The organism is Kitasatospora sp. NPDC041988, assembly GCF_055588525.1.
Genome location: NZ_JBVJCO010000017.1, coordinates 66,985 through 124,655, shown reverse-complemented (window position 1 = coordinate 124,655; position 57,671 = coordinate 66,985). Strand labels below are relative to the sequence as shown.

Genomic DNA, 57,671 nt, shown 5'->3' with positions numbered 1-57,671 from the left:
TACGGGTCGTGCACCTCGTCCGACTCCGGGCTGGCGGCGAGCAGCCAGCCGCGCAGCGCGGCGGCGGCCCGGACCAGGGCGCGGGCACGCTCGGTGACGTCGGCGCCACGGCGCGGGTCGGGCAGGGTGCCCGGGTCTATCGTCCGGACCAGGCGGGTGAACTCCTTCAGGGTGAAGGTGCGCAGCCCGGCCTCGTGGCCCATCGAGATCACCTGGGCGCGGTGGTCCAGGGTGGCGGTGAGCACCAGGTCGGCCTCGACCACGTGCTCGTCGAGCAGCTCGCGCCCGGCGAAGCCGCCGCTGTCGGCGCCGTACTCGTCCAGCACCGTGGCGGCGTGGTCCTCCATCGGCGCACCCACGTGGCCCCAGGTGCCGGCGCTCTCCACGAGGATGCGCCCGGCCACCCGGGGGCTGAGCCGGGTGTCCAGCTCACGCCGGGTGAGCCGCTCGGCGATCGGCGAGCGGCAGATGTTGCCCGTGCAGACGAACAGGATCCGGAAGTGGTCCAACGGCCTGGGGCCCACGCTCAGGTACGGCGATATGCCGGGCCCGGCATGGAGGGAGGCGGCCGTCAACTGCCGGCCTCCAGGTCGGGGACGACCTCCCTCAGCTGCTCGGCGCTGATCGCGCCGGCCCGCAGCAGGACCGGGACCTTGCCCGTGACGTCGACGATGGAGGACGCGGTGGCGTGGTCGGCCGTACCGCCGTCCAGGTAGACCGAGATGGCGTCGCCGAGCTGCTGCTCGGCCTCGTCGCAGGTGGACGGCGACGGGCCGCCGGTCTTGTTGGCGCTGGAGACGGCGAGCGGGCCGGTGGCGTTCAGCAGCTCGATGGCGACCGGGTGCAGCGGCATCCGGACGGCGACGGTGCCCCGGGTCTCGCCGAGGTCCCAGCGCAGCGAGGGCTGGTGCCGGGCGACGAGGGTGAGGCCGCCGGGCCAGAAGGCGTCGACGAGCTCCCAGGCCTGCTCGGAGAAGTCGGTGACCAGGCCGTGCAGGGTGGTCGGCGAGCCGACCAGGACCGGCGAGGGCATGTTGCGGCCACGGCCCTTGGCGGCCAGCAGGGCGGCGACGGCCTCCGGCGAGAAGGCATCCGCGCCCACCCCGTACAGGGTGTCGGTGGGCAGCACGACGAGTTCGCCCCGGCGGATGGCCGAGGCGGCCTCGCGCAGGCCGGTGGCACGGTCCCCGGCATCGGCACAGTCGTAGCGGCGGCTCATCGGTGCGGTCCCCTTCCGAGATGGCTCATCACGTGGGCAGGCGCGTTCACAGCGACGCCGCCCGGGCGGTGGTGCTGCGCTGAATGGTCACAACGAGACCCTTCGGGCCGTTGTGAAGCGCGGCCGGTTGTTCAGGTCGCGGTGGTCGGCGGTGTCCGTCCAGCCGCCTTCCTCGTTGAAGATCCACGGCACCTGGCCGCCCTGGGTGTCGGCGTGTTCGATCACCACGGCGCCGCCCGGGCGCAGCAGGCGGGCGGCGACCCGCTCGATGCCGCGGATGGTGTCCAGCCCGTCCTCGCCGGAGAACAGCGACATCTGCGGGTCGTGGTCGCGGGCCTCCGGTGCGACGTACTCCCACTCGGTGAGCGGGATGTACGGCGGGTTGGAGATGACCAGGTCGAAGCGGCCGTCCCAGGAGCGGTCGTCGGCGAAGGCCTTGGTGGCGTCGCCGGCGTGCAGGGTGACCCGGGCCCGGTCGGAGCTGGCCTCGATGTTGCGCCGGGTGTACTGCAGCGCTCCCTCGTCCAGCTCGAAGGCGTGCACGGTGGAGCGCGGCAGCTCCTGGGCGAGGGCCAGCGCGATGGCGCCGGAGCCGGAGCAGAGGTCGACCACCAGCGGCTCGGCGACGTCCATGTCGCGGACGGCGTCTATGGCCCACTCGACGACGGTCTCGGTCTCCGGGCGGGGCACGAACACCCCGGGGCCGACCTCCAGCTCCAGGTAGCGGAAGAACGCCCGGCCGGTGATGTGCTGGAGCGGCTCGCGCGCCTCGCGGCGGGAGACGGCCTCCCAGTAGCGGGCGTCGAAGTCGGCGTCCTTGACCGTGTGCAGCTGGCTGCGCTTGACGTTGTGGACGTGTGCGGCGAGCTCCTCCGCGTCGAAGCGCGGCGACGGCACGCCGGCCGCGGCCAACCGCTGGGTGGCCTGGGCCACCTCGGCGAGCAGCAGGTTCACGTACGACCTCTTGTTTCTGCGCTGCGGCTTCTCTGGTGCGTCCGGGGCCCGGACGCCGGTCTCAGTTCTGCTGTGCCGCCGCGAGCTTGGCGGCCGCGTCCGCGTCCACGCAGGACTGGATCACCGCGTTCAGGTCGCCGTCCAGGACCTGGTCCAGGTTGTACGACTTGAAGCCCGTGCGGTGGTCCGAGATGCGGTTCTCGGGGTAGTTGTACGTGCGGATCCGCTCGGAGCGGTCCACGGTGCGGACCTGGCTGCGGCGCGCGTCCGAGGCCTCCCGCTCGGCCTCCTCCTGCGCGGCGGCCAGCAGCCGCGAACGCAGGATGCGCATCGCCTGCTCCTTGTTCTGCAGCTGGCTCTTCTCGTTCTGGCAGGACGCCACGATACCGGTCGGAAGGTGGGTGATCCGGACCGCCGAGTCGGTGGTGTTGACCGACTGGCCGCCGGGGCCCGACGAGCGGTAGACGTCGATCCGCAGGTCGTTGGCGACGATCTCGACCTCGACCTCCTCCGCCTCGGGGGTGACCAGCACGCCGGCCGCGGAGGTGTGGATGCGGCCCTGCGACTCGGTGGCGGGGACGCGCTGCACGCGGTGCACGCCGCCCTCGTACTTCAGCCGGGCCCAGACGCCCTGGCCGGGCGAGCCGTCGGGGTTCGTCCGGGCGCCCTTGGTCTTCACGGCGACCGAGACGTCCTTGTAGCCGCCGAGGTCGGACTCGTTGGAGTCGATGATCTCGGTCTTCCAGCCGATCCGCTCGGCGAAGCGCAGGTACATCCGGAGCAGGTCGCCGGCGAACAGCGCGGACTCCTCGCCGCCCTCGCCCGCCTTGATCTCCAGGATGACGTCCTTCTCGTCGCTCGGGTCGCGCGGAACGAGCAGCAGTCGCAGCTCCTCCGTCAGCTCCTCGCGGCGGGCCTCGGAGTCCTTCACCTCGGCGAGGAACTCCGGCTCCTCGGCGGCGAGTTCGCGCGCGGCCTCGATGTCCTCGCCGGCCTGCTTCCACGCCCGGTAGACCCGGGTGATCGGGGTCAGCTCGGCGTACCGCTTGGCCAGCTTCCGGGCGTTGGCCTGGTCGGCGTGGACGGACGGGTCGGCCAGCCTCGTCTCGAGGTCGGCGTGCTCGACGAGGAGCTCTTCGACTGCCTCGAACATGGGTGGCCTTCTTCCCGTGGGTTGCGGTGATGGGGGTCGCGGGGCGCTCGGGCGCCGGGGGACGCGAACGGCGCCGGTCCCCAGCGCCCCCGGAACGAGTACGGGGGCACCGGAAACCGGCGCCGAGGGAGCGCTAGGCCTTCGCGCTGTGCTGCTTGCCGAAGCGGGCCTCGAAGCGGGCGACGCGGCCACCGGTGTCGAGGATCTTCTGCTTGCCGGTGTAGAACGGGTGGCACTGCGAGCAGACCTCGGCGCGGATCTCGCCGCTGGTCTCGGTCGAGCGGGTGGTGAACTCGTTGCCGCAGGTGCAGGTCACACGGGTGACCACGTACTCGGGGTGAACGTTGGACTTCAAGGGGTTCTCCTAGTGTTCGGGAGGGCACCGGGTCGGCGGCTGGAATGCCGCACGTGAACCGGGACCGACGTACCAGTCTGCCAGGACCGGCCGCTTCTTCCCAAACCGGGTGGCGGCCGGGGATATTCCGGGCCGGTCTCAGCGGGCCACGGTCGCCCTCGCCGAGGGCTTCGCGCCGTTCGCCGGGCCGGCCGCCGGGGCCTTCGCGGGGGCCGTGGGGGTGGCCTGGGCGGGGTTCGAGGGCTGGGCCGCCACGACTCCCTGCGGGAGCGCCTGGTCGGCCTTCAGGGCCGCCCAGAGCTGGTCCGCCTGCGGCTGCTGCGCGACCACCCGGTTGGGGTCGCTGGGGGCCGTCACGACCGGCAGGGTCACCATGGACAGCTGGTCCGGGCCGATCCCCTTGAGTTCCTGGGCCAGCCCCACCAGCGAGTTCACCGAGGCCAGTGCCGAGTCGGTGGTGATGGAGCGGGTCAGGGTGTCGCCGATCGACCAGAGCTTGACCGGGTTGGAGAAGAGCCCCATCCCGCCGGCCTGCTGGAGCAGCGACTTCACCATCTGCTTCTGCAGCTCGATCCGGCCGAGGTCGCTGCCGTCGCCGACGCCGTGCCGGGTGCGGACGAAGGCCAGTGCCTGCTTGCCGTCGAGGTGGTGCTCGCCGGCCGCGAGGTCCAGCCCGCTGTCCTGGTCGTGGATGGGCACCGTGGTGGTCACCGTGGCCCCGCCCATCGCGTCCACGACCCGGGCGAAGCCGGCGAAGTCGATCTCCACGTAGTGGTCCATCCGCAGCCCGGTGAGCTGCTCGGTGGTCTTGACCGCACACGCGGCGCCCCCGGTCTCGTACGCGCTGTTGTACATCGCGCGCTTGGCCCCGGAGACGGCCTTGCCGCTCCTGTCGGTGCAGTCGGGCCGGGTGACCAGGGTGTCGCGGGGTATCGAGACCACCTCGGCCCGCGAGTGGTCCTGGTTGACGTGCACCACCATCGCGGTGTCCGAGCGGGCGGTGTCACCGGTGTCGCCGCCTGCCAGGTCGCCGTTCCCGCCGGCCCGCGAATCCGAGCCCAGCACCAGGATGTTGAACGAGCCGTCGGTGGCGGACGGCGGGCGGGCGGTGCCCAGCCGGGCGTCGATGTCGACGCTCTTGATGTTGCCGTTGAGCTTGAAGTACGCGTAGCCGGCCGCCCCGACCCCGAGGACGACGAGCGCGGCGAACGCGCACGCGGCCACCCGCAGGACCTTGCGGCGGCGACCCGGAACCCTCTTGTGCTCGGCCATACGGTCCAGAGTAAATCGGACAACATGATCCAAAGGGCTCAATATGTCCCAACTCTGGAACAACGCGCAGAACCCCGGTCCGCTCGCGCGAACCGGGGTTCTGTGCTGGTGAGTTACCCGTCTACGGTCAGTCGCCGGACCCGGGGGTCGTCTTGGCGATCTGCATCAGGAACTCGGCGTTGGACTTCGTCTGCTTCATCTTGTCCAGCAGCAGCTCGATCGCCTGCTGCGAGTCGAGCGCGTGCAGCACCCGGCGGAGCTTCCAGACGATGGCCAACTCCTCGCTGCCCAGCAGGATCTCCTCCTTGCGGGTGCTGGAGGCGTCGACGTCGACGGCCGGGAAGATGCGCTTGTCCGAGAGCTTCCGGTCGAGCTTGAGCTCCATGTTGCCGGTGCCCTTGAACTCCTCGAAGATCACCTCGTCCATCCGCGAGCCGGTCTCGACCAGCGCGGTGGCCAGGATGGTCAGCGAGCCGCCGTTCTCGATGTTGCGCGCGGCACCGAAGAACTTCTTCGGCGGGTACAGCGCGGTCGAGTCGACACCACCGGACAGGATGCGGCCGGAGGCCGGCGCCGCCAGGTTGTAGGCACGGCCGAGGCGGGTGATCGAGTCCAGCAGGATCACCACGTCGTGGCCCAGCTCCACCAGGCGCTTGGCGCGCTCGATGGCCAGCTCCGCGACGGTGGTGTGGTCCTCCGCCGGGCGGTCGAAGGTCGAGGAGATGACCTCGCCCTTCACCGACCGCTGCATGTCGGTGACCTCCTCCGGACGCTCGTCGACCAGGACGACCATCAGGTGGCACTCGGGGTTGTTGTGGGTGATCGCGTTGGCGACCGCCTGCAGCACCATCGTCTTACCGGTCTTCGGCGGCGCGACGATCAGACCACGCTGGCCCTTGCCGATCGGCGACACCAGGTCGATGATCCGGGTGGTCAGCACGCCCGGGTCGGTCTCCAGGCGGAGCCGGTCCTGCGGGTAGAGCGGGGTCAGCTTGTTGAACTCCGGGCGGCCGCGGCCGCTCTCCGGGTCCATGCCGTTGACCGAGTCCAGCCGCACCATGGCGTTGAACTTCTCGCGGCGCTCGCCGTCACGGGGCTGGCGGACCGCACCGGTGATGGCGTCACCCTTGCGCAGGCCGTTCTTGCGGACCTGGGCAAGCGAGACGTAGACGTCGTTCTGGCCCGGCAGGTAGCCGGAGGTGCGCACGAACGCGTAGTTGTCGAGGATGTCGAGGATGCCCGCGACCGGGATCAGCACATCGTCGTCGCCGACCTGCGGCTCGGCGGGGCCGACCTCGAAGCCCTCGCGGCGGCTGCCGCGGCCCCGGCGGTCGCGGTAGCGGCCACGGCGGCCGCGCCGGCCGTCGCCGAACTCGTCGTCGTCGTAACCGCCCTGCTGCGCCTGCGCCTGCGGCTGGGCCTGCTGGCCGCCCTGGCGGTTCTGCTGGGCGTCGCCCTGGCCGCCCTGCTGCTGGCCGCCCTGGCGGTCGGCACGCTCGGGGCGGTCGGTGCGGTCCCGGCGGTTGCGGCGGTCGCGGCGCGACTCGCGGCTGTCGCCGTCCTGGCCGGCCTGGGCCTCGCCGGCCTCCTGGCGGCCCTCGCGCTCGCCGCCCTCGCGGCGGTCGCGACGGTCCCGGCGGTCGCGGCGGGTCTCGGTGCGACCCTCCTCGCGGCCCTCGAAGGCGCGGGTCTCGGCCGGGCGGGCCTCGGCCTGCTTGGCCTCGGTGGCGACCGCGGCGGGCGCCTCGGCGGCGGCCTCGGCGGTCGGCGCGCCGGCGGCCGAGGTGGCCCGGCGGCGGGTGCGCTCGGTACGGGCGGGCGCGGCGGTCTCGGCGGCGGCCTGGACCGGGATCTCGATCTGGGCCTGCGCCTCGGCGGCGGCCGGGGTCTCGGCCTGCGCGGCCTTGGTGCGGCGGGCGGGCTTCTCGGCCGGCTCCGCTGCGTCCGCCTTGGCGGCGGCGCGCTTGGTGGCCGGGGCGGCCGTGGTGGCGCCGCCGGCGGCGAGCAGCGGGTCCCCGCCGCTCTTCTCCTTGATGGCCTCGATCAGCTGGCTCTTGCGCAGGCGTCCCGTGCCGCTGATCCCGAGCGTCGAGGCGAGCTTCTGCAGCTCGGCCAGGACGAGGCCGTCCAGGCCCGCGGCGGCGGTGCGACGGCGCCGGGCCGGGGCCGCGGGGGCGGCGGCTGCGTCCGACGCCTCGGCGTCCGGGCGCGCGCCCATCAGATCGGTGGTGTCGCTCACTAAGGGTCCTTCCCTGGAGCGGACGTCGGCCTGTCTGGCTCGGCGACCGGTTGTGCTGTCCTGACCAACGCTCGACTGCGTCGGTCCGAGGCGGTGATCCCCCGAATGGCGGTAGCCAGTCGGGAGAGGGCTGCGAGGTGCGGTGCGTGAAGCACGGTGGTGCTGAGTGGCGCGATGGGACGGTCACGTGCCGACCCCGCGCTGCCTGTGAATCCCGGGCCCCCGTCGCGTGACGGTGGCCCGTGCTCCGCCCGTCCTCGCCTCAGGTGGGAGGCTGCGGGTGGGAGTCAGGTGCCGTCACGGCTTCGGGATGCGGCCGCAAGTCGCGCAGGCAGGCTGCGTACGCGCTGCGGTGGGCTCCCGGAGAATCGTCGCCCCGTACATCGCCGCGACTCCGCGCGAGCGGAGCGCTGGGATCGGGACGCGGCGCACCGAGCCCCGGAGGGCACCTGGTGCAGCAATGAGGTTAACACTACCGACCCCCTCAGACATTCCCCAGCCTTGCGCTTGCCAATCGTGTCCGGACAACCCGGCTCCGGCCTGCGCCGGTCCGGGCTGCCGGACGTCCCGCTCGATGTCCCGCTGACGTGCTCGATGTCCTGCTCGATGTGCTCGGCGTACCGCTCGGACCAGGTGCTCAGACGTCGAGCGGGAGCACCGAGGCCCCGGCCCGGTCGAGCTCCAGCCGGTGCGCGGCGAACACCGGGCCGCCGTGGCCGTGGTCGTCGGCGAAGGCCAGCACCTTCTCGGCACCCGCCTCGTCGGTGAGCGCCAGCACGGTCGGGCCGGCCCCGGAGATCACCGCGGGGATGCCCTCCGCGCGCAACGCCCCCACCAGCGCGGCACTGTCCGGCATCGCGGAGGCCCGGTAGTCCTGGTGCAGCCGGTCCTCGGTGGCGGCGAGCAGCAGCTCGGGCCGCCTGGTCAGGGCCTCCACCAGCAACGCGGCGCGGCCCGCGTTGACGGCGGCGTCGGCCAGCGGGACGGTCCTGGGCAGCAGGCCACGGGCGGTCTCGGTGAGCACCTCGGTGGCCGGGATGAACACCACCGGGACGACCTGCGCGGACGGCTCCAGGGTGACGGCCTTGGCCGACTCCTCGTCGGTCCAGGCCACCGTGAAGTTGCCGCGCAGGCAGGCCGCGACGTTGTCCGGGTGGCCCTCCAGCTCGGAGGCGAGGGCAAGCAGCGCCTCGTCGTCCAGCGCGGACGGACCGCCGATGGTGACGGCGCGGGCGGCCACGATGCCGGCGCAGATCGCGGCGGACGAGGAGCCCAGGCCACGGCCGTGCGGTATCCGGTTGGCACAGACGACTTCGAGGCCTCGCGGCTGGCCGCCGAGACGGTCGAAGGCGGCCCGCATCGAGCGGACCACCAGGTGGCGCTCGTCGCGGGCCAGCGTGTCGGCACCCTCCCCGGCGATGTCGACGGAGAGCCCGGAGTCGGCGACCCGGACGACCACGTCGTCGTACAGACCCAGGGCGAGTCCGAAGGCGTCGAAACCGGGGCCGAGGTTGGCGCTGGTCGCGGGAACCCGGACCCGGACGGCGGCAGCACGGAACGCAGGACCGGCCATGCGGTGGACTCTCCTGGGGAAATCGGGCGGCGCGAAGCGCGTCGGTGCGAGGGTGGGGAAAGGTGGGGAGGGGCGGGGAGGGGCCGCGGGCCCCGGCCGGGGCAGGCGGTCACAGTCGTCGGCGCGGCCCGCAGACGGGCCGGACCCGGGGCATGTGCCACACGGCCGAACCCAGAGTATCGAAGAGAGGTTCCACAGTGGTACACCCCGTGGGCCTTCGATCTGGTGTGTTGCCGTTTCTGGCCGGAATGCATGCCGGAATGGCATCGAAATGCGCGGTGGAATTGACACAAAAGTGTCAGCCGAGAACGGCGGCGGGCCGACCCCCGAAAGGGTCGGCCCTGACACCGGTCACGGGGTGACGGGCTCAGTCCAGCAGGCCGAGGCGCTGGGCGGCGGCCTCCGCGTCGATCGGGACCACCTGGGGCTGCGGCGCTCCGGCCACCGCCCAGTCCGGGTCCTTGAGGCCGTTGCCGGTCACGGTGCAGACGATCCGCTGGCCCGGGTCGACCAGGCCGGCCTCCGCCTTGGCCAGCAGACCGGCCACCGAGGCGGCCGAGGCGGGCTCCACGAAAACGCCCTCCTGCGCGGCCAACAACCGGTAGGCTGACAGGATCTGACGGTCGGTCACCTTGTCGATGAGGCCGCCCGACTCGTCCCGCGCGGCGAGCGCGAAGTCCCAGGAGGCGGGGTTGCCGATCCGGATCGCGGTGGCGATGGTCTGCGGCTTGAGCACCGGAGCGCCGTCCACGATCGGGGCCGAGCCGGACGCCTGGAAGCCCCACATCCGCGGGGTGCGGGCGGCCATCCCGTCGGTGGCGTATTCGCGGTAACCCTTCCAGTACGCGGTGATGTTGCCCGCGTTGCCGACCGGGAGGACGTGGATGTCCGGCGCGTCGCCGAGCATGTCCACGATCTCGAAGGCGGCGGTCTTCTGACCCTCGATCCGGACCGGGTTCACCGAGTTGACCAGCGCCACCGGGTACTTCTCGGACAGTTCACGCGCAAGAGTGAGGCAGTCGTCGAAGTTCCCGTCCACCTGCAGGATCTTGGCGCCGTGGACCAGCGCCTGACCCATCTTGCCGAGCGCGATCTTGCCCTGCGGCACCAGCACCGCCGACACCATCCCGGCGCGCACCGCGTAAGCGGCGGCGGAGGCCGAGGTGTTGCCGGTGGAGGCGCAGATGACGGCCTGGGCGCCGTCCTCCTTCGCCTTGGAGATGGCCATCGTCATACCGCGGTCCTTGAAGGACCCGGTCGGGTTGGCGCCCTCGACCTTGAGGTAGACCTCGCAGCCGGTGCGCTCGGAGAGCACCTGGGCGGGGACGAGCGGCGTACCGCCCTCCAGCAGGGTGATCACGGGAGTGGAGTCGCTGACCGGCAGGCGGTCGCGGTACTCCTCGATCAGACCGCGCCACTGGTGGGTGTGCGAGCCTCTGGCGTTCATGGCTGTTCCTACTCCCCTTCAACCCGCATGATGCTGGCCACGTCCCGCACGCTGTCCAGCGCACGGAGCTTGTCCACCGTCGCCGACAGGGCGGCGTCGGTGGCACGGTGGGTGACCACGACGAGCGAGGCGTCGCCGTCGCGGCCCTGCTGGCGCACGGTGTCGATGGAGACGCCGTGCTCGGCGAAGACGGACGCCACCTGGGCGAGCACGCCCGCACGGTCGTCCACGTCCAGGCTGACGTGGTACCGGGTGACGACCTCGTCCATCGGCTTGGCCGGCAGCTGGGTGTACACCGAGTCACCGGGACCGGTGGAGCCGGCGAGCTTGTTGCGGCAGACCGCGACCAGGTCGCCGAGGACCGCGGAGGCGGTCGGCGAACCGCCCGCACCCGGGCCGTAGAACATCAGCCGACCGGCCGCCTCGGCCTCGACGAACACCGCGTTGTACGCCTCGCGGACGGATGCCAGCGGGTGCGACAGCGGGATCATCGCCGGGTGGACCCGCGCGGTGACCGACTCGCCGTCCGCCGCCCGCTCACAGATCGCGAGCAGCTTGACCACGCAGCCCATCTCCTTGGCGGAGGCGATGTCGGCGGCGGTCACCTCGGTGATGCCCTCGCGGTAGACGTCCGCGGCGGTCACCTTGGTGTGGAAGGCGATCCCGGCCAGGATCGCGGCCTTGGCGGCGGCGTCGAAGCCCTCGACGTCGGCCGTCGGATCGGCCTCGGCGTAGCCGAGCGCGGTGGCCTCCTCCAGCGCCTCCGAGTAGCCGGCGCCGGTGCTGTCCATCTTGTCGAGGATGAAGTTGGTGGTGCCGTTGACGATGCCCAGCACCCGGTTCACCTTGTCCCCGGCCAGGGACTCGCGCAGCGGGCGCAGCAGCGGGATCGCACCGGCCACCGCGGCCTCGTAGTAGAGGTCCACCCCGGCCGCGGCGGCCGCGGCGTGCAGCTCGGTGCCGTCCTGGGCGAGCAGCGCCTTGTTGGCGCTGACCACCGAGGCGCCCTGCTCGAACGCCGACAGGAGGAGATGTTTGGACGGCTCGATGCCGCCCACCACCTCGATCACCACGTCGATGTCGCCCCGGTTGACCAGGGCCTCGGCATCGGTGGTGACCAGGTGCTCGGGCACGCCCGGGCGGGTCCGACCGGCCCGGCGGACCGCGATGCCGGCGAGCTCGACCGGCGCGCCGATGCGCGCGGCGAGGTCGGCGGCGTCCGTCGTCATGATGCGCGCCACCTCGGAGCCCACCACACCACAGCCCAGCAACGCCACCTTCAGCGGCCGCGTACGCATCATCCGACTCCGCTCTGCATTCATCGTGCTTCGGTATTCCGGCGGGATTTCGGGGGCCCGCCGGATCTTCGGTCTGTACCAGTCTCCGGGACTTTCCGTACGGATCTACGGTCGTTCCATGATCTGAGACAAGAATTTCGTCATCCGATATCGAGACGCAGGAGATCCTCCTCCGTCTCGCGCCGGACGATCACCCGGGCCGCACCGTCCCTGACGGCCAGCACCGGGGGCTTCAGGGCGTGGTTGTAGTTGCTCGCCATCGAGCGGCAGTAGGCGCCGGTCGCGGGCACCGCGAGCAGGTCGCCCGGGGCCACGTCGGCGGGCAGGAAGGCGTCCCGGACCACGATGTCACCGGACTCGCAGTGCTTGCCCACCACCCTGACCAGCATCGGCTCGGCGTCACTGCCGCGCGACACCAGGGCCACCGAGTACTCGGCGTCGTAGAGCGCGGTACGGATGTTGTCGGACATGCCGCCGTCCACGCTGACGTAGGTGCGCAGGCCCTCCAGCGGCTTGACGGTGCCGACCTCGTACAGCGTGAAGGCGGTCGGGCCGACAATCGCGCGGCCGGGCTCGACGCTCAGCCGGGGGACGCTCAGGTTGGCGGCGGCGCACTCCCGGCGGACGATTTCGGCCAGCGCGGCGGCGATCTCGGCCGGCTCGCGCGGGTCGTCCTCGCTGGTGTAGGCGATGCCGAGGCCGCCGCCGAGGTCGATCTCGGGCAGCTCGACGCCGTGCTCGTCGCGGATCTCCGCCAGCAGGCCGACCACCCGGCGGGCGGCCACCTCGAAGCCGGCCGTGTCGAAGATCTGCGAGCCGATGTGCGAGTGGATTCCGCGCAGCTCCAGGCTCTCGCCGTGCGCGAGCACCCGGCGCACCGCCTCGGCGGCCGCGCCGCCGGTCAGCGAGAGGCCGAACTTCTGGTCCTCGTGCGCGGTGGCGATGAACTCGTGGGTGTGCGCCTCGACGCCGACGGTGATCCGGATCAGCACCGGCTGCCGGACGCCCTGTCGGCCGGCGATCGCGGCCAGGCGCTCGATCTCGTCGTAGGAGTCGACCACGATGTGGCCGACGCCCGCCTTCACGGCCTGCTCCAGCTCGTGGACGGACTTGTTGTTGCCGTGCAGCGCGATCCGCTCGGCGGGCATCCCCGCGGCCAGCGCGACGTGCAGCTCGCCGCCGCTGCAGACGTCGACGTTCAGGCCCTCCTCGTGCAGCCAGCGCACGACGGCCTTGGAGAGGAACGCCTTTCCGGCGTAGTAGACGTCCGCGTCACTGCCGAAGGCGTCCCGCCAGGCCCGGGCCCGGGCGCGGAAGTCGTCCTCGTCCATGACGTAGGCCGGGGTGCCGAACTCCTCGGCGATCCGCCGGACGTCGATGCCGCCGACGCTGACGACGCCGTCGGCGCCGCGGGTGACGGTCTGCGCCCAGACCTTGGGGTCGAGCGCGTTCAGGTCCGCCGGCGGGGCCTGGTAGTGGCCCTCGGGCAGCACGTCACCGTGACGGGGGCCTGCGGGGTGTGCGGAGCGACTCATCTCTGCTGACTTCCTAGACCTATGGCGAGGGGCGGCGACGGTCCCCGTTGACCGTCCGCCGCCCCCGCTGTGCGCTTTGGGGGAGGTACTACATCCGCTCGGGCGCCGTCACGCCCAGGAGCGTGAGGCCGTTGGCGACGACCGTGCGCGTCGCGTCGGCCAGCCAGAGCCGGGCGCGCGTGAGGTCCGTGACCTCCTCGTCGCCCCGCGGCAGGATGCGGCAGTTGTCGTAGAAACGGTGGTACTTGGCCGCGAGCTCCTCCAGGTAGACCGCGACCCGGTGCGGCTCGCGCGTCTCGCCGGCGAAGGCCAGCACGCGCGGGAACTCGCCGAGGTGACCGAGCAGGTCGGACTCCCACTCGGAGACGAGCAGCTCGGGTTTGAAGTCCTCAGCCGCGCCGCGGGTGATGCCCTGGGCGTCCGCGTTGCGCTGCACCGCGCACATCCGGGAGTGCGCGTACTGCACGTAGTACACGCGGTTCTCGTTGGTCTGGCTGGTCAGCACGTTGATGTCGAGCGTGATCGTGGAGTCGGTGGAGGAGCGCGCCAGGGTGTACCGGGCCGCGTCCACGCCGATCCAGTCGACCACGTCGTCGATGGTGATGATGTTGCCGGCCCGCTTGGACATGCGGACCTCTTCGCCGTCGCGAAGCATCTTCACGAACTGGCCGATCTTGACCTCGATGTTGCGGTCCATGTCGTCGCCCGCGCAGGCCGCGATGGCCTTGAGCCGGTTGACGTAGCCGTGGTGGTCCGCGCCCAGCATGTAGACCGAGACCTCGGAGCCGCGGTCCCGCTTGGAGAGGTAGTAGGCGGCGTCGGCGGCGAAGTACGTCGTCTCGCCGTCGGCCTTGATCAGGACACGGTCCTTGTCGTCACCGAAGTCGGTGGTGCGCAGCCAGATCGCGCCGTCCTGGTCGAAGACGTGGCCCTGCTCGCGCAGCCGGTCGATGGCCTTCTCGACGGCGCCGGAGTCGTGCAGCGACTTCTCCGAGAACCAGACGTCGAAGTGGGTGCCGAACTCCTCCATCGAGCGCTGGATCTCGGCCACCATGAGCTTGAGGCCCTCGGTGCGGAAGACCTGCAGCTGCTCGTCCTCGGGCAGGTCGAGCACGCCCGGGACGCCGTCCACGATCGCCTTGGCGATGTCGACGATGTACTCGCCGACGTAGCCGTCGGCCGGCACCGGCTGCCCGTTGGCGGCGGCCTTCAGCGAGCCGGCGAACTTGGAGATCTGCACGCCGGCGTCGTTGAGGTAGTACTCGGTGGTGACCTCGGCGCCGGAGGCCCGCAGCACCCGGGCCAGCGAGTCGCCGACGGCGGCCCAGCGGACGCCGCCGATGTGGATCGGACCGGTCGGGTTGGCGGAGACGAACTCCAGGTTGATCTTCAGGCCCTGGAGCGCCTCGTTGCGGCCGTAGGCCTCGCCCGCCTCGACGATGCTGCGCGCCAGCGCACCCTGGGTGGCGGCGTCGAGCGTGATGTTCAGGAAGCCCGGACCGGCGATGTCGACCTTGGCGACCCCGGGCAGCTCGCGCAGACGGGCGGCCACCAGGTCGGCCACGGCTCGCGGCGGCCTGCCGGCCGGCTTCGCGAGCTGGAGGGCCACGTTGGTCGCGTAGTCGCCGTGGTCCCTGTTCTTGGGCCGCTCGATCGTCACGTGCTCGGGCACGGCGACGGCCAGCTCGCCCGCCTCGACGGCGGCGCTCACTGCGGCCTGGACTGCCTGGGAAAGCTCTGCGGGGGTCACGACGCCAAGCGTAGGCGAGACGGGGCACCCGCCCGCCACTCGGTTTACCGGTTGAGACGCCCGGCCGCCGTGCTCAGCCCCGATCGATCCCGTCTGTTCGCTGAGGGCGAAATTTGTCCGAGCCCCCGCTCAGCGCCATCAGACGCCACACCAGCGCGACCAGATCCGCCGGGTCGAAGGGCTTCCCGAGGTACCCGTCCACCCCGACCGCCTCGCCGAGATCCAGATCGGCCGGCGTGCAGGCGCTCACGATCGCGATCGGCAGCCCGCTCGTCCCCGGCGCCGCCCGCAACCGGGCCGCCGTCCGCAGCCCGTCCAGCCGAGGCATCACCACGTCCAGCGTCACGACGTCCGGCTTCACCCGGCGGACCACCTCCAGGCACTCGGCGCCGTCGGCGGCGGTCACCACCTCGAAGCCCTCCAGCTCAAGGTTGACCCTGATCAGCTGGCGGATCACCTCGCTGTCGTCCACCACGAGGACCCGCCCGGACACTCCCGACACCTCACCGAGGGTATCGGCGGCCCCACCGCCCCGTCCGGCCTTTCCGCACTTCCGCTCCCCCGCCCCGGACCCCCTCTCCCAAAACCCGTGCACGGACCACGCCCCGGGCCTGGTAATGTTCTCCACGTCGAAGCGAACGCGACGACAACACCAAGCAGGCCCCCGTAGCTCAGGGGATAGAGCACCGCCCTCCGGAGGCGGGTGCGCAGGTTCGAATCCTGCCGGGGGCACTTCGCAAGAAGTGCAACACAGGCCCAGATCAGTGGAGTTCATCCACGGATCTGGGCCTTTGTCGTTCTCGCGGGCGAGTTGAGGGCACGTCCGCCGGGGCGGGACGGGGCGGTGCGGCTCAGGAGGCTGCGGCGACCGCCTCGCCGTAGAGGGCGGCGATGGTGTGGTCGAAGTAGGCGCTGTAAGAGGTGTCGGAGGTGTCGCCCCCCTGCTGGTAGCCGCCGATGATGCCGATGACGTGGCCGGTGGCGGTGTTGATCCAGGGCCCGCCGCTGGTGCCGCCGGGGTAGTCGGGGCAGTCGATGACGCGCTGGTAGCTGCTCCGGCGACCGGTGGTGTTGGTGCAGAGGAGGGGCGTCTCGGCGCCGCTGGGGTAGCCGTAGAGGCGGACGGTGGCGTCGAAGGGTTCGTCGGTGCCGAGTGAGTTGGCGCCGACCACGTCCTCGATCCGGCGGCCGTCGGAGGCCGCGGTCTCCAGGATGGCGAAGTCCTCGTCCTGGTCGCCGTTGCGGGACCAGCCGGTGGTGGTGTGGATGGCGGTGACCCGCCAGGTGCCGTACGGGGCGGTCCCGTTGCGGTAGCCGGGGGCGAAGGTGACGCCGGCGGTGCTGTCCAGGCAGTGGGCGGCGGTGAGCAGCAGGTTTCCGGTGGGGCTGTGCAGGACGCTGGCGGTGCAGAAGTGGTCGCCGGCCGCGACCTCGCCGCTGAACAGGGCGCCCACGGTCGCCGGTTCGGGGGTGGCCGAGGCCTCGGCGGTGGTGCCGAGGGTGACCGTGGGGCTGGCGGTCGGCGTGGGCGTGGCGGCGGGGGCGGCCGCCTGGACCCCCCGGGGAGCGTCCGTCGGGGTGGCCGAGGGAGTGTCCGTCGGGGTGGCCGGCGAGGTGGCCGAGGGAGTGGCCGGCGAGGTGACCGGCGGGACCGGGCTCGCCGGGGAGACCACCATCGCCGACGGGCCGCCCGCCGCCGTCGCCTCCGAGGTCAGGCTGTGCGCGCCCGCGACCACCGCGGCGATGGTGAGCGCGGTGAGCACGCTCAGGACCGTGGGGGCCAGAAGGCGGCGGCGTCGGGGCGTGCGGCGGCGGTGCTGGCCCATACCTGGTCTGCTCCTGCCCTGGGTGTCGGCGCGAATACGGTCCGACTATGGCGGAGGGAGCTGGGAGGGTCGTTATGCGCGGCTGGGAGGCCGATGAGAAAACCGCTACGCGCAGGCCCGGTCCGGTCAGCCGGCCAGGGTGCGAGCCAGGCCGTCGGCGAGCCCGTCCTCGGTGATGAACGCGGTGTGCGTCCCGGCGGTGGTGCAGGCGAACGCCCCGGCCACCGAGCCGGCGCGAGCGCACTCCGGCAGCGGGCGGCCGCGGAGCCAGCCGTGCAGGAAGCCGGTCACGAAGGCGTCACCTGCACCGTTGGTGTCGACGACCGGGCGGCCCGGGTCGACGGCGGGCAGGTGCAGCGGCGGGGTGTCGCGGGTGAGCAGGTGACTGCCCTCGGCGCCGGCGGTGGCGATCACCGCGGTGGCCCGGCCCTCGGCGAGGATCGCGCGCATCAGCTCCTCGTGGCGGCCCCGGCAGCCGGCCACCGAGAGGAAGACCAGGTCGGAGTTGAGGGCGTAGTCGCGGTGGTGCGGGTTGACGCCGTCCCAGTCGTGCAGGTCGGTGGAGGTGGTGCGGCCGAGCCGGTGGAGGTCCGGGTACATGTCGCGGTTGGGGCCGGTGATGGAGAGGTGCACGTGCCGGCTGCGCTCCACGTACGGGAGGTAGAACTCGCGCGGGAGGCGCAGGTCGGCGGGGTGGCGGCCGTCGTAGAAGGAGAAGCGGCGGCCGGCCGCGTCGACCAGGTTGACCGCCCGCGGGGTGCCGTGCGGCGAGACCAGGTGGGCGAACGGCAGGCCGTGGCGGGCGTACTCGGCGAGGATCAGCTCGGCCTGCGGGTCGTCGCCGAGGTGGTCGAGGAAGGCGGTGCGCAGGCCGAGGTGGTGGGCGCCGAGGGCGACGCCGTTGCCGGTGTGGGCGACGTAGTCGCGGACCGGCGGCACGTACTGCGAGTCCCCGTCGGGGACTTCGAGCCGGTCGACCCGGACGATGGTGTCGACGCCGGCACCACCGACCACCAGCAGGTCGTGAGCGTACGAGGACTCGGACTCCGGCACGACGGCGCCTCCTTGATCCCTGGGGGTGGCCAGGAGTCAAGCAGGCGCCGGAGGTTGACTGCAAGACCTTGCGGCAAGTTTCAGGATGCCCGTTGTCTGTCGCTCGGCGTCACCGCCCCCGCCTTGGCACTCACGTCCGCGGTGCCCCCGGCGCCGGCCTCGGCACGGGCCAGGGCCTCTCCGGGTTCGAGTCCTGCCGCCTCACCGGGCGCCGGACGGTGGTTGATCATCAGGAAGGCGACCAGCGCGGCGAGGATCAGGATCCCCATCGCCACCCAGGTCGCGATCACGTAGCCGTGCACCGCACCCTCTGCCTGCACCGCCGGGTCGGAGGCGACCCGGGTGGCCAGGTACGACGCGGTGGCGCTGGCCGCGATGGTGTTCAGCAGCGCCGTGCCGAAGGAACCGCCCACCTGCTGGGCCGAGTTGATGGTGGCCGATGCGGCGCCGGCCTCGTTCGGGGCGACCCCGAGGGTGGCCAGGCTCATCGACGGCATGAAGACCAGGCCCATACCGAAGCCGAGCAGCAGTTCCGCGGGCAGCACCATGCCGGCCCACGGGCTGTCCACCTTCATCTGGGTCAGCCAGGCCATGCCCGCCGCGGCGAGCAGCAGACCGGGGGCGATCAGGTTGCGGGACGGCACCCTGGTCATCAGCCGGGCCGCGATACCGGTCGAGCTGATGACGATGGCGGCGGTCATCGGCAGGAAGGAGACACCGGAGACCACCGGCGAGAAGTGCTTGATCACCTGGAGGTAGTAGGTGAGGAACAGGAACAGGCCGAACATGCCGACCATGGCCAGGCCGACCGAGAGCGCGCCACCGCCGCGGTTGCGTTCGCCGACGATGTGCAGCGGGAGCAGCGGGTGCCGGGTGTTCTTCTCGACCAGTACGAAGAGCGCGAGCAACAGGACGCCGAGCCCCAGCGAGCCCAGCACCAGCCAGTCGCCCCAGCCCCGGGTCACGGCCTCGGAGGTGCCGAAGACGATGGCGAGCAGGCCGCCGCAGCCGAGCAGCGCACCTGGCAGGTCGAGTCTGACCCGGCGCCCCTTGGCGATGTGGTCACGGGTGAGCACGTAGTAGGCGGCGATGGCCGTGGCGATGGCGATCGGGGTGTTGACGAACAGGCACCAGCGCCAGTTCAGGTACTCGGTCAGCAGGCCGCCCGCGATGAACCCGATCGCGGCACCGCCGCCGGCGATCGCGCCGAAGATGCCGAAGGCCGTACTGCGTTCCTTGGGGTTGGTGAAGGTCGTGGACAGCAGCCCCAGCGCCGAGGGCGCGAGGATCGCGCCGAAGGCGCCCTGCAGGGCGCGGGCCCCGAAGAGCATGGCTGGTCCGACCGCCGCGCCGCCGATCGCCGAGGCGAGGGCGAAGCCGAGCAGGCCGATGGTGAAGACGCGCTTGCGGCCGAAGAGGTCGCCGAGCCGGCCGCCGAGGAGCAGCAGGCCTCCGAAGGCCAGCGTGTAGGCGGTGATCACCCACTGCCGGTTGGCGTCGGAGATGCCGAGGTCCTCCTGCGCCGACGGCAGCGCGATGTTCACGATGGTGATGTCGAGGACGATCATCAGCTGGGCGATGGCGATGATTGCCAGGGCCCACCAGCGGCGGCTGTCCGCCGCCCCATGAGCCTCATGACCGGTGGCAGTTTGAGCAGACACTGGTTGAGCCTTCCGGAGGGGATCGGAGAGGTCACGCAGTCGCCTTCAAGCCAAACTCGCGGGGCGCCGAATGGCAAGGAAAAACCTCACCAAATACGGCGATCCGGGACCAAAGAACCAGGGTCCCGGGACCAGGGGACGAGGCCCGGGACCAGGGGACCGGCCCCGGGGCGGCGGCGGACGAGGACGCACGCGGGCCCCGGGCGTCCACCCACGACACCCGGGGCCCGGCGAAGTCCCGCCGCGGCTCTAGAGCGCGGCCAGCTCCGCGACCAGGTCGTCCAGGCCGAGCGAGCCCTGCGACAGCGCCGCCATGTGCCAGGCCTTGAGGTCGAACTCCTCGCCGCGCGCCTCGTGCGCCGCCCGCGCCGCCGCCCGGCCGCGCAGCCAGGCGCGCTCGCCCAGCTTGTAGCCGATCGCCTGGCCGGGCATGCCCAGGTAGCGGACCAGCTCGCTGTCCAGGAAGTCCGCCGAGAGCCCGCAGTACAGGCCGAAGAACTCCCGGGCGGCGTCCGGCAGCACCGGCTCGCCGGGCTTGTACGGGGAGTCCGCGGGGAAGTCCAGGCCGACGTGCATGCCGATGTCGACGATCACCCGCAGCGCCCGCATCATCTGGGCGTTGAGGTAGCCGAGCCGGTGGCCGGGGTCGGTGAGGTAGCCCAGCTCGTCCATCAGGCGCTCGGCGTACAGCGCCCAGCCCTCCAGGTTGGCGCTGACCCCGCCGAGGCTGACCTGGTAGGTGGAGAGCCGGTCGGCGACGTAGTTCCACTGCGCGAGCTGGAGGTGGTGGCCGGGGACGCCCTCGTGGTACCAGGTGGAGACGAGGTCCCAGACCGGGAAGCTGTCCCGGCCGATGGTCGGCAGCCAGGTCCGCCCGGGGCGGGTGAAGTCCAGCGAGGGCGCGGTGTAGTACGGCGCGGCGGCGCCGCCGGCCGGGGCGATCCTCGACTCGACCCGGGTGACCGGCTCCGCCAGGTCGAAGTGGGTGCCCTGGAGGTCGTTGATCGCCTGGTCCATCAGGCCCTGGAGGTACTCGCGCGCGGACTCCGCGCCCTGGATCGCGGGGCCGTCGCTCTCCAGCCACTTCATCGCCGCCATCGGGCCGGCGCCGGGGAGCACCTTCTCGGCCTCCGCCTTCATCTGGGCGTGCAGGTCGTGGAACTCCTCCCAGGCCCAGGCGTACGCCTCGTCGAGGTCCAGGTCGGCGCCGGTCCAGTAGCGGACCCAGCGGCCGTAGCGCTCACGCCCGGTGGTGTCGGGGGCGTCGGCGGCGGCCGGGCCGTAGACGTCACGCATCCAGTCGCGCAGCTCGGCCAGCGCTTCGGCGGCGGCGACGGCGTGCTCGACGAGGCCCGCACGCAGGCCCTCGGGGGCGTCCTTGACGAACTCGCCGAACCAGCCCGCCCGTCGCCCGTCACCGCCCTCGCCCGAGGCGCCCTGCGGCGCACCCCCCTCCGGGGTCTCCAGCCACTCCCCCAGCTGCTCGACCACGGTGGCGACCTGGCGGGGGCCGGAGAGCAGGCCTCGCTCGATCCCCTCGGCGAGGGTCTCGCGGTACTGCAGCAGCGCGGCGGGCACCCGGGCCAGCCGGCGGCCGACGACCTCCCACTCCTGCTCGGTCCCGGTGGGCATCAGGGTGAAGACGTCACGGACGTTGTGCACCGGCGAGCCCAGGTTGCGGACCGCCCGGAAGCTCTCGCCCGCCGTGTGGACGGCGAGTTCGGCGGTGAGCCGCTCGCGCAGCAGCCGGGCGCACCGGCGCTCGGCCTCGTCCTCGACGACCCCGGCCGCCTCCGACTCGGAGAGCTGCGCGAGGGTGTGCCGGGCCAGCTCGGCGACCGCCTCGACGCCGGCCGGGGAGAGGTCGGGGAGGCGGTCGTCCTCGGGGTTGAGCCCCAGATACACCGCGGTCAGCGGATCCAGCAGAGCGAGCGCCTGGACGTAGGCGTCGGCGATACGGCGCGGGGTGGTGCCGTCGGAGCTGATCAGTTCTTCAACCATTCGGACATCATTTCGTGGCAGGGGCCGATTGCAAGCCCCTATCCCGTGGCATGGGCCTGCCAGTTCAGGCTCCGGCCCGCCGCTCCCGCCACCCCGGAGCCGCAGGCCCGCGTCCCAGGTGGGCCGTCCGCGCGCGAAGGGGAGGAAGCAGAGGCCGATCAGCACGGCACAGAAGCGTCCGAGGCCCGTAAAGGTGTACGAGGTGATCGGCGGCGCCATGCGGAAGACCAGTACCAGCGGCAGCGACACGGACGGCCGTTCGAGAAGTACCACGCAGGCCAGGAGCCGAACGCCCTGACGCCCATTACGCTGGCCGCCATGGACGCCAGCTCAGCCCCAGCCCCAGCCACCCCCGAGGCCCGCCCGCGACGCACCGGGTACCGGCGGCTGCCGGTGCAGCAGCGGCGGGAGCAGCTGATCGCGGTGGCGCTGGAGCTGTTCGCCTCCCGGGCGCCCGAGGAGGTGGGCCTGGACGACGTGGCGGAGGCCGCGGGGGCGTCACGGCCGCTGGTGTACCGGTACTTCGCGGGCGGCAAGCAGCAGCTGTACGAGGCCGCGCTGCGCACCGCCGCCGAGGAGCTGACCAGCCGGTTCACGGTGCCGCTGGCCGGCACCCCGACCGCGCAGCTGGCGGCCGTGCTGGACAGCTACTTCGCCTTCGTGGCCGAGCACGACGCGGGCTACTCGGCGCTGCTGCGCGGCGGTTCGGTGGTGGAGACGGCGGGCACCTCGGCGATCATCGACGAGGTCCGGCGGGCGGCGCTCAAGCGGACGCTGCGCCACCTGGGCGTCCGGGAGGCGGGGCCGCGGCTGACGCTGCTGGTCCGCTCGTGGATCGCGGTGGTCGAGGGCGCGTCGCTGACCTGGCTGGACGAGGGCCGGGCGGTGCCGGTGGCCGAGCTGCGGGACTGGCTGGTGGACCAGTTCGTGGCGATGGCGGCGGCGACGGCGCTCGGTGACCGGCAGACGGCGGACGTGCTGGCGGGGCTGCTGGCGCTGGAGGGCCCGGACGACACCCGGGTGGAGCGGCTGCGCGAGCTGCTCGCGCGGCGGCCGTAGATCGTCCGACTCTCCGGGGGGGCACACCGGCCCTGCGGTCGCGGCAACCCCGACCCCCGTGCCCGGGGCAAGGGTCGCCATTGGCGGGTTACGCCTTGCCGAACACCTGGCGCTGCCGGCCGAGGCCGTCGATCTCGATCTCGACGATGTCCCCGGGGATCAGGAACGGGGTGCCCGGGTGGCCCAGGGTGACGCCGGCCGGGGTGCCGGTGACGATCACGTCGCCCGGCTCCAGCACCATGAACTGGCTGGCGTACCGGACGATCTCCAGCACCGGGAAGACCATCTGCGAGGTGGAGCCGTCCTGCCGCAGCTCGCCGTTGACCCAGAGGCGCAGCGGCAGCCGCTGCGGGTCCGCCACCTCGTCGGCGGTGACCAGCCACGGCCCGAGCGGGGTGAAGGTCTCCGCCGACTTGCCCTTGTCCCACTGGCCGCCGCGCTCGAACTGGAAGGCGCGCTCGGTGACGTCGTTGGCGATGGTGTACCCGGCGATGACCTGCGCGGCCGCCGCGTGGTCCGCCAGGTACCGGCCGGTCCGGCCGATCACGATGGCCAGCTCGGCCTCGTAGTCGGTCTTCTCGCCGCCGCGCGGCACCAGTACCTCGTCGTACGGGCCGACCACGGTGGAGCTGGGCTTGAGGAAGATCACCGGCTCGTCCGGGATCGGCGCCCCGGCCTCGGCGGCGTGGTCGCGGTAGTTGAGCCCGATCCCGACCACCTTGCCCGGCCGTGCGACGGGCGCGCCCACCCTCTGCCCGGCGAGGTCGGCCTCCGGCAGCAGGCCGGCGGCCACGTCGCGGGCCAGCGCTTCCGGGTCGAGCCCGGCGAGGAAGGCGCCGTCGATGTCCCGGGCCCGCTCGGAGAGGTCGTACGCGGTGCCGTCCTGGCCCAGCACGACCGGACGCTCGGCGCCCGGAGGTCCGACACGGAGGAGCTTCATATGAGCGTCACCACCAGTTTCTTCGCAGCTGGCCGGGGCGGCCGCACACCGCTCCCGGACTCTTGCATGCGAGGTATATCAACGCCTCCCACCTTCGAACCAGACCGTCTCGATGGGCGAATTCCTATCAATTCCCACAAGCCGCGACGGGGCCGAATCAGGTGCCCGTACGGTTGACAGCCCTCCGGACCGGCCGTGGCGGGCCCCGGGAGGGCTCCGCTGTGGGCGAACGACCCCATGCTCAGGGCGAACAGGCGCATGGGCGGCGGGGCGGGCGCGCAGGATCGCGGGCATGGAGCTGATACGGGTACGGCCCGAGTTGTACATGATCACACTGGACTTCGGCACCGCCTACCTCTGGCGGGACGAGCGCGGGGCCGAGAACGGGGACGGTAACGGAGGCGGGGGCGGCGGCGGGGAGGCCCTCACCCTGGTCGACACCGGCATCGCCGGGTCGGCCGACGCCGTCGAGGCGGCGATCCGCCGGGCCGGGTCGGACCCGGCGGCGCTGCGGAGGATCGTGCTGACCCACCACCACGAGGACCACACCGGCTCGGCCGCCGAGCTGGCGAAGCGCTGGGGCGCCGAGGTGGTGGCGCACCGGCTGGAGGCCCCGGTGGTCCGCGGCGAGCAGGCCCCGGTGCCGCCAGTGCTGAGCCCGTTCGAGCAGGAGATCAAGGACGGCCTGCCGCCGCTGCCCCCCGCCCCGCCCTGCCCGGTCGACCGGGAGGTCGAGGACGGCGAGGTGCTCGGCTTCGGCGGCGGCGCGGTGGTGGTGCACGTACCGGGGCACACCGACGGCAGCATCGCCCTGCACCTGCCCGGGCCCGGCGTCCTGTTCACCGGGGACGCGGTGGCCAACGTCGGCGGGCAGACCATGCTCGGCGTCTTCAACACCGACCCGGCGCGGGCCGCCGACGCCCTGCGCCGGCTGGCCGCGCTGCCGGTGGAGACGGCGGTGTTCGGGCACGGCGACCCGATCACCAGCGGGGCCTCGGCGGCCTTGCGGTCAGCCGTCGAGAAGTTGGCGCAGGGATAGCGGCCGGTCCGGGCCGGGGTCCCCGCGCTCGCACGCACGCCGCCAGCGGTCCAGGTCGCGCAGCACGTCGGCGCGGGCGTCCGGCTCGCCGAGAGCCCCGGACAGCTCGGTCAGCAGCGCGACGGCGGCGGCCGGGCTGCCGTCGCGGGCCAGCCAGAGGGCCAGGTCGTGGCAGGTGCGCAGGGTGCGGACGTCGTCGGGGCCGCAGACCCGGGCGAGCTGCGGGATCAGCCGGGTGAGGATCCGGACGGCCTCCCCCGGCCGGCCCTCCGCCCCGTGCTGCCAGGCCTGGTCGGCCCGCCTGCGCAGCGCCTCGGCGCTGGGCTCCTCCGGGCCGAGCCGGATCTCGCGCAGCCGGCGGCGGACCTCGGCGGCGTCGGCGGGCCGGTCGGCCGGGTCCTTGGCGAGCAGTTGGCGGACCAGCACGGCGAGCGCCGGGTAGGGGGTGTGGACCGGCGGCGGCGGGTCGTTCAGGTGCTGGTACATCATGGTGACCGGCGACCCGGCGTTGAACGGCCGCTGCCCGGTGCAGAGCTGGAAGAGCACCACACCGAGCGCGTAGAGGTCGGCCCGGCCGTCGATGGGCGCGCCGGACCAGCACTCGGGCGCCAGGTAGGGCGGGGTGCCGATGACCACGCCGGTGGAGGTGAGCCCGCTGCCGGACTGGGTGAGCAGCCGGGCGATCCCGAAGTCCAGGACCTTGGCCTCGCCGCTGTCGGCGATCATGATGTTCTCGGGCTTGATGTCCCGGTGCACCACGCCCGAGCGGTGGGCCGCGTCCAGGGCCTTGCAGACCTGCCGGACCCACTTCAGCGACAGCGCGAGGTCGGGGGTGCCCTCCCTGAGGACGGCGGAGAGCGGCCGGCCGTTCACCAGCTCCATCACCAGGTAGTGGGTGGACAGGTCGCCCTGCTGCACCCGGCCGTAGTCGTGCAGGGTGACGATGTGCGGATTGGAGAGGCTGCCCGCGGTCCTGGCCTCCCGGATGAAGCGCTCGACCGCCTCCTCGTCGCTCGCCTTCTCCTCGGAGAGGACCTTGACCGCGACCGGCCGTCCGATGTTGCTGTCGTACGCCGTCCAGACCACCCCGAAGCCGCCCGCGCCGAGCTTGCGGTCCAACCGGTAGCGGCCGTCCAGCACCTCCCCAGCCCTCATGTCTCCCCCAACCCCCAAGTCCACCGGATTCGAACGGTGTTCACCGTGACCGGGGCCACGATAGCGGTGGGGGAGAACAGGAGGGTGAACAAGGCTACGGCTTGGGCTTGGGCAGGCCTTGCGGGTTGATCTCGGAGGCCGGCACGGCCTCGGCGTCCAGGCCCCAGCGCTTCAGCACCTGGGCGTAGCTGCCGTTCCTGATCACCTCGTTGATCGCGCCGTTGAGCGCCTGGACCAGTCCGCTGTCCTTCCTGGTGGTCGCCGCGATCTTGCCGAGCACCTCGGCGCCGCCGCCCGAGTAGGTGCCGACCACCTCGGTCTCGCCGGTCTGCACGGCGTGGAAGGCGGCGACGGGGTTGGGGCCGAGGTAGGCGTCGATCCGGCCGGAGGAGAGGGCGAGGTAGTAGTCGGAGGAGTTCTGGAAGTACTTGATCTCGGCCGGCTTGAGGCCGTTCCTGGTGTTCTCCTCGTTCCAGGCGATCAGCAGCTTCTCCTGGTTGGTGCCGGAGGCGACGGCGACGGTCCTGCCGGCGATGTCCTTGGGCCCGGTGACCTTCCAGCCGCTGCCCTTCCTGGCCTCGAAGCCGAGGACGTCCAGGCGGTAGGTGGCGAAGTCGTACTTCTCCTTGCGGGCCTCGGTGACGGTGATGTTGGAGACGCCGACGTCGTACTTGCCGCTGTCCAGGCCGACGAAGATGTTCTCCCAGGAGACCGGGTTGAACTCCACCTTCAGGCCGAGGACGTTGCCGATCAGCGAGGCGAGGTCGGGCTCGACACCGATGATGGTCCGGTCGTCGTTGGCGTAGAAGTCCAGCGGCGGTGTGGTGCCCAGGGAGTCGACGACGGTCAGGGTGCCTCTCTTCCTGATTTCCTCCGGAACCAGCGCCGCGACGGATTCGACTTTGGGCGTGGTGACCCGGTTCTGGTCGGGCGTCAGGTTGACGGTGGTGCCGTTCGGCGCGGTGCCGCCCTTTGCGGGGGCGAGTTCCGCCGAGGCGTCCGGGGAGCTGCCGCAGGCGCCCAGGATGAGGGTGGCGGCGAGCGCGGCGGCGGTCACGAGGACGCGACGGGGTAGGGACATGGCGGAACTCCTGCGCAGTGGAAGGGACGTACGGAAGGGGACGGTCAGAGGACCTTGGCCAGGAAGGACCGGGTGCGCTCGTGCCGCGGGTCGTCCAGGACGGCCTCCGGCGGGCCCTGCTCGACCACCACTCCGCCGTCCATGAAGACGACGGTGTCGGCGACCTCGCGGGCGAATCCGATCTCGTGGGTGACCACGATCATGGTGGTGCCGGCCCGGGCGAGGTCCTTGATGACGTCCAGCACCTCGCCGACCAGCTCGGGGTCGAGCGCCGAGGTGGGCTCGTCGAAGAGCAGCACCTTCGGCTCCAGGGCCAGCGCCCGGGCGATCGCCACCCGCTGCTGCTGGCCGCCGGAGAGCTGGCGGGGGTAGGCGTCCGCCTTGTCGGCCAGGCCGACCCGCTCCAGCAGCTCCAGCGCCGCCGCCCGGGCCTCGGCCCTGGGCCGGCGCAGAGCGCTGACCGGCGCCTCGATGATGTTCTCCACCACGGTGAGGTGCGGGAACAGGTTGAAGTTCTGGAAGACGAAGCCGATGTTGGTGCGCTGGCGCAGGACCTCGCGTTCCTTGAGCTCGTGCAGCCGGTCGCCGGAGCGCCGGTAGCCGATCAGCTCGCCGTCGATCGCGACGAAGCCCCGGTCCAGCTTCTCCAGGTGGTTGATCGAGCGCAGCAGGGTGGACTTGCCGGAGCCGGACGGGCCGAGCACCACCGTCACCGAGCCGGCCGCCACGTCGAGGTCGACCCCGCGCAGCACGGCGAGCTGCCCGAAACTCTTGTACAGGCCCCTGACCTGCACCATGGGTTCTGCGGCAACGGCGGTGGCGGTCACGGGTGTCCTCCGGTGGCGGGGTCGACGGGGGTGCGGGCGGCCCGCAGGCCCTGGACGCGGGCCCGGGCCCGCTGCAGCGGGGTGGGCGGCGGGGTGCGCTCGGCGCCGCGGGCGAAGTAGCGCTCGACGTAGTACTGGCCGATCGACAGCACCGTGGTCAGCAGCACGTACCAGACGGTGGCGACCATCAGCAGCGGCACCACCCGGCCGGTGCGGCCGTAGACGACCTGTACCTGGTAGAAGAGCTCGCCGATGGCCATCACGTAGACCACCGAGGTGCCCTTGAACAGCGAGATCACCTCGTTGGCGGCGGCCGGCAGGATGCCGCGCATCGCCTGCGGCAGCACGATCCGCCAGGCCTGGCGCCACCGCGGCACGCCCAGGGCGGTGGCGGCCTCGCGCTGGCCGGCGTCGACGGCGATGATGCCGCCGCGGATGATCTCGGCGGCGAACGCGGCCTGGTGCAGGCCGAGGCCGAGCACGGCGGCGCCGACCGCGCCCAGCACGCCGATCGTCTCGACGTCGGCGAAGGTCGGGCCGAACGGGATGCCGATGCCGAACCGCTTGTAGAGGTAGGACAGGTTGAACCAGAAGACCAGCTGGACGATCAGCGGGATCGAGCGGAACGCCCAGACGTAGGCCCAGGCGATGGACTGCAGGACCGCGCTGCGGGACAGCCGCATCGCGGCCACCACGGCGCCCAGCAGGAAGCCCAGCACGGTGCCGTAGAGGGTGAGTTCGATGGTGCGGCCGACGGCGTGCAGGATGGTCTCGGCGGAGAAGTAGATCCGGAAGGTGGCCCAGTCCCAGGCGGGGTTGGTGGCCAGCCCATGGGCGAACTGGGCGAGGACGACGAGGGCGACGGCGCCGGCCGCCCAGCGCCAGGGGTGCCGGGCGCGGACGGTCCGCAGACCGGCCAGCCCGTCCAGGTCGATGCGGCCGGCCGGCCTGCCCGCCGGTTTCGCCGGGGCGCCGGCCGTCGCGCCGGCGGCGGTGGTGGTGATGGTCATGGTGGGATGCCTCCAACAGGCCCGGGGCCCGGACAGGGGTTCACGCGTGCTCGGGCGGGCTGATCCGGGACTCCTCGATCGCCGACTCGGCGACTCCCCACTTCTTGAGGATCTTGTCGTACGTCCCGTCCTTGATCAGCTGGTTGACCGCCGCCTGGAACGCGGGCGTGAGCGGGGAGCCCTTCTTGAACGCGAACCCGACGTCCAGCCGGTGGAACTCACCGAGGAACCTCGTCCCGGACGCCTCCTGGGAGGCCTGGTAGCGCAGGCCGTTGATGGTGGACATCGTGATGTCCACCCGGCCCTGCTGGAGGCCGGTGAGGACGGCGCCGCTGTCACTGAACGCCTTCACCTCGTACGGCTTCCGGCCGGCGTCGGTGCAGACGTTCTTCTTGGCGTTGAGGGTGGTCTCGAAGGTGGTGCCGGCGCCGGTGCCGATGGTCAGCCCGCAGAGCTGCGACAGGTCGGTGACCGGCTGGATCGTGGTGTTGTCCTTCTTCACCGCGAAGCCCTGGCCGTCGTCGATGTAGGTGACGAAGTCGATGGTCTTCAACCGGGCCGTGGTGACGCCGAAGTTGCCGGTGCCGACGTCGTACTTGCCGCTGCCGAGCGCGGGCAGGATGGTCTCGAAGGCGGCCTCCTCGCGCTGCACGGTCAGGCCCAGCACCTTGGCCACCGCGTCGGTGAAGTCGATGTCCACGCCGGCCGGCTTCTTGGTGGCCTGGTCGGCGTAGAAGGCGCTCGGCGGGTAGCCGAACGACGAGCCGAACCTCACCGTGCCGGACTTGCGGACGTCCTCGGGCAGCAGCGCGGCGGCGCCGTCCGACCTGGCGATGCCGGAGACGAGGTCCTGGCCGGCGGCGGTGGCCGCCTGGCCCGCACTGCCCGGCCGGGCGGTCTTCGGGTCCGAGCCGCACGCGGCCAGCGCCAGGACCGGCAGCAGGGCGGTAACCGCGAGCAGGCGGCGGCGGACGGTGGTGGTTCTCACGGGGCGGTGCCTTTCCGGGGTGGATGTCAGGAGCCGTGGACCGGCGGGTGCTTCTCGGACGGCGGCGGGCCGGTGGTGCCGGGCGCGCCGCTCACGCCTGCACCGCGATCAACTGGTGCCGGTCCCGCTCGGCCCGGGCGGTCCGCTCGGCCTCCGCCTTGGCGGCGTCGCGCTTGGCGACCTCCTCACGGACGATCGGGATGACGTACCGGCCAAAGTCGATCGCGTCGTCCAGCAGCGCATAGCCACGGGCGGAGAGGATGTCGACGCCCAGGTCGTAGTAGTCCAGCAGCGCCTGGGCGACCGTCTCCGGGGTGCCGACCAGGGCGTTGGAGTTGCCGGCCCCGCCGGTGGCGGCCGCGGTCGGGGTCCAGAGCGCGCGGTCGTAGCGTTCACCGGCCTCGGCGATCTCGATCAGCCGCTGCGAACCGACGTTCTCGGGCGCCACGGCCCCGGGCCGGGCCGAACCGGACGCGCGGCTGCGGCGGAGCAGCTCGCCGGACTCCTTGCGGGCCCGGATGGCGTCCACCGTCCGGTACGCCTTCTCCCAGGCCAGCTCCTCGGTCGGCGCGATGATCGGCCGGAACGCGACCTGGATCCGCGGTACGTCGGTGCGCCCGGCGGCCACCGCCGCTTCCTTCACCCGCTCGATTTGCTCGGCGGTCCGGGCCAGCGGCTCGCCCCAGAGGCAGTAGATGTCCGCCTCGGCGCCGCCGGCCGCGTAGGCGGCCTCCGAGGAGCCGCCGAAGGAGACGTCCGGACGCGGCTCCTGGACGGGGAAGACGTCGGCGAGGAAGTCGTTGAAGCGGTAGTGCTCGCCCTCGTGGTCGAAGGCCTCCCGGCTGGTCCAGGCCTTCTTGACGATCCCGATGTACTCGCGGGTGCGGGCGTAGCGCTGGTCCTTGGTCAGGAAGTCGCCCTCGCGCTGCTGCTCGTGGTCGTTGCCGCCGGTGATGAAGTGGACGGTGAGCCGCCCCTGGCTGATCCGGTCCAGGGTGGCGAAGGTCTTGGCGGCGTAGGTCGGGTGGGAGACGTTCGGCCGGTGGGCGAGCAGGATCTGCAGGCGGTCGAGCCGGGCCGCGAGGAACGCCGCGGCCGCCGCCGGGTCGGGGGCGCCGGCGCCGTAGGCGAACAGCACGCGGTCCCAGCCGTGGTCCTCGTGGGCACGGGCCAGCCGCAGGGTGTAGTCGCGGTCGAAGGCGGCCGTGGAGCGGGGGGTGGTCTCCGAACCGTCGCCGGTGGCGGCGATGCCGAGGAATTCGACGGGCATGGTGACTGACCTTTCGGGTCGTACGGAGCCGGCGGGCTGCGGGTGTGCCGGGGGTACCCGCAGCCCGCCGATGGCGGGGTGCGCCGGAGGAGGCCGTGGCGGGGCCAGGCCGGGGGTACGACGGCGCCGGTACGTGGCGGTGGACGAGGAGACTGCCGGAGCGCAGTGGTGGGGAGGAGAGGAAGCGGCGGCAGCGTGCGCCTGATGAGCCGTCAGCTGGTGACGGCTCTCCCGGCCCGCGACGGGGCACCGAGGGAGGGCTCTCCGGGGGAGCGGCCCCTGTGGGGGGAGGCTCCTAGGAGGACAGGGCCGGCTGGACGGCCCGCTGCCGGGTCAGCCGCGACACGCCGCGGACCACACCCGACCGAAGTCGATGTGGTCGCGGGTGACCAGGGGCTGCTCGGCGTACATGGCCACAAGTTGAGCAGTCGAGGATGCGTGGCGTCAACCACCCACCATTACCGCTCTGTTGCGATCGTCTGTCGCCGTACGACCACACCGGGCGGGCGGCCGCACCACCCTTGACAGGCGCCGATCGCGCATGCGTACGATCACGGAGGAGTAGCAGTGCAGGGCCGGCCGTGTTGAGGGACGCGGACCGGCGAGACGGCCGTACGTGACCGCATCCGTACCTCCCGCCCGCCCGCACTCGCGCCGCCTGGAGCCTCCTCATGGCCACCCCGCAGGACGTCCTTCCCGCGCCCGCCGCCCTCACGAAGACCGGCCGCCACCCCGCCCCGCCGAACGCCGCCCCCGCCGACGCCGACGCCCGGCTGATCGCCCGCCGCCGGCCCGGCCAGTGGATCTCCGCCGCCGTCGCCCTGCTGCTCTTCGCGATGGCGCTCAACTCGGTGATCCGCAACAAGGCCTTCCAGTGGGACGTGGTGGCCGACTGGTTCACCGCCACCTCCGTCCTGAACGGCCTCACCCTCACCCTCTGGCTGACCGCCGTCACCCTCACCCTCGGCTTCGTCCTCGGCACCGTCCTCGCCACCATGCGGCTCTCCACCAACCCGGTGCTGCGCACGCTCAGCTGGGTCTACATCTGGATCTTCCGCTCCACCCCGGCGCTGGTGCAGCTGCTGCTCTTCTTCAACATCGGCGCGCTCTACCCGACTCTCGGCCTGGGCATCCCGTTCGGCCCGGAGTTCGTCACCGTCAGGACCGTCAACCTCTTCGGCCCCACCCTCACCGCCGTCATCGGCCTCACCCTGCTGGAGGCCGCGTACGCCGCCGAGGTGGTACGCGGCGGCATCCTCTCCGTCGACCGCGGCCAGCTGGAGGCCGCCTCCGCGCTCGGGCTGGGCCGGTGGCGGGTGCTGCGCCGGATCGTCGTCCCGCAGGCGATGCGCTCGATCGTGCCTACCGCGGGAAACATGCTGATCAGCGCGCTCAAGGGCACCAGCATCATCAGTGTGCTGGCCGTCTCCGATCTGCTCTACTCGGTCCAGCTGGTCTACCTGCAGTCGTACCAGGTCATCCCGATGCTGATGGTCGCCACCATCTGGTACATCGTCATCACCACGGTCCTGTCGATCGGGCAGTACTACGTCGAACGGCACTACGCCAAGGGCGCCACCCGCGAGGGCCTGCCACCCACCCCGCTGCAGAAGGCCCGGGCCGCCTACCGCCGGCTGCGGACCGCCGCCGACGCCGAGTCCGCCCCCGCGGTGAAGTCATGACCGGCCTGGTGATCGTCGGCGCCGGTCCGCGCGGCACCGGGCTGCTGGAGCGGATCGCCGCCAACTCTGCCGAACTGCTGCCCGACGACCGGCCGTTGGACATCCACCTGGTCGACCCGTACCCGCCCGGAGCGGGCCGGATCTGGCGCTACGACCAGTCCCCGCTGCTGCGGATGAACTCGATGGCCGAGGACGTCACGATGTTCACCGACGAACGGTCCACCATCGACGGGCCGGTCCGCCCCGGCCCCTCGCTGGCCGAATGGGCCGCCCACAGCGAGGAGTTCGCGCCCTACCGGGAGATACCCGACCCGGCCGTCCGGGCGGAGCTGCGCGCCCTCGCGCCCACCGACTTCCCCACCCGCCGGGCCCAGAGCGCCTACCTGGACTGGGTGTTCCGCCGCGCCGTCGCCGACCTGCCGCCGCACATCACCGTCACCGTGCACCGCGACACCGTCCGCCGGATCGAGGGCCCGGCCGACGGCCCGCAGCTCGTCCACCTCGGCGACCGCGTCCTCACCGCCGACCAGGTCGCCCTCACCCTCGGCCACCTCGACTCCGACCCCCACCCCCGGTACGCCGCCGACGCCGGGTTCGCAGCCCGGCACGGCCGCTTCCACCTGCCGCCCGCCTTCTCCGCCGACGCCGACCTCTCCGGCATCGCCCCCGGCGAGCAGCTCGTCCTGCGCGGATTCGGCCTCGCCTTCGTGGACCTGCTGGCACTGCTCACCGAGGGCCGCGGCGGCCGCTTCGAGGAGACGCCCGCCGGCCTGGCCTACCGGCCGTCCGGCCGCGAGCCGGTGATCCACGTCGGCTCCCGGCGCGGGGTCCCGTACCACTCCAAGACCGGCTACCGGCTCCAGGGCCCGCCCGCCCCGCTCCCCCGCTACTTCGACGCGGCCGCCGTCGACGCCGTCCTCGAAAAGCCCGGGCGGCTCGAACTGCGCCGCGACTTCTGGCCGTTGATGGCCAAGGACATCGGCTTCGGGCACTACCACGAGCTGTTCCACGCCCACCCGGGACGCACCGCGCTGCCCTGGGAGGAGTTCCTGGCCGGCTACGACGCGTACGACTGGTACTCCCCCGAACTCGCCCGGCTGGTCGCCCTGGCCGTCCCCGACCCGGCCGACCGGCTGGACTTCGAACGGCTCGACTTCCCGCTGGCCGGCGTCGAACTCGGCTCCGACGACGAACTCCAGCGCCACCTGCGCGACTACATCACCACGGACGCCGACCGCCGTGCCGACCCCGCCCACAGCGCCGACCTCGGCGCCTTCCTCGCCCTGCTCTCGCTCTTCGCCCAACTGCCCCGCGTCCTCGCCTCCGGCCGGCTCTCCGCCCGCTCGGTCGACGAGGACGTCGACGAGTGGTTCTTCGGCTACTTCAGCTACCTCGCCTCCGGGCCACCCGGCTTCCGGCTGCGCCAACTGGTCGCGCTCTCCGAGGCCGGCGTGGTGCGCTTCCTCGGCGCCGGCATCCGGGTCGAACGGGACGAGGCCGACGGCACCTGGCGGGTGTCCGGCGCCACCGTGCCCGGGCACAGCGTCACCGCCACCGCACTCGTCGAGGCGTACCTGCCCAAGCACGCACCGGCCCGCACCCGTGACCCGCTGCTGCGCGAACTGCACCGCGCCGGGCGGATCGTGGAGGAGGTGGTCACCGACGCGGAGCACACCCACCGGTCCGGGCTGGTCACCATCCGCCCCGCCGACAGCCGCGTACTGGACCCGGCCCTGAACGGCGAGGCGCACCCGCGCCGCACCGCCCTCGGCCCGCACACCAGCCTCCGCGCGGCGGCGGCCTTCGCCCGGCCGCGTACCGACTCCCCCGGGTTCCGGCAGAACGACGCCACCGCCCGGGCACTGCTGCGCGCCCTGGCCGGCGTGCCTGCGGAGCCGGCGGTGAGCGGCTGCCGCTGAGCGCGCAGGGCGTCACGGACCGAAGAGCTCCTCCACCAGGTCCTCGGCGGTGACGTGGTCGGGCGCGGAGAGGATCCAGTCCCCGACGCCCTTGATGCCGGTCCCGCGCTCCAGCGCGTTCAGGCAGGCGTTGGCCTCCTGGTCCGAGGCGAAGTCCCAGGCCAGGAGGCGCCGGATCAGCACCACGGCTTCGAGCGGGCTGATCTTCATCCGCCGCGCGGCGCGGGGGCGGCGGGCCGGCTGCGCCAGCCGCTGCTGGTAGCCCGAGAGGTCGTGCCAGGCCTGGACGGTGGTCGGGTGCTGCTCGCCGAGCGCCCGGGCGAGGTCCGGCAGCAGCGTGCGCAGCTGGAGCACGGCGCCGGCCAGATCGCCCCGGTTGGCCGCGTACACCGCCAGGTCGTGCCGGGCCTTCAGGACGCGCGCGTCGTGGCCGCCCCAGGCGGCGTGCATGTCCGGCAGCAGCTGGGAGAGCTGGCGGATCGCGGTGACCGTCTCACCGCTCTCGCCGATGCACCAGCTCAGGTGGTACCGGGCGGCCAGGGTGTCCGGATCGGTCTGGCCCAGCGCGAGCCGCATGTCCTCGACCACGGTGGAGAGCAGGCGGATCGCCCCGTCGAGGTCGCCGGCCCGGCTCAGGTACCAGGTGAAGTCCCGCCAGGCGCAGAGCGTGTCCCGGTCGGTGGCGCCGAGCGCGACGACGGAGTCCCGGGCCACCGCCTGGAGCTGGATGGCGGACTCCCCGGCGGTGGGCGCCCGGAACGCGGCGTTGCGGCGCTCGCGCAGCGCGGCCCGGACGGCGTCGTTCGCCGTGGCGGGCGGGGCGGTGACCGGCGGCGTGGTGAGCGGCGAGAGCACGGGCGGCACCGCGGCGCGCGGCGGCGCGACGGGCGGGGCGGAAGGCGGCGCCACCGGCTGGGCGGGAGGTGCCGACGGCGGGGGCGGCGGGGGCGGCGCCGGACGGTCCAGCACCGTCGCGGTCGGGGCATGCGGCGCGGCCGCCCCCTCCGCCGTGCGCCGCTGCGCCAGGGCCGCGAGCCGCCGCTCCACCGACCGGGCATCGGCCGGGCGGTCCACCGGGTCCTTCGCCAGCAGCTCGGTGACCAGCGCAGCCACCTCCCCCGGCAGCCCGAACTGTGCCGGATCCAGCGCCGGCGGCGGCTCGTTGAGGTGCTGGTACATCAGCACCGGCGTCGAGTCGCCGCTGAACGGCCGCGCCCCGGTGCAGAGTTCGACCAGCACGCAGCCGAACGCGTAGAGGTCCGCCCGGCCGTCCACCCGGCCGCCGGTCCAGCGCTCCGGCGCCATGTACGCCGGGCTGCCGATGACCGTCCCGGTGGTGGTCAGCCCACCCGCGCCGACGTCCAGCTGGGCGATGCCGAAGTCCAGCACCTTCAGCGTGCCGGCCTCGGTGACCATGATGTTGTCGGGCTTGATGTCGCGGTGCACCATGCCCGCGTCGTGGGCGGCGGCCAGCGCCGAACAGATCTGCTGCCCCCAGCGCAGGCTCTGCACCGGATCGGGCAGGCCGGACCGGAGCACGGCGGTCAGGGTGCGGCCGGTGAGCAGCTCCATCACCAGGTAGGTCACCTGCCGGCCGCCGAGCTCGCCCTCCCCGAGGTCGTGCACGGTGACGATGTGCGGGTGCGAGAGGTTCCCGGCCGCGCAGGCCTCCCGGACGAACCGCAGCGCGGCCTTCTGCTGGTCCTCTCCGTGGTGGCCGATGACCTTGACCGCCACCCGCCGCTGCATCCGGGTGTCGAAGGCCCGCCACACCACGCCGAAGCCGCCCTGGCCGAGCCGTTCCAGCAGCTCGTACCGGCCGTCGAGGACATCCCCGACCGTCACCCGCCCCACCCCCACCTCTCGAAGCCGTCACACTCTACCGACGCCGCCGGGCCCGCCCGGGGCCCCTGCCCCCGCCCCGCTCCAGGTGGAAGGATGGCCCCAGGGACGGAGACGCCCCCAGGCCCCCGCGACGACGCGGCGGCCGGACGAGCAACAGCCGAGGAGCGCAGTCATGGCCAAGCAGGCCCCGCAGAGCGACCCGGCGCAGGACGCCCCCGAGGTGTCGGCGCCCCAGCACGCGGCCGCCGGGCTGCCCGCGGTCGGCCACAGCCTCCGGATGGCCGCCGAGCAGATGGGCGCCCGCCGCACCCTGGCCACCCTGCGCAAGGTGAACCAGCCCGACGGCTTCGACTGCCCCGGCTGTGCCTGGCCCGAGCCGGGCAAGACGCACACCGCCGAGTTCTGCGAGAACGGCGCCAAGGCCGTCGCCGAGGAGGCCACCGAGCGCCGGATCCACGCCGAGTTCTTCGCCGCCCACCCGGTGGCCGAGCTGGCCGAACGGTCCGGCTACTGGCTCGGCCAGCAGGGCCGCCTCACCCAACCGATGCTGCTGGACGAGGGCGCCACCCACTACACGCCGATCGGCTGGGACGAGGCCTTCGCGCTGATCGCCGACGAGCTGCGGGCGCTGGACACCCCGGACGGCGCCGCGTTCTACACCTCCGGCCGGACCAGCAACGAGGCCGCCTTCGCCTACCAGCTGTTCGCCCGCCGGCTGGGCACCAACAACCTGCCGGACTGCTCCAACATGTGCCACGAGTCGTCCGGTTCGGCGCTCACCGAGACGCTGGGCGTCGGCAAGGGCAGCGTCAGCCTGAAGGATCTCTACCAGGCGGACCTGATCATCGTGGCCGGCCAGAACCCGGGTACCAACCACCCGCGGATGCTCTCCGCCCTGGAGCGGGCCAAGCGCGCGGGCGCCACCGTCGTCAGCGTCAACCCGCTGCCGGAGGCCGGCCTGGAACGGTTCAAGAACCCGCAGAACGCGCGCGGCCTGGTCGGCCACGGCACCAAGCTGACCGACCTCTTCCTGCAGATCCGGCTCGGCGGCGACCTCGCCCTGTTCCGCGCGCTCAACCAGCTGATCCTGGACGCCGACGGCGGCGTCGACGAGGCCTTCGTCGCGGAGCACTGCCACGGCTTCGAGGAGTTCGCCGCCGAGGCCCGGCAGACCCGCCGCGAGGAGGTGCTGGCCGCCACCGGTGTGCCCTGGGAGCAGATCGAGGAGCTGGCCCGGCTGGTGCTCGGCTCGCGCAAGGTGATCGTCTGCTGGGCGATGGGCCTCACCCAGCACAAGCACGCCGTGCCGACCATCCGCGAGGTGGTCAACTTCCTGCTGCTGCGCGGCAACGTGGGCCGCCCGGGCGCCGGCGTCTGCCCGGTGCGCGGGCACAGCAACGTGCAGGGCGACCGGACGATGGGCATCTTCGAGCGCCCGTCCGAGGCCTTCCTGGACGCGCTGGGCGGCGAGTTCGGGTTCGAGCCGCCGCGCGCGCACGGCTACGACTCGGTGGACACCATCCGCGCGATGCGCGACGGCAAGGTCCGGGTGTTCTTCGCGATGGGCGGCAACTTCGTCGCGGCCAGCCCGGACACCGAGGTCACCGAGGCGGCCATGCGCCGCTGCCGGCTGACCGTGCACGTCTCCACCAAGCTGAACCGCTCGCACGTGGTGACCGGCGCCCGCGCGCTGATCCTGCCCACCCTGGGCCGCACCGACCGGGACGTCACCGCCAAGGGTGCCCAGTTCGTCTCCGTCGAGGACTCGATGGGACAGGTGCACTCCTCGCGCGGCGGTCTGCGCCCGCCCGCCCCGGGGCTGCTCTCCGAGGTGGCGATCGTCTGCCGGCTGGCCCGCGCCGCGCTCGGCCCGCAGGACACCGTGCCGTGGGAGGAGTTCGCCGCCGACTACGACACCCTGCGGGAGCGGATCGCCCGGGTGGTGCCGGGCTTCGCGGACTTCAACGAGAAGGTCCGCCGGCCCGGCGGCTTCACCCTGCCGCACGGCCCGCGCGACTCCCGGACCTTCCCGACGGCGACCGGCAAGGCCAACTTCACGGTCAACCCGCTCACCGCGCCCGAGGTGCCGGCCGGCCGCCTGCTGCTGCAGACGCTCCGCTCGCACGACCAGTACAACACCACGATCTACGGCCTGGACGACCGCTACCGCGGCATCACCGGCGGCCGCCGGGTCGTCCTGGTCAACCCGGCCGACGCCGCCGAACTGGGCCTGGCCGAGGGGGCGTACGTCGACCTGGTGAGCGAATGGAAGGACGGCGTGAAGCGCCGCGCCCCGCACTTCCGGGTGGTGCACTACCCGGTGGCGCGCGGCGGCGCGGCCGCGTACTACCCGGAGACCAATGTGCTGGTGCCGCTGGACTCCACCGCCGACATCAGCAACACCCCGACCTCCAAGGCCGTGGTGATCCGCTTCGAGCCGGACAGCGGCGCGAGCTGAGCCCGCGAACGCCCGAGGGGGCCTGCGGACCTTCGCGGTCCGCGGGCCCCCTCGGCGTTCGCGTCAGTTCTGCCCGGACGGCAGCGGGGTCGCCGAGGTCGAGCCCGGGGCCGAGGCACTGGCCGAGCCGGTACCGGTGGCCGAGCCGGACGAGGTCGGCGTGCCGGTCTGCGTCCCGGCGGGAGTGCCGGTCGGCGTGCCCGTGGGGGTGCCGGTGGGAGTACCCGTCGGCGTCCCGGTCGGCGTCCCCGTGGGAGTACCGGTCGGCGTGCCCGTGGGGGTGCCGGTGGGAGTACCCGTCGGCGTCCCGGTCGGCGTCCCCGTGGGAGTGCCCGTCGGCGTCCCGGTCGGGGTCTCCGTGGGAGTGCCCGTCGGCGTGGTGGACGGCGTGCCCGGCGCGGGCGTGCCGGGTGCCGGCGTCGCCGGGGCCGGTGTGCCCGGGGCGGGTGCCTCCGGCACCTGGTTGGCCGGGCTCGGCGCGATCGGGGTGACGGTGTCCCAGCCGGCCGGGAGGTCCGGCACCTTCCAGGCGCCGCCCGCCTCGTCCGACGCCGTCTCCGGGTCGGGCCGGACGGCGCCGAGGATCGGCATCGAGCCGATCGGCGACACCTTGATCACGGCGCCCGGCCGGGGAGCCTGGACGACCAGCCCGCCGCCGATGTAGAGCGCGACGTGCGTGGCGCCCTCGAAGTAGATGACGAGGTCGCCGGGGCGCAGCTGGTTCAGCGCGATGTGCTGGAGCTGGGCCCACTGCTCCTGGCTGGTGCGCGGGATCGGCTTGCCCGCGTGCAGCCAGGCCTGCGAGGTGAGGCCGGAGCAGTCGAAGACCTCCGGGCCGGCGCCGCCCCACACGTAGGGCTTGCCGAGCTGCGCCAGCGCGTACGCGACGGCGGCGCGGCCGGTCAGCGAGGGGGTCCGCTCGCCCTTGCCGAGTGCGCCGGAGGCGAGGAAGGCGAGCTGGGCCTCGTCGGCCTTGACCTTCTCCAGCTTCTCCAGCTCGGTGCGCTGGGCGCCGGTGAGCGAGGAGACCAGCTGCTCGACGGAGATCAGATCGGTGGCGACCTTGGCCTTGGCGGCGTCCTGCTGGGCGACCAGCGCCTGCGAGCCCTTCAGCGCCTCCTCGTTCTGCTTCTGCAGCCCGCCGAGCGCCTCGCGGTCGGTCTTCAGCCGGTCCAGGAACTCGGACTGCGAGCGGCTGGCGGCGGCGAGCAGCTCGGCGATGGTGACGGCCTCGTACGGGTCCTTGGAGAGCAGCAGTTCGGCGTAGGCCGAGGCGGCGCCGTTGCGGTACTGCGCGGCGGCGAGCTGGGCGGCGATGTCGGTACCGGCGTCGACCAGCTTCTGCTGGCGCTCCAGCCGGTCCTTGAGGTCGGCGAGCGTGGCCTGCTGCTCGGTCACCTTGGCGACCGCGGCGTTGTACTGCTCGGTGGCGGCCTCGGCGCCCTTGTACAGCTCGTGCAGCCTGTCGAGCAGCGGGCCGAGGGTGGCCTTGGCGTCGGCGAGCGGGTCGGCGCCGGGGGCGGCGGTCGGGGCGGTGACGCCGGGGGTGCCGGGGTCGGGTGCGGCGTACGCGGCCTGGGTGGCCAGCGGCAGTGCGAGCGCGGCGGCCGCGAGCACGGCTCCGCAGCGCAGGGCGGCCCGCACCCACGGTCGCAGTCCGGCCGTTTCCGTCCGCTGTGCAGCCCCGCCCATGGGTGTGTCCTCCCCGACCCGACGGCTCCGGGGTCTCCGGGAGCCACGCCGAATCCTGTCATGGGTTACTCGCCAGAAACAGACCGCACCCGTACGGGCCGGTGAATTCTCCGGCCCGACTGTGAGACGGGTCTCAGCAAACCGGACCGAACCGGGACGTTCTCCCGCCAATGCCCAGCTCAGTACGGCTGTGGACACCTTGGAGACAGGTGTCGGCAACCCCTCGGCCACCATCGGAACCACGAATCCCGGCCCAGTTCACCTTCCGTTCACCGAACATCCCTACCGTCGCGAACGACACCAACGTCAGTGCGACAACTACGACGATTGTTTGGGTTATGGAACACATCTCGTTCCTGGTGGCCGTTGTGATCATCACGGCGCTCGCCTTCGATTTCACCAACGGGTTCCACGACACCGCCAACGCGATGGCCACCTCCATCGCGACGGGAGCCCTTCGGCCCAAGGTCGCGGTCACCATCGCGGCCGTCCTCAACTTCGCGGGCGCGTTCCTGTCCGTGAAGGTCGCCACCACCATCTCCGGCGGCATCGTCAACGAGAAGACCGGCATCCACCCGGAGATCATCTTCGCCGCACTGGTCGGTGCGATCCTGTGGAACCTGCTCACCTGGCTGAGAGGCCTGCCGTCGAGCTCCTCGCACGCGCTCTACGGCGGCCTGATCGGCGCCACCGTGGTCGGCGTCGGCGTCAACGGTGTCAACTTCGACACCGTCGTCACCAAGATCCTGATCCCCGCGGTCGCCTCCCCGCTGGTCGCCGGCCTCGCCTCGTGGGGCGCCACCAAGCTGGCGTACGCGATCACCCGCAAGAGCAACGGCGAGACCGTCACCAAGGGCTTCAAGACCGGCCAGGTGTTCTCCTCCTCGCTGATCTCGCTGGCCCACGGCACCAACGACGCCCAGAAGACGATGGGCATCATCACCCTGACCCTGGTCTCGGTCGGCGCCCTGCCGAAGGGCGCGCTGCCCCCCACCTGGGTGATCGTCTCGGCCGGTGCCGCGATCGCGCTCGGCACCTACATGGGCGGCTGGCGGATCATCCGCTCGATGGGCAAGGGCCTGGCGGACATCCAGGCGCCACAGGGCTTCGCCTCCGAGTCGGCCGCCGCCACCGTCATCCTGACCTCCTCGCACATGGGCTTCGGCCTCTCGACCACCCAGGTCTGCTCCGGCGGCATCATGGGTGCCGGCCTCGGCGGCCCGAAGGGCGAGCTGCGCTGGAGCCTGGTCCGCCGCATGGTCTACACCTGGGGCCTGACCCTGCCCGCCGCCGCCACGGTCTCCGGCGCCGCGGCCTTCCTGGCCGAGCAGGGCAGCTGGGGCGTGGCCCTGGTCGGCGCCGCCCTGGTGGCAGGCTCCGGCGCGATGTGGGTCCTCTCCCGCCGCCAGCCGGTCGGGGCGGACAACGTCAACGAGGTCACCCCGGTCGACACCGTCACCCCGGTGGAGGTGGGCCCGGCCGGTACGCCCGTGACCCCCACCCCCGCCTCGACCACGGTCGCGGCCTGAGCGCCGCCGGCTGAGGAGCACACACCATGCACATCAAGTGGAACGCCCTGGCCCAGACCGCCGGCTTCAGCTTCGGCATCACCGTCGCCGTGGTCGCCGTCTTCGCGCTCGGCATCCTGGCCCTCTCCCGCCGCGAGGCCGCGCTGACCGCGCAGCGCTCGGCGGCCGGCACCGGCACCACTGCCGCGACCGCGACCGCGACCGCCGGCCGGCTGGCCCTGGCCGGCGCGTACGCCTGCTTCGCGGTCTGCGGCGCGGCCGTCCTCTACGGCCTGTCCCTGATCGCCGGACACTAGTCGTCGATGCCGAAGGGGCCGGGGGGGGGTGGTTCCGCTCCCCGGCCCCTTCGCCGTCTCCGGCCGCCGTCAGCCCTGCTGGGTGGTGCGCAGCGCGGTCTCGCGAATGAACAGCACCGTGATGAAGGCCAGCAGCGCGAACGGCGCCGCCATCAGGAAGACCACGCCCACGCCGTGCCCGAAGGCGTCCGTCACCAGCGGGACGACCGGGGCGGGCAGCTTGTGCAGGTCCGGAATGCCCCCGCCGGCCGCAGCGCCGGTGGCCGGGATGTGCGCGGCGGACAGGTTCTCCGCCAGGTAGTGGCCGACCTTGTTGCTCATCAGGGCGCCGAGCGCGGAGACGCCCATCGCGCCGCCCATGGTGCGGAAGAAGGTGACGACCGAGCTGGCCGCGCCGAGCTCGCTCCGCGGCACCGTGTTCTGCACCGCGAGGACGAGGTTCTGCATGGTCAGGCCGAGGCCGATGCCGGTGATCGCCATGTAGACGGAGAGCAGCCCGTAGTCGGTGTCGGCCCGGGCGGTGCCGAGCAGGCCGAAGCCGATCGCCAGCATCAGGGTGCCGGAGACCAGGTACACCTTCCACTTGCCGTACTTGGTGATCAGCTTGCCGGCCACGGTGGAGGAGACGGCCAGGCCGAGGATCATCGGCAGGGTCATCAGGCCGGCGATGGTCGGGGACTTCTCCCGCGCCAGCTGGAAGTACTGGCTGAGGAAGGTGGTCGCGCCGTACATCCCGATGCCGACCAGGACGCTGGCGAGCGCGGCCAGGGTGACGGTGCGGTGGCGGAAGAGGTCCGGCGGGATGATCGGCTCGGCGGCGCGCTTCTCGACCACCACGGCTAGGGCGCCGAGCAGCAGCCCGCCGCCGACCATGACCAGGGTCTGCCAGGAGAGCCAGGCGTAGTTCTTGCCGGCCAGGGTGATCCAGATCATCAGCAGGCTGACGGCGCCGGTGATGACCAGCGCGCCCAGGTAGTCGATCTTCACCTTGCGCTTGACCACGGGCAGCTTGAGCGTGCGCTGGAGCACCGCGATCGCGGCCAGCGCGAACGGGATGCCGACGTAGAAGCACCAGCGCCAGCCGAGCCAGGAGGTATCGACGATGACGCCGCCGATCAGCGGCCCGCCGATGGTGGCCAGGGCGAAGACGGCGCCGAAGTACCCGCTGTACCGGCCGCGCTCACGCGGCGGGACCATCGCGGCCAGGCAGATCTGGGCGAGCGCGGTGACACCGCCCGCGCCGATGCCCTGGAGGGCCCGGCAGGCGATCAGCTGGCCGGTGTTCTGGGAGAGGCCGGCCAGCGCCGAGGAAGCGATGTAGATGACCAGGGCTATCTGCAGCAGCAGCTTCTTGCTGGCGAGGTCGGAGAGCTTGCCCCAGATCGGGGTGGAGGCGGTGAGGGTGAGCAGGGTGGCGGTGATCACCCAGGTGTAGGCGGACTGGCCGCCGTGGAGGTCGGTGAGGATGCGGGGCAGCGCGTTGGAGACGACCGTCGACGACAGCACGGCCACGAAGAGGCCGAGCAGCAGTCCGGACAGCGCCTCCATCACCTGCCGGTGCGTCATGGGTTGGTCGTCGGCGGTGGCGGCTCCGGTCGCGGCTGGGGTGGTGACGGTCATCTGGGTCCTTCGGCGGGGTGCGAGGCGGAAGCGGAGACGGCAGACGAAGGGCAAGAAATCGTTGCCTTAAGCAACCATAGGGCGAATGGTTGACTAGGGCAACTTTCTTCAAGCCGAAGTAAAATCTGCTCCCGGCCCACCCCGGGCCTTGCGCCTCAGGCCCCCATGCCCTCCCCGACCACGTCGTTGAAGCGGTGCAGCAGCTCCGCGAAGCGGACCACGTCCTCCTCGGGCCAGTCGGCCATCAGCGCGCGCACCCGCTCCATCCGGGCATCCCGCGCCCCCAGGAAGCGCCGTCGGCCGTCCTCGGTGAGCGAGACCAGGGCCGCCCGCCGGTCCAGCGGGTCCGCCTCCCGGTCCACCAGGCCCAGCTCCTCCAGGGCCCGGATCTGCCGGCTCACCGTGGCCTTGCCCACCGCGAAGTGCACGCCGACGTCGGTCACCCGCACCCGCCCGGCCTGCTCGATGTAGGCGAGCAGGCTGTACGCCATGCCCTCCAACTGGGGATGCACCCGGCGGGACATCTCCGCCACCCGGGCCCGGCCGCGCCGGAACAGCAGCGAGACCTCGCGCTCCACCGCCACCACGGACTCGTCGTCACTCTCCGCACTCACGGCGCCAGTATCCCGCAGCCCGCCGAGCCGGAACGCGGCGCGGGAGGGATACCGGGCCGACTAGTTGATGGTATGAAGTATCCGTTTGTCCTCTATCGGCTGATACACCAGGAGATGTGCATGACCGCCCCAGGGCAGGTACCGAGCCAAGGACTCGTCGCCGAACTGAAGGGAGCGGTCACCCCGCGCACGGCGCTGCTGGTGACCGCCGTCCTCCTCCTCCAGCTCGGCTTCATCACCTCCTACGTCGGCGCCCTCCACCACCCGACCCCGCACGAGCTGTCGATCGCGGTGGTCGCCCCGCCGCAGGTCTCCCCCAAGCTGGTCGGGGCGCTGGAGTCGGTGCCGGACGACGCCGTGAAGGCCGTCACCGCGCCGGACGCGGCGACCGCCGCCGCACGGATCAAGGACCAGAAGATCTACGCCGCATGGGTCTTCAACCCCGCCGGCACCGAGGACACCCTGCTGGTCGGCGGCGCCCGCGGCCCGTCCGCCGCCAAGGCCGCCGAGTCGATCGTCACCGCGGTGGACAAGACCCAGGGCCGGACGGTGAAGACCGAGGACGTGGTGCCGCTGGCCAAGGGCGACCCCAACGGCCTCACCTCCTTCTATCTGGTCATCGGCTGGTGCGTCGGCGGCTACCTGGTCGCCTCGATCCTCGGCGTCAGCGCCGGCGCCAAACCCGCCAACACCAACCGGGCGGTGATCCGGCTCGGCACGCTGGCGCTGTACTCGGTCGCGGCCGGCATCGGCGGCGCGGTGATCGCCGGCCCGGCCCTGGACGCGCTGCCCGGCTCGTTCTGGGGCCTGGCGGGCGTCGGCGCCCTGGTGGTCTTCGCGGTCGGCGCCTTCACCATGGCGCTGCAGTGCCTGTTCGACATCATCGGCATCGGCATCGCGGTGCTGATCTTCGTGGTGCTCGGCAACCCGAGCGCTGGCGGGGTCTTCCCGCCGCCGCTGATGCCGCCGTTCTGGCGGGCGATCGGCGCCTGGATCCCCAACGGCGCCGGGACGGACGCGACCCGCTCGATCGCCTACTTCGACGCCACCAACCTCGGCATGCCGCTGCTGGTGCTGCTGGTCTGGGCACTGGTCGGGGTCGCCGTCACCTTCGCCGCCGTCCTGCGCGGGCCGCGCGGAGGCCGCGAACTGGTTCGCCCGTAGGGCTTGTCCGACAAGCCCTGTTCAGCCCTCCAGCCGGCCCGGGTCGGCGACGATCGCCCGGACCACGCCGACCGCGGCCCCGAGCAGCGGGCCGCGGCGGCCCAGCCGGGAGACCGTCAGCCGCTCGTCCGACCAGGGGCGGACGGTGACCCGCAACGCCAGCTCGGCCCGCATCGCCGGCAACAGCCAGGGCGCCAGCTGCGCGTAGCCGCCGCCCAGCACCACCTCGGCCGGGTCGAGCAGGTTGACCGCCCCGGCCGAGGCGATGCCCAGCGCCGAGCCGGCCCCGGCCAGCGCCGTGCGCACCTCCTCGTCGCCGGCCTGGGCCCGCTCGGCGAGCAGCGCCACCCAGTCGCCGCGGATCCCCTCCAGGCCGGCCGCCCGCAGCACCGCCGCCTCCCCCGCGTACTGCTCCAGGCAGCCGTGCGACCCGCACGCGCAGAGCGGCCCGTCCGGGCGGACCGGCACATGGCCCAGCTCGCCCGCGTAACCGCGGGCCCCGCGCAGCAGCCGACCGCCGATCACGATCGCCGCGCCGACCCCGGCCTCGGCGGAGACGTGCAGGAAGTGGTCGGGCGCGCCGCCCAGCCAGAGTTCGGCGAGCCCGCCCAGGTTGGCCTCGTTGTCGGCGTCGATCGGCAGCTCGGCCAGCTGCTCGGCGCCGGCCGCGCGCAGTGCGTGCCGCAGTTCGGCGGTGACCGGAACGTCCTGCCAGCCCAGGTTGGCGGCCCGCTGGAGCACCCCGCCACCGTCGCCGACCAGCCCGGGCACGGCCAGCGTCAGCCCGGCCGGGCGCAGCCCCGCCTCGACGGTGGCCGCGCGCAGCAGCTCGGCCAGGTCGGCCAGGACGGCGGCGGGCCGCCGACCCCGGTTGCAGATCTCCTGGCGGCGCCAGGCGCGGACCTCGCCGCGCAGGTCGACCACGCAGGCGCCGAGGTGTTCCACCCCGATCTCGGCACCGAGGCCGCCCGGCCCCCCGGGGTTGAGACCAAGCGCGGTGCCGGGCCGGCCGACCTTGCCGCTGGGCGCGGCCGGGCCCGCCTCGACCACCAGCCCCGCGGCGATCAGCTCCTCGGCGAGCGAGGAGACGGCCGCCCTGGTCAGCCCGGTGTCGGCGGCCACCTCGGCCCGGGAGCGCGGGGCGCGCGCGATCACGCCGAGCACCAGCGCCAGGTTGGCCCGGCGCATGCCCTGCTGGCTGGCGGGTCCGGCCCGGAGGCCGTCCGTCTCGCGCATCGCCCTCACCCCGCTCGGCTGCCTGGCACCCGCCTTCGGGGCCGGTCGCTTGCAGCGTAACCGCGTTCGGCCGCCCGCTCCCGGCGGGCCGGGAGCGCCCGCCCGGGCACCTGCGCGCGCCGGGCAAGTCACGCCCTACGAGATGCGTTGCGGCTGCTCCACCGGGGTGGCGGCCGGTTCGGCGAGGCGGGTGAAGACCCAGCGCTGCATGGCCCAGTAGCGGAACAGCATCGCGATGAAGGTGCCCACGACCATCCCGCTGACGAAGTCGGCCACCCCCTCGGTGAAGGCCGTCACCCGGGGCTCGCGCAGGTCCAGCAGGTAGCGCGAGACGATCAGCGGGAGGACGTTGACGCCGATCGCCACCGCGCTGACCAGCAGGAACAGCAGCACCTCGCGGCGGCGGCCGACTGCCCGGAAGGACCACTGGCGGTTGAGCACATACGAGACCGCGGTGCCGACCACGGTCGCGAGGGTGAGCGCCACCACCGGCTTGTGCTCCAGCACGGTGAACTTCAGCGCGAAGTTGAGCACCGTGGTCAGGCCGAAGCAGGCACCGCCGACCAGCAGGAACTTCACCAGCCGGCGGTGCCTGACCAGGAACGGGCGCAACCTGGCCGGCACTCTGGCCAGGGCACGCTGCGTGAGGGACGGCATCTTCGCAGTCTGACCACGGCGGCCGCGGGCCGCTACTCGTCAGCGGTGATCCGCAGCACCCCGGTGGTGGTCCTTTGGTAGACCACGCCGCCGGGGGCGATCGAGCCGACCATCCGGAGCATGTCGCAGAGGAAGCCGGCCCCGGTGTACTCGGTGCGCACCACGGCGCCGGTGCGCGGGCCGATCTCCGCGTAGTGAATGGGGGTCCAGCACCGAGGTGGTCGCACAAGCCCTGACGGGGCGTGGGGCCCGCAGAATCCCACACCCCGTCAGCCGGCCGCCCGTCAGGCGGCGACCAGCACCTCGGCCGGCTCCAGGGCCAGCTTCAGCACCTCCCGGACGTCCGCGACCGGGTGGACGGTGAGCCGCTCCAGCACCTCGGCCGGGACGTCGTCCAGGTCGGCCTCGTTCCGCTTGGGGATGATCACCGTGGTGACGCCGGCCCGGTCGGCGGCGAGGAGCTTCTGCTTCACCCCGCCGATCGGCAGCACCCGCCCGGTCAGCGACACCTCACCCGTCATCGCCACGTCGGTGCGCACCTTGCGGCCGGAGAGCAGCGAGGCCAGCGCGGTCGTCATGGTGATGCCGGCGCTCGGCCCGTCCTTGGGGACGGCCCCGGCGGGGACGTGCAGGTGCACGCCGCGGTCCCGCAGCGAGGTGACCGGCAGCTCCAGCTCGGCACCGCGCGAGCGGAGGAAGGAGAGCGCGATGTGCGCGGACTCCTTCATCACGTCGCCCAGCTGCCCGGTGAGGGTGAGCCCGGTGCCGCCGGTCTCGGCGTCGGCGAGCGAGGCCTCGATGTAGAGGACGTCGCCGCCGGCGCCCGTCACCGCGAGGCCCGTCGCCACGCCGGGGACGGCGGTGCGCCGCTCGGCCGGCTCCTGGGCCGCCTCGGGGACGTGGTGCGGCCGGCCGATCAGGGCGCGCAGGTCGTCGGCGCCGATCGCGGCGGGCAGCTCCCGCTCGCCCAGCTCGCTCTGCGCGGCGACCTTGCGCAGCACTCGCGCGATCGAGCGCTCCAGGTTCCGGACGCCCGCCTCACGGGTGTACTCGCCGGCCAGCCGGCGCAGCGCCTCCTCGTCGACCGCGACCTCCTCGCCCTTCAGGCCGGCCTTCTCCAGCTGGCGCGGGAACAGGTGGTCGCGGGCGATGACGACCTTCTCGTCCTCGGTGTAGCCGTCCAGGCGGACCAGCTCCATCCGGTCGAGCAGCGGCTCGGGGATGGCCTCCAGCACGTTGGCGGTGGCGAGGAAGACCACGTCGGAGAGGTCCAGCTCGACCTCCAGGTAGTGGTCGCGGAAGGTGTGGTTCTGGGCCGGGTCCAGCACCTCCAGCAGGGCGGCCGCCGGGTCGCCCCGGTAGTCGGAGCCGACCTTGTCGATCTCGTCCAGCAGGACGACCGGGTTCATCGAGCCGGCCTCCTTGACAGCCCGGACGAGCCGGCCGGGGAGCGCGCCGACGTAGGTGCGCCGGTGGCCGCGGATCTCCGCCTCGTCCCGGACGCCGCCGAGCGCCACCCGGACGAACTTGCGGCCCATCGCGCGGGCCACCGATTCGCCGAGCGAGGTCTTGCCGACGCCGGGCGGGCCGACCAGCGCCAGCACCGCGCCTCCGCGCCGGCCCCCCACCAGGCCGAGCCCCTGGTCGGCCCGGCGCTTGCGCACGGCGAGGTACTCGACGATGCGGTCCTTGACGTCGGCCAGGCCGGAGTGGTCGGCGTCCAGTACGGCGCGGGCGCCGGCGATGTCGTAGGCGTCCTCGGTCCGCTCGTTCCAGGGCAGCTCCAGGACGGTGTCCAGCCACGTCCGGATCCAGGAGCCCTCGGGCGACTGGTCGGACGCCCGCTCCAGCTTGTCGACCTCCTTGAGGGCCGCCTCGCGGACCTTCTCGGGCAGGTCGGCCGCCTCGACCCGGGCCCGGTAGTCGCCCTCCTCGTCGGCCGGGTCGCCGTTCAGCTCGGCCAGCTCCTTGCGGACGGCCTCCAGCTGGCGCCTGAGCAGGAACTCCTTCTGCTGCTTGGCCACGCCCTCCTCGACGTCCTTGCGGATGGTGTCGTTGACCTCCTCCTCGGCGAGGTGGTCGCGCAGCAGCGTGAGCGCGTACTCCAGGCGGGCCACCTGGTCGGCCTCCAGCAGCACCTTGAGCTTCTGCTCGGCGGTGGCGAAGGACGCGTAGCCGATGTTGTCGGCCAGCTCGCCGACGCCCTCGATCTGGGCCACCCGGTCGACGATCTGCCAGGCGCCGCGCCTGCGCAGCCACTGGGTGGAGAGCGACTTGTACTCCTTGACCAGCTCGGCGGCGCGCCCGGCCACCGGGGTGCCGACCGAGGACTCCCGGAACGGCGTGGTCTCCACCCAGAGGGCGGCGCCGGGCCCGGTGGTGCCGACGCCGATCCGGACCCGGCGCACGGCGCGCACCAGCGCCGCCGGATCGCCGTCGGCCAGCCGGCCGACCTGCTCGACGGTGGCGAGCGTGCCGACCGCCGCGTACGAGCCGTCCACCCGCGGGACCAGGAGGACCTGGGGCTTGCCGGTACCGGCGGCCGCGGCGCGCGCGGCCTCGACCGCGGCCCGCACCTCGGTGTCCTTGAGGTCCAACGGGACGACCATGCCCGGGAGCACGACCTCGTCGTCGAGCGGCAGCACGGGCAGGGTGAGCGGTGTGGACGTCGATGCCATGATCTCTCCCCAGTCAGTCAAGTTGAGTTGACCTGACTAAGGTTTTGCGAGCGCCGGATGTTCCCGGCCCCCTGTTCGCCATGAGCGAACAAAGGCGCCCGCGGGAGAAGGGGGAGAGCCTCGGGCGGGCCTGTCAAAAACGCCCGGGAGACGTCACATCCGGTCGAGCAGCGCGGCCCCGCGGGACGGCGGGGCGGACGCCGGGGCCGCCCCGGCCGGCTCGGGTCGGCGCGAGCGGCGGCCGGGGGTGCCTCGCAGCCAGCGCCAGAGCGCCACCCCGGCCAGCAGCGCCGCCGGGTGGCCGATCCCGGTCACCAAGTCCCGGTCGCCGGCGATCTGGTCGGCGACCAGCAGGCCCGCCGCGCCGAGCGCCAGCAGCCGCCCGCGCGGCTTCAGCAGCCCGGCCAGCGCGCCGAGGCTGGCCAGCACGCCGTAGCTGACGCCGATGTCCAGGTTGTCCAGCGCCGCGGACTCCAGCCGCCCGGTGGCCACGGCGCCGATCACCACCGACTGGGAGAGCAGCGTGGCGGTGATGTGACCGATCGCGAAGACGGCCGCCGCCCGGCCCGACCCGACCCGCCGCTCCAGCGGCGCGACGGTGAAGGCGAACGCCCAGAGGTAGGGCATCCAGATCGTCCCGGCCACCCAGAAGCCGCTGAACAGCAACGCGCGCAGCGGGTGGTGCAACAGGTTGTGCCCGTCCGAGCTGGACGCCTCCTGGAGGCGCAGCACCAGGTCCGGGTCGGCGAGCTTGGCGAAGGTGGTGGTGGCACCGACCACCGCGAGGTAGCCGAGCGCGAAGGGGTTGCGCCGGGGCGTCGGCACCCGGGCCAGCAGCCAGCCGGCGACCCCGGCCCGCAGCCCGTACCGCAGCATCCCGTAGGGCGGTCCGGTCTGCCCGGCGCCCTCCCGCAGCCCCGCCATGCCGCCTCCGCTCCGACCTGCAGCAACCGGCCCCGTCAGATGCCCAACGTACCGGCGCGCGCCGGAAATCCCACCCCCGTGAATCTTGTCGTGACCACGGTACGTCGCGGTTCTGGGAGTCCGCTGGGAAAACCCCGTGAATACCGGTGGACGGCCGGATGGCCGGATGGCCGGCCTTGGTCCAGACCTTCCCTCTGTTTACGCACGAGTAGCGGCTCTGACCGGCGGCTTGGCGTCAACAAGTGTGCATACGTACCGTCACACAGTGAAAAATCGCCGGGTAAGGTATCGGCCCGTGCCCACTCCCGAGTGGGTCCGATGGCGGCCCGACAGCCGCCTCACGGGCCGGAAATGTCCGGCCCACCTGCCGGAAACCACCCGCGGTCCGTACGCTGCGAAGTGTGCGGAAACGGTGGGCAGTCCACACCTGCCCTCCCGTCCCCGCACGTTCGACGGGACGGCGGACCCGGCACAGTCCACGACGGAACAAGACTACGAGCGGAGCCCCGCCATCCCCACAGGTGGCCGGCCCGCAGCCCTGGGGGCGGTGGCGTGACCGTGACAGAAATTCAGCAGGACAACCAGAACAGCGGCGGCACGGTGAGCAGCCAGCGCAGAGTGCTGGTGGTGGAGGACGAGCCCACGATCGCCGAGTCGATCGCGGCCCGGCTGGGCGCGGAGGGCTTCAAGGTCGCCGTGGCCCACGACGGCCCCGGTGCCGTCGACGGGTTCCACACCTGGCAGCCCGACCTGGTCGTGCTCGACATCATGCTGCCCGGGTTCGACGGCCTAGAGGTGTGCCGCCGGATCCAGGCCCAACGCCCGGTACCGGTCCTGATGCTGACCGCGCGCGACGACGAGACGGACCTCCTGGTCGGCCTCGGCGTCGGTGCCGACGACTACATGACCAAGCCCTTCTCCATGCGCGAGCTGGCGGCCCGGGTCAACGTGCTGCTGCGCCGCGTCGAGCGCGCCCAGCAGGCGGCCCGCACACCGGCTCTCGGCTCGCTGCGCTTCGGCGAGCTGGAGATCGACCACGTGCAGCGCCGGGTCCGGCTGGCCTCGGGCGACGTCCACCTGACGCCGACCGAGTTCGACCTGCTCGCCTGCCTGGCCGCCCAGCCGCGCGCGGTCCTCACCCGCGAGCAGCTGCTGGCCGAGGTGTGGGACTGGACGGACGCGTCCGGCACCCGCACCGTCGACAGCCACGTCAAGGCACTGCGCCGGAAGATCGGCGCCAGCTGGATCCGTACCGTCCACGGCGTCGGCTACGCGCTGGAAGCCCCGCTCTCGTAGCGGCGCCTCGGGCGACGGGCCTCCGGGGGGCCCGTGTCCCGAACCGCCGTGCGGGCCACCTGACGGATCACAGCACGCGGGGGATCACAGGGGACCAATGACCTTTCCACAGCAACGCAACGGGGACACCGACGGCACCCGGCGGCCCACACTGGCCGCCCGCGCCGCCCATCGGGTCTGGGCCGACATCCGGCCGCTCGACCCGGTCCGCTCGATCAAGGGCAAGCTCGCGCTCCTGGTGATCGTCTCGGTCTTCCTGGCCACCGGCATGGTGGTCGTGGCGATCCGTTCCGAGACGCAGATCCGGATCATCATGATCTTCTCGATGATCGCGTCACTGCTCTTCATGCAGTTCCTCGCGCACGGGCTGACCGCCCCGCTGCGCGACATGACCGCCGCCGCCCGCGCGATGACCTCCGGCGACTACAGCCGCCGGGTCGAGGTGAACTCGCGCGACGAGATCGGCGAGCTCGCGGCCACCTTCAACCACATGGCGGCCGATCTGGAGGCCGCCGACCGGCACCGCCGCGAGCTGGTCGCCAATGTCTCGCACGAGCTGCGCACGCCCATCGCCGCACTGCGCGCCGTGCTGGAGAACGTGGTCGACGGCGTGGTCCAGCCGAACCCGGCGACCCTGGGTGCCGCACTGGAGCAGACCGAACGGCTCGGCCGGCTGGTCACCCACCTGCTCGACCTCTCCAAGATCGACGACGGCGTGGTCGACCTGGACGCCCGCTCCTTCGAGGTGCGCGAGTTCCTGGACGGCGTGCTGCGCGGGGTCACCGTGGACGGCGCGACGGCCGGCGGGGCGTTCTCCCGGCGCGGGGACGTCCGGCTGGCCCTGGAGGTCAGCCCGGCCGGGCTGACCGGCGTGGCGGACCCGGAGCGGCTCCACCAGGTGGTCGCCAACCTGGTCGACAACGCCTGCAAGCACTCCCCGCCCGGCGGCACCGTCACGGTCCGCGCCCGGCCCGGGGAGGGGCCCGGCGGGCTCCTGCTGGAGGTCGAGGACGAGGGGCCCGGCATCCCGCCGGCCGACCGCAGCCGGGTCTTCGAGCGGTTCAGCCGCAGTGGCACCGCCACCGCGCAGGGGCCCGGCTCCGACGGCGGCACCGGCCTGGGGCTGGCCATCGCCCGCTGGGCGGTGGACCTGCACGGCGGGCGGATCGAGGTGGCCGAGGCCGCCCGGGGCTGCCGGATCGAGGTACGGCTGCCCGGCCCGCGCTGAGCGTGGTCCGGACCTTCATGTCACAGAACCGACACAGACGTATACGGATCTTGGGAAGCGATTATGTCCGGTTTTACCCTGATATGGGGGTCGATCGGGCATGATCGCTTCCCATCCCAACCGGCTTTCTAACGCACATTTTCAGCCAAACTGCAGGTCAGGACTGTGATCTGGGCGACGCCTGAGCCCTGGGGACTGCGCGATCACTGGTCAGGGGCGTAGCCTTAATCCCCGCTGTCCAAACATCCCAAAAGGAAGCGGAAGAGGGCGGTTGCCGCCGTGTCGCCACAGTCCCAAGAAACCCCCAACAGCTCGGCAAGCTCCACTGGCTTCGGCCCCAATGAGTGGCTCGTCGACGAGATCTACCAGCAGTACCTCCAGGACCCGAACTCGGTCGACCGAGCCTGGTGGGACTTTTTCGCCGACTACAAGCCCGGTACCGAGGTGACCCCAGTGACCCAGGCCGCGACCCAGGTCGGCCCCACGCCGACCACCGTTGCCGCCCCCGCGCCCGCCGCTGCCGCTCCGGCCGCGCCCGCCCCCGCCGCACCGGCCGCGCCAGCGGCCCCCGCGGCCCCGGCACCCGCGCCGCTCGCCGCAGCCCCCGCCGCGCCCCCGGCGCCCAAGGCCGCCGCCCCGACTCCGGCCGCGCCGGCCGACGGGACCGGCCCCGAGCTGATCCAGCTCCGCGGCCCGGCCAAGGCCGTCGCCACCAACATGGACGCCTCGCTGGAGGTGCCGACCGCGACGTCCGTCCGCGCGGTGCCCGCCAAGCTGCTGATCGACAACCGCATTGTCATCAACAACCACCTGCAGCGCGCCCGCGGTGGCAAGGTCTCCTTCACGCACCTGATCGGTTACGCCCTGGTCCAGGCCATCAAGGCCTCGCCGGGCATGAACCACAGCTACCAGGTGAAGGACGGCAAGTCGTACCTGGTCAAGCCCGAGCACGTGAACCTGGGCCTGGCCATCGACCTGGTGAAGCCCAACGGCGACCGCCAGCTCGTCGTCGCGGCCATCAAGAAGGCCGAGACGCTCGACTTCTTCGGCTTCTGGCAGGCCTACGAGGACATCGTCCGCCGGGCCCGCGCCAACAAGCTGACCATGGACGACTTCACCGGCGTCACGGTCTCGCTGACCAACCCCGGCGGCATCGGCACCGTGCACTCCGTGCCGCGCCTGATGCAGAACCAGGGCACCATCGTCGGCGTCGGCGCCATGGAGTACCCGGCCGAGTTCCAGGGCTCCGCCCCGGAGACCCTCTCCCGCCTGGGCGTCTCCAAGATCATGACGCTGACCTCGACCTACGACCACCGCGTCATCCAGGGCGCGGCGTCCGGCGAGTTCCTGCGCGAGATCCACCGTCTGCTGCTCGGCGAGAACGGCTTCTACGACGAGATCTTCGAGTCGCTGCGGATCCCGTACGAGCCGGTCCGCTGGGCCACCGACGTGGCGACCACGCACGACGACGAGGTCAACAAGACCGCGCGCGTCATCGAGCTGATCCACTCCTACCGGGTCCGCGGCCACCTCATGGCCGACACCGACCCGCTGGAGTACAAGCAGCGCAAGCACCCCGACCTGGACGTCACCACGCACGGCCTCACCCTGTGGGACCTGGAGCGCGAGTTCGCGGTCGGCGGCTTCGGCGGCCAGCGGATGATGAAGCTCCGCGACATCCTCGGCCTGCTGCGCAACACGTACTGCCGCACCGTCGGCATCGAGTACATGCACATCCAGGACCCGACGCAGCGCAAGTGGCTGCAGGAGCGCCTGGAGAAGCCGTACACCAAGCCGGAGCGCGAGGAGCAGCTGCGCATCCTGCGCCGGCTGAACTCGGCCGAGGCCTTCGAGACCTTCCTGCAGACCAAGTACGTCGGGCAGAAGCGCTTCTCGCTGGAGGGCGGCGAGTCCCTCATCCCGCTGCTGGACGCCACCATCGACTCGGCGGCCGAGCACCGCCTGGACGAGGCCGTCATCGGCATGGCCCACCGCGGCCGCCTCAACGTGCTGGCCAACATCGTCGGCAAGCCGTACGGCAAGATCTTCGGCGAGTTCGAGGGCAACCTCGACCCGAAGTCGATGCACGGCTCCGGCGACGTGAAGTACCACCTCGGCTCCGAGGGCACCTTCACCGGCCTGGACGGCGAGACCATCAAGGTCTCGCTCGCCGCGAACCCCTCCCACCTGGAGGCCGTGGACCCGGTCGTCGAGGGCATCGCCCGCGCCAAGCAGGACATCCTGGACCAGGGCGGCACGACCTTCCCGGTGCTGCCGATCCAGATCCACGGTGACGCGGCCTTCGCCGGCCAGGGCGTCGTCGCGGAGACCCTGAACATGTCGCAGCTGCGCGGCTACCGCACCGGCGGCACCGTGCACGTCGTGGTGAACAACCAGGTCGGCTTCACCGCCGCCCCGGCGTCCTCGCGCTCCTCGATGTACTGCACCGACGTCGCCCGGATGATCGAGGCCCCGATCTTCCACGTGAACGGCGACGACCCGGAGGCCGTGGTCCGCGTCGCGCGGCTCGCCTTCGAGTTCCGCCAGGCGTTCCACAAGGACGTCGTGATCGACCTCATCTGCTACCGCCGCCGCGGTCACAACGAGGCCGACAACCCGTCGTTCACCCAGCCGCTGATGTACGACCTGATCGACAAGAAGCGCTCGGTGCGCAAGCTGTACACCGAGGGCCTGATCGGTCGCGGTGACATCACCATGGAAGAGGCGGAGCAGGCGCTCCAGGACTTCCAGGGCCAGCTGGAGAAGGTCTTCGCCGAGGTCCGCGACGCCGCCCAGACGCCGGCCCCGGCCGCCAACGGCAAGCCGCAGGCCGACTTCCCGGTCAACATCCAGACCGGCATCTCCCAGGAGATGGTCAAGCGGATCGCCGCCTCGCAGGTCAACCTGCCGGACTGGCTGACCGTCCACCCGCGCCTGCTGCCGCAGCTGCAGCGCCGCGCCGCCTCGGTCGAGGACAACACCATCGACTGGGCGATGGGCGAGACCCTCGCCATCGGCTCGCTGCTGATGGAGGGCCACCCGGTCCGCCTGGCCGGCCAGGACAGCCGCCGCGGCACCTTCGGCCAGCGGCACGCCGTCCTGATCGACCGGGTCTCCGGCGAGGACTACACCCCGCTGCTGTACCTGACCGAGGACCAGGCCCGCTACACCGTGTACGACAGCCTGCTGTCCGAGTACGCGGCGATGGGCTTCGAGTACGGCTACTCGCTGACCCGCCCGAACTCGCTGGTCATGTGGGAGGCGCAGTTCGGCGACTTCGTCAACGGCGCCCAGACGGTGGTGGACGAGTACATCGCCTCCGCCGAGCAGAAGTGGGGCCAGCACTCCGGCGTCACCCTGCTGCTGCCGCACGGCTACGAGGGCCAGGGACCGGACCACTCGTCCTCCCGCCCGGAGCGCTTCCTCCAGCTGTGCGCGCAGAACAACATGACGGTCGCCATGCCGACCCTGCCGTCGAACTACTTCCACCTGCTGCGCTGGCAGGCGCACAACCCGCACCACAAGCCGCTGGTCGTCTTCACCCCGAAGTCGATGCTGCGTCTGAAGGCCGCGGCGAGTGCGACCGAGGAGTTCCTGTCCGGCTCGTTCCGCCCGGTCATCGGTGACACCACCGTCGACCCGGCGAACGTCCGCAAGGTCGTCATCACCGCCGGCAAGTTCTACTACGACGTGGAGGCGGCCCGCACCGAGCGCGGCGTCACCGACACCGCGATCGTCCGGGTCGAGCGGCTCTACCCGCTGCCGGTGGCCGAGCTCCAGGAGGAGCTGGCCAAGTACGGCGACAACGTCCAGTTCGTCTGGGCGCAGGAGGAGCCGGCCAACCAGGGTGCCTGGCCGTTCATCGCGATGAACCTGGTCGACCACCTGCAGGTCGTCATCGGCCGCAGCGCCAACGGCTCGCGGCTGCGCCGCGTCGCCCGCACGGCCTCCTCGGCCCCGGCGGTCGGCTCGGCCAAGCGGCACGCCGCCGAGCAGCAGGCACTGCTGGAGGAGATCTTCACGATCTGACGCCCCGGCGTCCCGATCACGGCCCCGGGGGGGGGGGGGGGGGGGGGGGGGGGGGGGGGGGGGGGGGGGGGGGGGGGGGGGGGGGGGGGGGACGGGGGA

44 protein-coding genes and 1 tRNA gene (1 of these 45 running past the window's edge) are annotated in these 57,671 nt (G+C 72.5%); 12 read left to right on the top strand and 33 right to left on the bottom strand.

Features of this window, described 5'->3' with window-relative positions:
* From ACZ6NC_RS19075 to ACZ6NC_RS19015, 13 genes are all read right to left on the bottom strand, one after another.
* Positions 1-542, bottom strand: partial view of an arsenate reductase/protein-tyrosine-phosphatase family protein gene (locus tag ACZ6NC_RS19075; RefSeq protein ID WP_465734261.1) — the 5' portion only. It extends 106 nt beyond the left edge of the window; only the first 542 of its 648 coding nucleotides appear in the window; the start codon lies at positions 540-542; its stop codon lies off the left edge, out of view.
* Between the two features lie 29 nt (positions 543-571).
* Entirely contained in the window at positions 572-1,219 is a 648-nt protein-coding gene (locus ACZ6NC_RS19070) for an L-threonylcarbamoyladenylate synthase (RefSeq protein ID WP_396320833.1), read from the bottom strand.
* Between the two features lie 87 nt (positions 1,220-1,306).
* Positions 1,307-2,173, bottom strand: a complete 867-nt coding sequence (prmC, locus tag ACZ6NC_RS19065) for a peptide chain release factor N(5)-glutamine methyltransferase (protein WP_465734183.1) — start codon at positions 2,171-2,173, stop codon at positions 1,307-1,309.
* 61 nt (positions 2,174-2,234) lie between these two features.
* Positions 2,235-3,326: a peptide chain release factor 1 gene (gene prfA / locus ACZ6NC_RS19060; RefSeq protein WP_465734181.1), complete on the bottom strand. Its 1,092-nt coding sequence runs from the start codon at positions 3,324-3,326 to the stop codon at positions 2,235-2,237.
* A gap of 133 nt (positions 3,327-3,459) precedes the next feature.
* Positions 3,460-3,681, bottom strand: a complete 222-nt coding sequence (rpmE, locus tag ACZ6NC_RS19055; protein ID WP_238865266.1) for a 50S ribosomal protein L31 — start codon at positions 3,679-3,681, stop codon at positions 3,460-3,462.
* Between the two features lie 138 nt (positions 3,682-3,819).
* Positions 3,820-4,953 (bottom strand): LCP family protein, encoded by a 1,134-nt coding sequence (locus tag ACZ6NC_RS19050; protein WP_465734179.1) that lies wholly within the window; start codon positions 4,951-4,953, stop codon positions 3,820-3,822.
* Positions 4,954-5,080: 127 nt separating this feature from the next.
* The gene (rho, locus tag ACZ6NC_RS19045) at positions 5,081-7,192 is read right to left on the bottom strand and encodes a transcription termination factor Rho (RefSeq protein ID WP_465734177.1); all 2,112 of its coding nucleotides are present in this window, start codon (positions 7,190-7,192) and stop codon (positions 5,081-5,083) included.
* A gap of 637 nt (positions 7,193-7,829) precedes the next feature.
* Positions 7,830-8,765 carry a homoserine kinase gene (thrB, locus tag ACZ6NC_RS19040; RefSeq protein WP_465734175.1) on the bottom strand — a complete coding sequence of 312 codons (936 nt, stop codon included), beginning with the start codon at positions 8,763-8,765 and terminating at the stop codon, positions 7,830-7,832.
* Between the two features lie 367 nt (positions 8,766-9,132).
* Positions 9,133-10,212: a threonine synthase gene (gene thrC / locus ACZ6NC_RS19035; protein WP_465734173.1), complete on the bottom strand. Its 1,080-nt coding sequence runs from the start codon at positions 10,210-10,212 to the stop codon at positions 9,133-9,135.
* A gap of 8 nt (positions 10,213-10,220) precedes the next feature.
* Entirely contained in the window at positions 10,221-11,513 is a 1,293-nt protein-coding gene (locus tag ACZ6NC_RS19030) for a homoserine dehydrogenase (protein WP_465734171.1), read from the bottom strand.
* 137 nt (positions 11,514-11,650) lie between these two features.
* On the bottom strand, positions 11,651-13,045 hold the full coding sequence (lysA, locus tag ACZ6NC_RS19025; protein WP_465734169.1) for a diaminopimelate decarboxylase: 1,395 nt from the start codon (positions 13,043-13,045) through the stop codon (positions 11,651-11,653).
* Positions 13,046-13,133: 88 nt separating this feature from the next.
* Entirely contained in the window at positions 13,134-14,795 is a 1,662-nt protein-coding gene (gene argS / locus ACZ6NC_RS19020) for an arginine--tRNA ligase (RefSeq protein WP_465734167.1), read from the bottom strand.
* 73 nt (positions 14,796-14,868) lie between these two features.
* On the bottom strand, positions 14,869-15,288 hold the full coding sequence (locus tag ACZ6NC_RS19015; protein ID WP_465734259.1) for a response regulator: 420 nt from the start codon (positions 15,286-15,288) through the stop codon (positions 14,869-14,871).
* 167 nt (positions 15,289-15,455) lie between these two features.
* On the opposite strand from ACZ6NC_RS19015, the gene ACZ6NC_RS19010 reads away from it, so the two are divergent.
* Positions 15,456-15,527, top strand: a tRNA-Arg gene (locus ACZ6NC_RS19010).
* Positions 15,528-15,646: 119 nt separating this feature from the next.
* Here ACZ6NC_RS19010 and ACZ6NC_RS19005 read toward each other — a convergent pair.
* From ACZ6NC_RS19005 to ACZ6NC_RS18990, 4 genes are all read right to left on the bottom strand, one after another.
* Positions 15,647-16,621 carry a trypsin-like serine peptidase gene (locus tag ACZ6NC_RS19005; RefSeq protein ID WP_465734165.1) on the bottom strand — a complete coding sequence of 325 codons (975 nt, stop codon included), beginning with the start codon at positions 16,619-16,621 and terminating at the stop codon, positions 15,647-15,649.
* A 126-nt stretch (positions 16,622-16,747) separates the two neighbouring features.
* Positions 16,748-17,674, bottom strand: a complete 927-nt coding sequence (locus tag ACZ6NC_RS19000) for a carbohydrate kinase family protein (RefSeq protein WP_465734163.1) — start codon at positions 17,672-17,674, stop codon at positions 16,748-16,750.
* A gap of 80 nt (positions 17,675-17,754) precedes the next feature.
* Positions 17,755-19,335, bottom strand: coding sequence for an MFS transporter (locus tag ACZ6NC_RS18995; protein WP_465734161.1), 1,581 nt, complete (start codon positions 19,333-19,335; stop codon positions 17,755-17,757).
* A 249-nt stretch (positions 19,336-19,584) separates the two neighbouring features.
* Positions 19,585-21,336, bottom strand: a complete 1,752-nt coding sequence (locus tag ACZ6NC_RS18990; RefSeq protein WP_465734159.1) for a DUF885 domain-containing protein — start codon at positions 21,334-21,336, stop codon at positions 19,585-19,587.
* A 318-nt stretch (positions 21,337-21,654) separates the two neighbouring features.
* On the opposite strand from ACZ6NC_RS18990, the gene ACZ6NC_RS18985 reads away from it, so the two are divergent.
* Positions 21,655-22,395: a TetR/AcrR family transcriptional regulator gene (locus tag ACZ6NC_RS18985; protein ID WP_465734157.1), complete on the top strand. Its 741-nt coding sequence runs from the start codon at positions 21,655-21,657 to the stop codon at positions 22,393-22,395.
* 88 nt (positions 22,396-22,483) lie between these two features.
* Here the strand turns inward: ACZ6NC_RS18985 and ACZ6NC_RS18980 are convergent, their stop codons facing one another.
* Positions 22,484-23,335, bottom strand: coding sequence for a fumarylacetoacetate hydrolase family protein (locus tag ACZ6NC_RS18980; protein WP_465734155.1), 852 nt, complete (start codon positions 23,333-23,335; stop codon positions 22,484-22,486).
* Positions 23,336-23,627: 292 nt separating this feature from the next.
* Here ACZ6NC_RS18980 and ACZ6NC_RS18975 point away from each other — a divergent pair, with 292 nt between their 5' ends.
* Positions 23,628-24,374 (top strand): MBL fold metallo-hydrolase, encoded by a 747-nt coding sequence (locus tag ACZ6NC_RS18975; protein WP_465734153.1) that lies wholly within the window; start codon positions 23,628-23,630, stop codon positions 24,372-24,374.
* Here ACZ6NC_RS18975 and ACZ6NC_RS18970 read toward each other — a convergent pair.
* From ACZ6NC_RS18970 to ACZ6NC_RS18945, 6 genes are all read right to left on the bottom strand, one after another.
* On the bottom strand, positions 24,345-25,529 hold the full coding sequence (locus ACZ6NC_RS18970) for a serine/threonine-protein kinase (protein ID WP_465734151.1): 1,185 nt from the start codon (positions 25,527-25,529) through the stop codon (positions 24,345-24,347). The genes ACZ6NC_RS18975 and ACZ6NC_RS18970 overlap by 30 nt on opposite strands.
* A 94-nt stretch (positions 25,530-25,623) precedes the next feature.
* Positions 25,624-26,610, bottom strand: a complete 987-nt coding sequence (locus ACZ6NC_RS18965) for an ABC transporter substrate-binding protein (protein WP_465734149.1) — start codon at positions 26,608-26,610, stop codon at positions 25,624-25,626.
* 44 nt (positions 26,611-26,654) lie between these two features.
* Positions 26,655-27,407, bottom strand: coding sequence for an amino acid ABC transporter ATP-binding protein (locus ACZ6NC_RS18960; protein WP_465734257.1), 753 nt, complete (start codon positions 27,405-27,407; stop codon positions 26,655-26,657).
* A gap of 26 nt (positions 27,408-27,433) precedes the next feature.
* The gene (locus ACZ6NC_RS18955; RefSeq protein WP_465734147.1) at positions 27,434-28,447 is read right to left on the bottom strand and encodes an amino acid ABC transporter permease; all 1,014 of its coding nucleotides are present in this window, start codon (positions 28,445-28,447) and stop codon (positions 27,434-27,436) included.
* A gap of 40 nt (positions 28,448-28,487) precedes the next feature.
* Entirely contained in the window at positions 28,488-29,435 is a 948-nt protein-coding gene (locus ACZ6NC_RS18950) for an ABC transporter substrate-binding protein (protein ID WP_465734145.1), read from the bottom strand.
* 91 nt (positions 29,436-29,526) lie between these two features.
* Positions 29,527-30,705, bottom strand: a complete 1,179-nt coding sequence (locus ACZ6NC_RS18945) for an LLM class flavin-dependent oxidoreductase (protein ID WP_465734143.1) — start codon at positions 30,703-30,705, stop codon at positions 29,527-29,529.
* A gap of 671 nt (positions 30,706-31,376) precedes the next feature.
* Here ACZ6NC_RS18945 and ACZ6NC_RS18940 point away from each other — a divergent pair.
* Together ACZ6NC_RS18940 and ACZ6NC_RS18935 are read left to right on the top strand one after the other, a co-directional pair.
* A complete protein-coding gene (locus ACZ6NC_RS18940) occupies positions 31,377-32,387 on the top strand; it encodes an amino acid ABC transporter permease (protein WP_465734141.1) in 1,011 nt (336 codons plus the stop codon).
* Complete coding sequence (locus ACZ6NC_RS18935; RefSeq protein ID WP_465734139.1) at positions 32,384-34,306, top strand: FAD/NAD(P)-binding protein; 1,923 nt, start codon at positions 32,384-32,386, stop codon at positions 34,304-34,306. Before ACZ6NC_RS18940 ends, ACZ6NC_RS18935 begins: the two co-directional genes overlap by 4 nt.
* A gap of 12 nt (positions 34,307-34,318) precedes the next feature.
* On the opposite strand, the gene ACZ6NC_RS18930 is transcribed toward ACZ6NC_RS18935, so the two are convergent.
* Positions 34,319-36,151, bottom strand: coding sequence for a serine/threonine-protein kinase (locus tag ACZ6NC_RS18930; protein ID WP_465734137.1), 1,833 nt, complete (start codon positions 36,149-36,151; stop codon positions 34,319-34,321).
* Positions 36,152-36,323: 172 nt separating this feature from the next.
* On the opposite strand from ACZ6NC_RS18930, the gene ACZ6NC_RS18925 reads away from it, so the two are divergent.
* The gene (locus tag ACZ6NC_RS18925) at positions 36,324-38,609 is read left to right on the top strand and encodes an FdhF/YdeP family oxidoreductase (protein ID WP_465734135.1); all 2,286 of its coding nucleotides are present in this window, start codon (positions 36,324-36,326) and stop codon (positions 38,607-38,609) included.
* Between the two features lie 63 nt (positions 38,610-38,672).
* Here the strand turns inward: ACZ6NC_RS18925 and ACZ6NC_RS18920 are convergent, their stop codons facing one another.
* On the bottom strand, positions 38,673-40,301 hold the full coding sequence (locus tag ACZ6NC_RS18920) for a C40 family peptidase (RefSeq protein WP_465734133.1): 1,629 nt from the start codon (positions 40,299-40,301) through the stop codon (positions 38,673-38,675).
* A gap of 338 nt (positions 40,302-40,639) precedes the next feature.
* Between ACZ6NC_RS18920 and ACZ6NC_RS18915 the strand changes: the two genes are divergently transcribed.
* Both ACZ6NC_RS18915 and ACZ6NC_RS18910 read left to right on the top strand, forming a co-directional pair.
* Positions 40,640-41,830, top strand: coding sequence for an inorganic phosphate transporter (locus tag ACZ6NC_RS18915; RefSeq protein WP_465734131.1), 1,191 nt, complete (start codon positions 40,640-40,642; stop codon positions 41,828-41,830).
* Between the two features lie 26 nt (positions 41,831-41,856).
* Complete coding sequence (locus ACZ6NC_RS18910) at positions 41,857-42,126, top strand: hypothetical protein (protein WP_465734129.1); 270 nt, start codon at positions 41,857-41,859, stop codon at positions 42,124-42,126.
* Between the two features lie 69 nt (positions 42,127-42,195).
* Here ACZ6NC_RS18910 and ACZ6NC_RS18905 read toward each other — a convergent pair whose 3' ends face one another.
* A complete protein-coding gene (locus ACZ6NC_RS18905) occupies positions 42,196-43,692 on the bottom strand; it encodes an MDR family MFS transporter (protein WP_465734255.1) in 1,497 nt (498 codons plus the stop codon).
* Positions 43,693-43,901: 209 nt separating this feature from the next.
* Positions 43,902-44,360 carry a MarR family winged helix-turn-helix transcriptional regulator gene (locus ACZ6NC_RS18900; protein ID WP_465734127.1) on the bottom strand — a complete coding sequence of 153 codons (459 nt, stop codon included), beginning with the start codon at positions 44,358-44,360 and terminating at the stop codon, positions 43,902-43,904.
* Between the two features lie 120 nt (positions 44,361-44,480).
* Here ACZ6NC_RS18900 and ACZ6NC_RS18895 point away from each other — a divergent pair, with 120 nt between their 5' ends.
* Entirely contained in the window at positions 44,481-45,524 is a 1,044-nt protein-coding gene (locus ACZ6NC_RS18895; protein ID WP_465734125.1) for an ABC transporter permease, read from the top strand.
* A 21-nt stretch (positions 45,525-45,545) separates the two neighbouring features.
* On the opposite strand, the gene ACZ6NC_RS18890 is transcribed toward ACZ6NC_RS18895, so the two are convergent.
* The 5 genes from ACZ6NC_RS18890 to ACZ6NC_RS18870 all read right to left on the bottom strand — a co-directional run bounded on the left by ACZ6NC_RS18890 (position 45,546) and on the right by ACZ6NC_RS18870 (position 51,019).
* A complete protein-coding gene (locus ACZ6NC_RS18890) occupies positions 45,546-46,760 on the bottom strand; it encodes an ROK family protein (RefSeq protein ID WP_465734123.1) in 1,215 nt (404 codons plus the stop codon).
* 135 nt (positions 46,761-46,895) lie between these two features.
* The gene (locus tag ACZ6NC_RS18885; RefSeq protein WP_465734121.1) at positions 46,896-47,417 is read right to left on the bottom strand and encodes a GtrA family protein; all 522 of its coding nucleotides are present in this window, start codon (positions 47,415-47,417) and stop codon (positions 46,896-46,898) included.
* Between the two features lie 32 nt (positions 47,418-47,449).
* Positions 47,450-47,644: a hypothetical protein gene (locus ACZ6NC_RS18880; RefSeq protein WP_465734119.1), complete on the bottom strand. Its 195-nt coding sequence runs from the start codon at positions 47,642-47,644 to the stop codon at positions 47,450-47,452.
* Between the two features lie 57 nt (positions 47,645-47,701).
* On the bottom strand, positions 47,702-50,095 hold the full coding sequence (lon, locus tag ACZ6NC_RS18875; RefSeq protein ID WP_465734117.1) for an endopeptidase La: 2,394 nt from the start codon (positions 50,093-50,095) through the stop codon (positions 47,702-47,704).
* Between the two features lie 153 nt (positions 50,096-50,248).
* Entirely contained in the window at positions 50,249-51,019 is a 771-nt protein-coding gene (locus ACZ6NC_RS18870; protein ID WP_465734115.1) for a rhomboid-like protein, read from the bottom strand.
* Positions 51,020-51,577: 558 nt separating this feature from the next.
* On the opposite strand from ACZ6NC_RS18870, the gene ACZ6NC_RS18865 reads away from it, so the two are divergent.
* The 3 genes from ACZ6NC_RS18865 to ACZ6NC_RS18855 all read left to right on the top strand — a co-directional run bounded on the left by ACZ6NC_RS18865 (position 51,578) and on the right by ACZ6NC_RS18855 (position 57,572).
* Complete coding sequence (locus ACZ6NC_RS18865) at positions 51,578-52,315, top strand: response regulator transcription factor (protein WP_209411241.1); 738 nt, start codon at positions 51,578-51,580, stop codon at positions 52,313-52,315.
* 97 nt (positions 52,316-52,412) lie between these two features.
* Positions 52,413-53,543: a sensor histidine kinase gene (locus ACZ6NC_RS18860; RefSeq protein ID WP_465734113.1), complete on the top strand. Its 1,131-nt coding sequence runs from the start codon at positions 52,413-52,415 to the stop codon at positions 53,541-53,543.
* A 279-nt stretch (positions 53,544-53,822) separates the two neighbouring features.
* A complete protein-coding gene (locus tag ACZ6NC_RS18855; RefSeq protein WP_465734111.1) occupies positions 53,823-57,572 on the top strand; it encodes a multifunctional oxoglutarate decarboxylase/oxoglutarate dehydrogenase thiamine pyrophosphate-binding subunit/dihydrolipoyllysine-residue succinyltransferase subunit in 3,750 nt (1,249 codons plus the stop codon).
* Positions 57,573-57,671 lie beyond the last annotated feature (99 nt).

What these genes read in the sequence shown, in the direction of transcription:
- ACZ6NC_RS19070 (WP_396320833.1), bottom strand. Translation starts at nt 1,219, where the DNA reads ATGAGCCGCCGCTACGACTGTGCCGATGCCGGGGACCGTGCCACCGGC.
- prfA (WP_465734181.1), bottom strand. Translation starts at nt 3,326, where the DNA reads ATGTTCGAGGCAGTCGAAGAGCTCCTCGTCGAGCACGCCGACCTCGAG.
- ACZ6NC_RS19050 (WP_465734179.1), bottom strand. Translation starts at nt 4,953, where the DNA reads ATGGCCGAGCACAAGAGGGTTCCGGGTCGCCGCCGCAAGGTCCTGCGG.
- thrB (WP_465734175.1), bottom strand. Translation starts at nt 8,765, where the DNA reads ATGGCCGGTCCTGCGTTCCGTGCTGCCGCCGTCCGGGTCCGGGTTCCC.
- thrC (WP_465734173.1), bottom strand. Translation starts at nt 10,212, where the DNA reads ATGAACGCCAGAGGCTCGCACACCCACCAGTGGCGCGGTCTGATCGAG.
- ACZ6NC_RS19030 (WP_465734171.1), bottom strand. Translation starts at nt 11,513, where the DNA reads ATGATGCGTACGCGGCCGCTGAAGGTGGCGTTGCTGGGCTGTGGTGTG.
- lysA (WP_465734169.1), bottom strand. Translation starts at nt 13,045, where the DNA reads ATGAGTCGCTCCGCACACCCCGCAGGCCCCCGTCACGGTGACGTGCTG.
- ACZ6NC_RS19005 (WP_465734165.1), bottom strand. Translation starts at nt 16,621, where the DNA reads ATGGGCCAGCACCGCCGCCGCACGCCCCGACGCCGCCGCCTTCTGGCC.
- ACZ6NC_RS18990 (WP_465734159.1), bottom strand. Translation starts at nt 21,336, where the DNA reads ATGGTTGAAGAACTGATCAGCTCCGACGGCACCACCCCGCGCCGTATC.
- ACZ6NC_RS18985 (WP_465734157.1), top strand. Translation starts at nt 21,655, where the DNA reads ATGGACGCCAGCTCAGCCCCAGCCCCAGCCACCCCCGAGGCCCGCCCG.
- ACZ6NC_RS18980 (WP_465734155.1), bottom strand. Translation starts at nt 23,335, where the DNA reads ATGAAGCTCCTCCGTGTCGGACCTCCGGGCGCCGAGCGTCCGGTCGTG.
- ACZ6NC_RS18975 (WP_465734153.1), top strand. Translation starts at nt 23,628, where the DNA reads ATGGAGCTGATACGGGTACGGCCCGAGTTGTACATGATCACACTGGAC.
- ACZ6NC_RS18970 (WP_465734151.1), bottom strand. Translation starts at nt 25,529, where the DNA reads ATGAGGGCTGGGGAGGTGCTGGACGGCCGCTACCGGTTGGACCGCAAG.
- ACZ6NC_RS18965 (WP_465734149.1), bottom strand. Translation starts at nt 26,610, where the DNA reads ATGTCCCTACCCCGTCGCGTCCTCGTGACCGCCGCCGCGCTCGCCGCC.
- ACZ6NC_RS18960 (WP_465734257.1), bottom strand. Translation starts at nt 27,407, where the DNA reads ATGGTGCAGGTCAGGGGCCTGTACAAGAGTTTCGGGCAGCTCGCCGTG.
- ACZ6NC_RS18955 (WP_465734147.1), bottom strand. Translation starts at nt 28,447, where the DNA reads ATGACCATCACCACCACCGCCGCCGGCGCGACGGCCGGCGCCCCGGCG.
- ACZ6NC_RS18945 (WP_465734143.1), bottom strand. Translation starts at nt 30,705, where the DNA reads ATGCCCGTCGAATTCCTCGGCATCGCCGCCACCGGCGACGGTTCGGAG.
- ACZ6NC_RS18940 (WP_465734141.1), top strand. Translation starts at nt 31,377, where the DNA reads ATGGCCACCCCGCAGGACGTCCTTCCCGCGCCCGCCGCCCTCACGAAG.
- ACZ6NC_RS18935 (WP_465734139.1), top strand. Translation starts at nt 32,384, where the DNA reads ATGACCGGCCTGGTGATCGTCGGCGCCGGTCCGCGCGGCACCGGGCTG.
- ACZ6NC_RS18925 (WP_465734135.1), top strand. Translation starts at nt 36,324, where the DNA reads ATGGCCAAGCAGGCCCCGCAGAGCGACCCGGCGCAGGACGCCCCCGAG.
- ACZ6NC_RS18920 (WP_465734133.1), bottom strand. Translation starts at nt 40,301, where the DNA reads ATGGGCGGGGCTGCACAGCGGACGGAAACGGCCGGACTGCGACCGTGG.
- ACZ6NC_RS18915 (WP_465734131.1), top strand. Translation starts at nt 40,640, where the DNA reads ATGGAACACATCTCGTTCCTGGTGGCCGTTGTGATCATCACGGCGCTC.
- ACZ6NC_RS18910 (WP_465734129.1), top strand. Translation starts at nt 41,857, where the DNA reads ATGCACATCAAGTGGAACGCCCTGGCCCAGACCGCCGGCTTCAGCTTC.
- ACZ6NC_RS18905 (WP_465734255.1), bottom strand. Translation starts at nt 43,692, where the DNA reads ATGACGCACCGGCAGGTGATGGAGGCGCTGTCCGGACTGCTGCTCGGC.
- ACZ6NC_RS18895 (WP_465734125.1), top strand. Translation starts at nt 44,481, where the DNA reads ATGACCGCCCCAGGGCAGGTACCGAGCCAAGGACTCGTCGCCGAACTG.
- ACZ6NC_RS18890 (WP_465734123.1), bottom strand. Translation starts at nt 46,760, where the DNA reads ATGCGCGAGACGGACGGCCTCCGGGCCGGACCCGCCAGCCAGCAGGGC.
- ACZ6NC_RS18885 (WP_465734121.1), bottom strand. Translation starts at nt 47,417, where the DNA reads ATGCCGTCCCTCACGCAGCGTGCCCTGGCCAGAGTGCCGGCCAGGTTG.
- lon (WP_465734117.1), bottom strand. Translation starts at nt 50,095, where the DNA reads ATGGCATCGACGTCCACACCGCTCACCCTGCCCGTGCTGCCGCTCGAC.
- ACZ6NC_RS18870 (WP_465734115.1), bottom strand. Translation starts at nt 51,019, where the DNA reads ATGGCGGGGCTGCGGGAGGGCGCCGGGCAGACCGGACCGCCCTACGGG.
- ACZ6NC_RS18860 (WP_465734113.1), top strand. Translation starts at nt 52,413, where the DNA reads ATGACCTTTCCACAGCAACGCAACGGGGACACCGACGGCACCCGGCGG.